The 54,742-nt window shown below is 72.8% G+C and carries 58 protein-coding genes (2 of these 58 running past the window's edge); 21 read left to right on the forward strand and 37 right to left on the reverse strand.

Features of this window, described 5'->3' with window-relative positions; all coding sequences use genetic code 11:
* The 4 genes from purD to ACRAKJ_RS40865 form a co-directional block, all read right to left on the reverse strand.
* A protein-coding gene (purD, locus tag ACRAKJ_RS40850; RefSeq protein WP_438920164.1) for a phosphoribosylamine--glycine ligase crosses the window boundary here: on the reverse strand, positions 1-808 show its 5' portion. 449 nt of this gene lie to the left of the window's left edge; 808 of the gene's 1,257 nt are visible here — the first part of the coding sequence; it begins with the start codon at positions 806-808; its stop codon lies beyond the left edge, outside the window.
* Between the two features lie 28 nt (positions 809-836).
* Positions 837-1,826 carry a TAXI family TRAP transporter solute-binding subunit gene (locus tag ACRAKJ_RS40855; protein ID WP_438920165.1) on the reverse strand — a complete coding sequence of 330 codons (990 nt, stop codon included), beginning with the start codon at positions 1,824-1,826 and terminating at the stop codon, positions 837-839.
* Positions 1,819-3,822, reverse strand: coding sequence for a TRAP transporter fused permease subunit (locus ACRAKJ_RS40860; RefSeq protein ID WP_438920166.1), 2,004 nt, complete (start codon positions 3,820-3,822; stop codon positions 1,819-1,821). Before ACRAKJ_RS40860 ends, ACRAKJ_RS40855 begins: the two co-directional genes overlap by 8 nt.
* A gap of 98 nt (positions 3,823-3,920) precedes the next feature.
* On the reverse strand, positions 3,921-4,181 hold the full coding sequence (locus ACRAKJ_RS40865) for a UBP-type zinc finger domain-containing protein (protein ID WP_438920167.1): 261 nt from the start codon (positions 4,179-4,181) through the stop codon (positions 3,921-3,923).
* 28 nt (positions 4,182-4,209) lie between these two features.
* Between ACRAKJ_RS40865 and ACRAKJ_RS40870 the strand changes: the two genes are divergently transcribed.
* Positions 4,210-5,763: a Na+/H+ antiporter gene (locus tag ACRAKJ_RS40870; protein ID WP_438920168.1), complete on the forward strand. Its 1,554-nt coding sequence runs from the start codon at positions 4,210-4,212 to the stop codon at positions 5,761-5,763.
* A gap of 117 nt (positions 5,764-5,880) precedes the next feature.
* Complete coding sequence (locus ACRAKJ_RS40875) at positions 5,881-6,987, forward strand: glycerophosphodiester phosphodiesterase family protein (protein WP_438920169.1); 1,107 nt, start codon at positions 5,881-5,883, stop codon at positions 6,985-6,987.
* Between the two features lie 87 nt (positions 6,988-7,074).
* Here the strand turns inward: ACRAKJ_RS40875 and ACRAKJ_RS40880 are convergent, their stop codons facing one another.
* Together ACRAKJ_RS40880 and ACRAKJ_RS40885 are read right to left on the reverse strand one after the other, a co-directional pair.
* Complete coding sequence (locus ACRAKJ_RS40880; protein ID WP_438920170.1) at positions 7,075-8,232, reverse strand: LLM class flavin-dependent oxidoreductase; 1,158 nt, start codon at positions 8,230-8,232, stop codon at positions 7,075-7,077.
* Positions 8,233-8,412: 180 nt separating this feature from the next.
* Complete coding sequence (locus ACRAKJ_RS40885) at positions 8,413-9,699, reverse strand: adenylosuccinate synthase (RefSeq protein WP_438920171.1); 1,287 nt, start codon at positions 9,697-9,699, stop codon at positions 8,413-8,415.
* Between the two features lie 73 nt (positions 9,700-9,772).
* Here ACRAKJ_RS40885 and ACRAKJ_RS40890 point away from each other — a divergent pair, with 73 nt between their 5' ends.
* From ACRAKJ_RS40890 to ACRAKJ_RS40900, 3 genes are all read left to right on the forward strand, one after another.
* Entirely contained in the window at positions 9,773-10,450 is a 678-nt protein-coding gene (locus ACRAKJ_RS40890; RefSeq protein ID WP_438920172.1) for a hypothetical protein, read from the forward strand.
* 108 nt (positions 10,451-10,558) lie between these two features.
* Entirely contained in the window at positions 10,559-11,200 is a 642-nt protein-coding gene (locus ACRAKJ_RS40895) for an HNH endonuclease family protein (protein ID WP_438920173.1), read from the forward strand.
* Between the two features lie 70 nt (positions 11,201-11,270).
* Positions 11,271-11,474 carry a hypothetical protein gene (locus tag ACRAKJ_RS40900; protein ID WP_438920174.1) on the forward strand — a complete coding sequence of 68 codons (204 nt, stop codon included), beginning with the start codon at positions 11,271-11,273 and terminating at the stop codon, positions 11,472-11,474.
* 75 nt (positions 11,475-11,549) lie between these two features.
* On the opposite strand, the gene ACRAKJ_RS40905 is transcribed toward ACRAKJ_RS40900, so the two are convergent.
* A complete protein-coding gene (locus ACRAKJ_RS40905; protein WP_438920175.1) occupies positions 11,550-12,632 on the reverse strand; it encodes an FUSC family protein in 1,083 nt (360 codons plus the stop codon).
* A 4-nt stretch (positions 12,633-12,636) separates the two neighbouring features.
* The gene (locus ACRAKJ_RS40910; RefSeq protein ID WP_438920176.1) at positions 12,637-13,047 is read right to left on the reverse strand and encodes a DUF3151 domain-containing protein; all 411 of its coding nucleotides are present in this window, start codon (positions 13,045-13,047) and stop codon (positions 12,637-12,639) included.
* A 289-nt stretch (positions 13,048-13,336) separates the two neighbouring features.
* On the opposite strand from ACRAKJ_RS40910, the gene ACRAKJ_RS40915 reads away from it, so the two are divergent.
* Entirely contained in the window at positions 13,337-14,455 is a 1,119-nt protein-coding gene (locus ACRAKJ_RS40915; protein WP_438920177.1) for a hypothetical protein, read from the forward strand.
* A gap of 71 nt (positions 14,456-14,526) precedes the next feature.
* On the opposite strand, the gene fbaA is transcribed toward ACRAKJ_RS40915, so the two are convergent.
* Positions 14,527-15,561 (reverse strand): class II fructose-bisphosphate aldolase, encoded by a 1,035-nt coding sequence (fbaA, locus tag ACRAKJ_RS40920; RefSeq protein ID WP_438920178.1) that lies wholly within the window; start codon positions 15,559-15,561, stop codon positions 14,527-14,529.
* Between the two features lie 93 nt (positions 15,562-15,654).
* Between fbaA and ACRAKJ_RS40925 the strand changes: the two genes are divergently transcribed.
* Positions 15,655-15,939, forward strand: coding sequence for a DUF427 domain-containing protein (locus ACRAKJ_RS40925; RefSeq protein WP_438920179.1), 285 nt, complete (start codon positions 15,655-15,657; stop codon positions 15,937-15,939).
* 43 nt (positions 15,940-15,982) lie between these two features.
* Here the strand turns inward: ACRAKJ_RS40925 and ACRAKJ_RS40930 are convergent, their stop codons facing one another.
* The gene (locus ACRAKJ_RS40930; RefSeq protein ID WP_438920180.1) at positions 15,983-16,870 is read right to left on the reverse strand and encodes a TIGR03620 family F420-dependent LLM class oxidoreductase; all 888 of its coding nucleotides are present in this window, start codon (positions 16,868-16,870) and stop codon (positions 15,983-15,985) included.
* Between the two features lie 110 nt (positions 16,871-16,980).
* Between ACRAKJ_RS40930 and ACRAKJ_RS40935 the strand changes: the two genes are divergently transcribed.
* Positions 16,981-17,913 (forward strand): aldo/keto reductase, encoded by a 933-nt coding sequence (locus tag ACRAKJ_RS40935; protein ID WP_438920181.1) that lies wholly within the window; start codon positions 16,981-16,983, stop codon positions 17,911-17,913.
* 66 nt (positions 17,914-17,979) lie between these two features.
* The gene (locus ACRAKJ_RS40940) at positions 17,980-18,834 is read left to right on the forward strand and encodes an SDR family oxidoreductase (RefSeq protein WP_438920182.1); all 855 of its coding nucleotides are present in this window, start codon (positions 17,980-17,982) and stop codon (positions 18,832-18,834) included.
* Positions 18,835-18,943: 109 nt separating this feature from the next.
* On the opposite strand, the gene ACRAKJ_RS40945 is transcribed toward ACRAKJ_RS40940, so the two are convergent.
* Complete coding sequence (locus ACRAKJ_RS40945; protein WP_438920183.1) at positions 18,944-19,225, reverse strand: YciI family protein; 282 nt, start codon at positions 19,223-19,225, stop codon at positions 18,944-18,946.
* Positions 19,226-19,290: 65 nt separating this feature from the next.
* Between ACRAKJ_RS40945 and ACRAKJ_RS40950 the strand changes: the two genes are divergently transcribed.
* The 5 genes from ACRAKJ_RS40950 to ACRAKJ_RS40970 all read left to right on the forward strand — a co-directional run bounded on the left by ACRAKJ_RS40950 (position 19,291) and on the right by ACRAKJ_RS40970 (position 23,875).
* Positions 19,291-19,869 (forward strand): SigE family RNA polymerase sigma factor, encoded by a 579-nt coding sequence (locus ACRAKJ_RS40950; RefSeq protein ID WP_438920184.1) that lies wholly within the window; start codon positions 19,291-19,293, stop codon positions 19,867-19,869.
* A gap of 873 nt (positions 19,870-20,742) precedes the next feature.
* A complete protein-coding gene (locus ACRAKJ_RS40955) occupies positions 20,743-21,648 on the forward strand; it encodes an ROK family protein (protein WP_438920185.1) in 906 nt (301 codons plus the stop codon).
* The gene (gene nagA / locus ACRAKJ_RS40960) at positions 21,645-22,817 is read left to right on the forward strand and encodes an N-acetylglucosamine-6-phosphate deacetylase (RefSeq protein WP_438920186.1); all 1,173 of its coding nucleotides are present in this window, start codon (positions 21,645-21,647) and stop codon (positions 22,815-22,817) included. Before ACRAKJ_RS40955 ends, nagA begins: the two co-directional genes overlap by 4 nt.
* A gap of 101 nt (positions 22,818-22,918) precedes the next feature.
* Entirely contained in the window at positions 22,919-23,104 is a 186-nt protein-coding gene (locus ACRAKJ_RS40965; RefSeq protein ID WP_438920187.1) for a hypothetical protein, read from the forward strand.
* Between the two features lie 93 nt (positions 23,105-23,197).
* Entirely contained in the window at positions 23,198-23,875 is a 678-nt protein-coding gene (locus tag ACRAKJ_RS40970; RefSeq protein WP_438920230.1) for a VTT domain-containing protein, read from the forward strand.
* Between the two features lie 91 nt (positions 23,876-23,966).
* Here the strand turns inward: ACRAKJ_RS40970 and ACRAKJ_RS40975 are convergent, their stop codons facing one another.
* On the reverse strand, positions 23,967-25,340 hold the full coding sequence (locus ACRAKJ_RS40975) for an FAD-linked oxidase C-terminal domain-containing protein (RefSeq protein WP_438920188.1): 1,374 nt from the start codon (positions 25,338-25,340) through the stop codon (positions 23,967-23,969).
* Between the two features lie 172 nt (positions 25,341-25,512).
* On the opposite strand from ACRAKJ_RS40975, the gene ACRAKJ_RS40980 reads away from it, so the two are divergent.
* On the forward strand, positions 25,513-26,151 hold the full coding sequence (locus ACRAKJ_RS40980; RefSeq protein WP_438920231.1) for a VTT domain-containing protein: 639 nt from the start codon (positions 25,513-25,515) through the stop codon (positions 26,149-26,151).
* Positions 26,152-26,195: 44 nt separating this feature from the next.
* On the opposite strand, the gene ACRAKJ_RS40985 is transcribed toward ACRAKJ_RS40980, so the two are convergent.
* Together ACRAKJ_RS40985 and ACRAKJ_RS40990 are read right to left on the reverse strand one after the other, a co-directional pair.
* Positions 26,196-26,819 carry a nucleoside/nucleotide kinase family protein gene (locus tag ACRAKJ_RS40985; RefSeq protein ID WP_438920189.1) on the reverse strand — a complete coding sequence of 208 codons (624 nt, stop codon included), beginning with the start codon at positions 26,817-26,819 and terminating at the stop codon, positions 26,196-26,198.
* The gene (locus ACRAKJ_RS40990; protein ID WP_438920190.1) at positions 26,816-27,649 is read right to left on the reverse strand and encodes a PfkB family carbohydrate kinase; all 834 of its coding nucleotides are present in this window, start codon (positions 27,647-27,649) and stop codon (positions 26,816-26,818) included. Before ACRAKJ_RS40990 ends, ACRAKJ_RS40985 begins: the two co-directional genes overlap by 4 nt.
* Positions 27,650-27,726: 77 nt before the next feature.
* Between ACRAKJ_RS40990 and ACRAKJ_RS40995 the strand changes: the two genes are divergently transcribed.
* Positions 27,727-28,683, forward strand: coding sequence for a substrate-binding domain-containing protein (locus ACRAKJ_RS40995; protein WP_438920191.1), 957 nt, complete (start codon positions 27,727-27,729; stop codon positions 28,681-28,683).
* 64 nt (positions 28,684-28,747) lie between these two features.
* On the opposite strand, the gene ACRAKJ_RS41000 is transcribed toward ACRAKJ_RS40995, so the two are convergent.
* The 6 genes from ACRAKJ_RS41000 to pyrE form a co-directional block, all read right to left on the reverse strand.
* Complete coding sequence (locus tag ACRAKJ_RS41000; RefSeq protein ID WP_438920192.1) at positions 28,748-29,800, reverse strand: glycoside hydrolase family 76 protein; 1,053 nt, start codon at positions 29,798-29,800, stop codon at positions 28,748-28,750.
* A gap of 100 nt (positions 29,801-29,900) precedes the next feature.
* On the reverse strand, positions 29,901-30,587 hold the full coding sequence (locus ACRAKJ_RS41005) for a TrmH family RNA methyltransferase (RefSeq protein ID WP_438920193.1): 687 nt from the start codon (positions 30,585-30,587) through the stop codon (positions 29,901-29,903).
* Between the two features lie 13 nt (positions 30,588-30,600).
* Positions 30,601-31,164, reverse strand: a complete 564-nt coding sequence (locus ACRAKJ_RS41010) for a hypothetical protein (protein ID WP_438920194.1) — start codon at positions 31,162-31,164, stop codon at positions 30,601-30,603.
* 222 nt (positions 31,165-31,386) lie between these two features.
* The gene (locus ACRAKJ_RS41015) at positions 31,387-31,776 is read right to left on the reverse strand and encodes a DUF2784 domain-containing protein (protein WP_438920195.1); all 390 of its coding nucleotides are present in this window, start codon (positions 31,774-31,776) and stop codon (positions 31,387-31,389) included.
* Positions 31,777-31,844: 68 nt separating this feature from the next.
* Entirely contained in the window at positions 31,845-32,534 is a 690-nt protein-coding gene (locus tag ACRAKJ_RS41020; RefSeq protein WP_438920196.1) for a hypothetical protein, read from the reverse strand.
* 1 nt (position 32,535) lies between these two features.
* A complete protein-coding gene (gene pyrE / locus ACRAKJ_RS41025; RefSeq protein ID WP_438920232.1) occupies positions 32,536-33,090 on the reverse strand; it encodes an orotate phosphoribosyltransferase in 555 nt (184 codons plus the stop codon).
* Positions 33,091-33,143: 53 nt separating this feature from the next.
* Between pyrE and ACRAKJ_RS41030 the strand changes: the two genes are divergently transcribed.
* A complete protein-coding gene (locus tag ACRAKJ_RS41030; protein WP_438920197.1) occupies positions 33,144-33,707 on the forward strand; it encodes a hypothetical protein in 564 nt (187 codons plus the stop codon).
* 30 nt (positions 33,708-33,737) lie between these two features.
* Here ACRAKJ_RS41030 and ACRAKJ_RS41035 read toward each other — a convergent pair whose 3' ends face one another.
* The 6 genes from ACRAKJ_RS41035 to clpB form a co-directional block, all read right to left on the reverse strand.
* Positions 33,738-34,166 (reverse strand): hypothetical protein, encoded by a 429-nt coding sequence (locus ACRAKJ_RS41035; RefSeq protein WP_438920198.1) that lies wholly within the window; start codon positions 34,164-34,166, stop codon positions 33,738-33,740.
* Positions 34,163-35,059, reverse strand: coding sequence for a WXG100 family type VII secretion target (locus ACRAKJ_RS41040; protein WP_438920199.1), 897 nt, complete (start codon positions 35,057-35,059; stop codon positions 34,163-34,165). The genes ACRAKJ_RS41035 and ACRAKJ_RS41040 overlap by 4 nt, the downstream gene beginning before the upstream one ends.
* Positions 35,056-35,412 carry a hypothetical protein gene (locus ACRAKJ_RS41045; RefSeq protein ID WP_438920200.1) on the reverse strand — a complete coding sequence of 119 codons (357 nt, stop codon included), beginning with the start codon at positions 35,410-35,412 and terminating at the stop codon, positions 35,056-35,058. Before ACRAKJ_RS41045 ends, ACRAKJ_RS41040 begins: the two co-directional genes overlap by 4 nt.
* A gap of 66 nt (positions 35,413-35,478) precedes the next feature.
* Entirely contained in the window at positions 35,479-36,258 is a 780-nt protein-coding gene (locus ACRAKJ_RS41050; protein WP_438920201.1) for an SDR family NAD(P)-dependent oxidoreductase, read from the reverse strand.
* A complete protein-coding gene (locus ACRAKJ_RS41055; protein WP_438920202.1) occupies positions 36,255-36,944 on the reverse strand; it encodes a hypothetical protein in 690 nt (229 codons plus the stop codon). Before ACRAKJ_RS41055 ends, ACRAKJ_RS41050 begins: the two co-directional genes overlap by 4 nt.
* 194 nt (positions 36,945-37,138) lie before the next feature.
* Complete coding sequence (clpB, locus tag ACRAKJ_RS41060; protein ID WP_438920203.1) at positions 37,139-39,721, reverse strand: ATP-dependent chaperone ClpB; 2,583 nt, start codon at positions 39,719-39,721, stop codon at positions 37,139-37,141.
* A 230-nt stretch (positions 39,722-39,951) separates the two neighbouring features.
* On the opposite strand from clpB, the gene ACRAKJ_RS41065 reads away from it, so the two are divergent.
* Both ACRAKJ_RS41065 and ACRAKJ_RS41070 read left to right on the forward strand, forming a co-directional pair.
* Positions 39,952-40,332, forward strand: a complete 381-nt coding sequence (locus ACRAKJ_RS41065; protein WP_438920204.1) for a VOC family protein — start codon at positions 39,952-39,954, stop codon at positions 40,330-40,332.
* Between the two features lie 514 nt (positions 40,333-40,846).
* Positions 40,847-41,950, forward strand: a complete 1,104-nt coding sequence (locus ACRAKJ_RS41070) for an FAD-binding oxidoreductase (RefSeq protein ID WP_438920205.1) — start codon at positions 40,847-40,849, stop codon at positions 41,948-41,950.
* 162 nt (positions 41,951-42,112) lie between these two features.
* Here the strand turns inward: ACRAKJ_RS41070 and ACRAKJ_RS41075 are convergent, their stop codons facing one another.
* The 9 genes from ACRAKJ_RS41075 to ACRAKJ_RS41115 all read right to left on the reverse strand — a co-directional run bounded on the left by ACRAKJ_RS41075 (position 42,113) and on the right by ACRAKJ_RS41115 (position 49,382).
* Positions 42,113-42,355: a hypothetical protein gene (locus ACRAKJ_RS41075; RefSeq protein WP_447008833.1), complete on the reverse strand. Its 243-nt coding sequence runs from the start codon at positions 42,353-42,355 to the stop codon at positions 42,113-42,115.
* Between the two features lie 169 nt (positions 42,356-42,524).
* On the reverse strand, positions 42,525-42,953 hold the full coding sequence (locus ACRAKJ_RS41080) for a heat shock protein transcriptional repressor HspR (RefSeq protein WP_438920206.1): 429 nt from the start codon (positions 42,951-42,953) through the stop codon (positions 42,525-42,527).
* Positions 42,950-44,122 carry a molecular chaperone DnaJ gene (gene dnaJ, locus ACRAKJ_RS41085; RefSeq protein ID WP_438920207.1) on the reverse strand — a complete coding sequence of 391 codons (1,173 nt, stop codon included), beginning with the start codon at positions 44,120-44,122 and terminating at the stop codon, positions 42,950-42,952. The genes ACRAKJ_RS41080 and dnaJ overlap by 4 nt, the downstream gene beginning before the upstream one ends.
* A gap of 18 nt (positions 44,123-44,140) precedes the next feature.
* Positions 44,141-44,884: a nucleotide exchange factor GrpE gene (gene grpE / locus ACRAKJ_RS41090; protein ID WP_438920208.1), complete on the reverse strand. Its 744-nt coding sequence runs from the start codon at positions 44,882-44,884 to the stop codon at positions 44,141-44,143.
* Complete coding sequence (gene dnaK, locus ACRAKJ_RS41095; protein ID WP_438920209.1) at positions 44,881-46,737, reverse strand: molecular chaperone DnaK; 1,857 nt, start codon at positions 46,735-46,737, stop codon at positions 44,881-44,883. Before dnaK ends, grpE begins: the two co-directional genes overlap by 4 nt.
* A 245-nt stretch (positions 46,738-46,982) precedes the next feature.
* Positions 46,983-47,786: a DUF4097 family beta strand repeat-containing protein gene (locus ACRAKJ_RS41100; RefSeq protein ID WP_438920210.1), complete on the reverse strand. Its 804-nt coding sequence runs from the start codon at positions 47,784-47,786 to the stop codon at positions 46,983-46,985.
* A 97-nt stretch (positions 47,787-47,883) separates the two neighbouring features.
* Positions 47,884-48,453, reverse strand: coding sequence for a hypothetical protein (locus ACRAKJ_RS41105; protein ID WP_438920211.1), 570 nt, complete (start codon positions 48,451-48,453; stop codon positions 47,884-47,886).
* Positions 48,454-48,477: 24 nt separating this feature from the next.
* Positions 48,478-49,026, reverse strand: a complete 549-nt coding sequence (locus tag ACRAKJ_RS41110) for a TetR/AcrR family transcriptional regulator (protein WP_438920212.1) — start codon at positions 49,024-49,026, stop codon at positions 48,478-48,480.
* Between the two features lie 23 nt (positions 49,027-49,049).
* On the reverse strand, positions 49,050-49,382 hold the full coding sequence (locus tag ACRAKJ_RS41115; RefSeq protein WP_438920233.1) for an SMR family transporter: 333 nt from the start codon (positions 49,380-49,382) through the stop codon (positions 49,050-49,052).
* 145 nt (positions 49,383-49,527) lie between these two features.
* Between ACRAKJ_RS41115 and ACRAKJ_RS41120 the strand changes: the two genes are divergently transcribed.
* A complete protein-coding gene (locus ACRAKJ_RS41120) occupies positions 49,528-51,801 on the forward strand; it encodes a heterodisulfide reductase-related iron-sulfur binding cluster (protein WP_438920213.1) in 2,274 nt (757 codons plus the stop codon).
* Between the two features lie 121 nt (positions 51,802-51,922).
* On the opposite strand, the gene ACRAKJ_RS41125 is transcribed toward ACRAKJ_RS41120, so the two are convergent.
* Both ACRAKJ_RS41125 and ACRAKJ_RS41130 read right to left on the reverse strand, forming a co-directional pair.
* Positions 51,923-52,306 carry a phage holin family protein gene (locus ACRAKJ_RS41125; protein ID WP_438920214.1) on the reverse strand — a complete coding sequence of 128 codons (384 nt, stop codon included), beginning with the start codon at positions 52,304-52,306 and terminating at the stop codon, positions 51,923-51,925.
* 37 nt (positions 52,307-52,343) lie between these two features.
* Positions 52,344-53,642, reverse strand: coding sequence for a hypothetical protein (locus ACRAKJ_RS41130; RefSeq protein WP_438920215.1), 1,299 nt, complete (start codon positions 53,640-53,642; stop codon positions 52,344-52,346).
* A gap of 116 nt (positions 53,643-53,758) precedes the next feature.
* Between ACRAKJ_RS41130 and ACRAKJ_RS41135 the strand changes: the two genes are divergently transcribed.
* Positions 53,759-54,742: the 5' portion of a cation diffusion facilitator family transporter gene (locus ACRAKJ_RS41135; protein WP_438920216.1), read on the forward strand. 9 nt of this gene lie beyond the right edge of the window; only the first 984 of its 993 coding nucleotides appear in the window; the start codon lies at positions 53,759-53,761; its stop codon lies off the right edge, out of view.

Consider the following 54,742-nt stretch of genomic DNA (forward strand, 5'->3'; position numbering starts at 1 on the left):
AGGTCAGGGCCAGGCCCGCGTACAGCAGGCCGGCGAACGGGGTGCCGCGGCGGGCGAGTTCGTCGACGACCGGCTGCACGCAGGTGGACACGATGGTGTCGACCAGGTCGGCCGGGGCCCACGGCAGCGGGGCGTAGGCGCCCATGCCGCCGGTGTTGGGGCCGGAGTCGCCGTCGCCGACGCGCTTGAAGTCCTGGGCGGGCAGCAGGGGCACCACGGTGGCGCCGTCCACCAGGCAGAACAGGGACACCTCGGGGCCGTCGAGGAACGACTCCAGCAGCACGGGGTGGCCGTGGTCGAGCAGGGTCATGGCGTGGGCGCGGGCCACGGCGCGGTCCGCGGTGACGACGACGCCCTTGCCGGCGGCGAGGCCGTCGTCCTTGACGACCCAAGTGGGGCCGAAGTGGGTGAGCGCGGCGTCGAGGCGGGCCGGGTTGTCGACCACCTCGGACGTGGCCGTGGGCACGCCCGCCGCGGCCATGACGTCCTTCGCGAACGCCTTGGAGCCCTCGATGCGGGCGGCCTCGGCGGACGGGCCGAAGCAGGCGATGCCGGCGGCGCGCACGGCGTCCGCCGCGCCCGCCACGAGGGGCTGCTCCGGCCCGACCACGACGAGGTCGGCCTTCCACTCCTGGGCCAGCGCGGCGACCGCCGCGCCGTCGGTGACGTCGACCCCGTAGGTCTCCGCCGCACCGGCGATGCCGGCGTTGCCGGGCGCGCACGCCAAGGCGATCACCGAGGGGTCCCGCGACAAGGCGAGGACTAGGGCATGTTCACGGGCGCCAGACCCGATGACCAGGACACGCACGGTGCGGAAGCCTAGATGACCCGGTGGCTCACCCTCCCAGTGCGTCCAGCGAGCCGGGGTGCAGCGGCACCGGGCCGGTCTCGCGGGCGTCGTCCCGCGAGATGCCCTTGGCCGCCGGGTGCACGGCCTCCAGGTCGCCCTTCTTGTCGAAGAGGAGCTTCGTCACGGCGCACGCGTCGCCCACCGGGAAGTCCTCCCGGACGAGCAGCACGTTGGGCACCACGACGGTCGGCACGTCGGCCGGCTGCCCGTAGGCGGCGGCCGGGACGACGCCCCGGTCGTAGACCTCGTTGACCTCCTTGAGGGCGTCGAGCTGCGGCGTCGTGTCGAGGAACCGCACGTCGTCGCCCAGCGACGTGGTCAGGTCGGTGATCTGCGCGGTGGGCAGGCCGCCGGACCAGACGAGGCCGTCGAGGCTGCCGTCCTTCATGCCGTCGGCGGTCTTGGCGAGGTCGAGGCGCTGCGCCTGCACGTCGGTGTCGATGTCGAGCCCGGCGGCCTTGAGCAGCCGGGTCGCGATGACCTCGGTGCCGGACTTGGGCGAGCCGGTGGAGATGCGCTTGCCGCGCATGTCGGCGATCGAGGAGATGCCGGAGTCGGCGCGCACCAGCACCTGGGTGTGGTTGGGGTAGAGCCTGGTCAGCGCCTGGACCTTCTGCGGCTTCCCCTCGAACGAGCCCTTGCCCGCGACGGCGTCGGCGGCGGTGTCGGCGAGCGAGAACGCCACGTCGTAGTCGCCCGAGACGAGCTGCTGGATGTTCTGCACGGACGCGCCGGTCTCCGCGGCGGTGGCCTTGAGCTTGGTGTTGTCGCTGATCAGCTTGGCCAGGCCGCCGCCGACGACGTAGTACACGCCGCCGGAGTTGCCGGTGGCGATGGTGATGCGGCCGTCGCCCGCCTCGCAGGCGGCGGCGTCGGAGCCCGACGACGCGTCGGGGGTCCGCTTGCCGCCGCACCCGGCGGCGACGAGCCCGATCGAGAGCACGCCGGCGACGGTCTTGAACGCCCAGCTACGCATGCTGTTCCTTCTTCCTCAGGACGAGGTGCACCGCGACCGCGGCGGCGAGGAAGCCCAGGCCGACGGCGATGGTGACCGGTTGCAGGTAGAGCAGGGCGACGGCGGCGGGCGCGCACAGGGCGCGTTCGGGCCACCGCGCGGGGCCGAGCAGCCAGCCGCCGGTGAGCACGGCCAGGGCGGCCACTCCCAGGGCGGACACGGCGAACACCCAGAGCGCGTCGAGGGGCGTGGTCCGCAGCAGCAGCCCGGCGCCGTGCTCGGTGAGCACGAACGCGAGCGGCACGAGGAACGCGGGCAGCGTGTACTTCCACGTCCGCCACATCGTCTTCATGACGTCGCCGCCGGTGATGGCGGCGGCGGCGACGGCGGCGAGCGCGGTCGGCGGCGTCACCTCGGACAGCACCGCGTAGTAGAAGATGAACATGGCCGCTTCCTCGGGGGCCACGCCCAGCTCGGTCAGCGCGGGCCCGATGACGACCCAGGCGATGATGAACGACGCCGTCACCGGCACCGCGAGCCCGAGCACGCTCACCGCGACCGCCGCGAGCACGGCGGTGATCGCCAGCACCGCGGTGGGGTTCGTCGAGATCGCGCCCGCGATGTCGACCAGCGTGGACGCCAGCACCTGGCCGAGGCCGGTCTTGGTGATGGTGGACGTGATCACGCCGGCCGCCGCGCACACGGCGATCACCGGCAGCGCGGACCGCACGCCGGTGGACAGCGCGTCGGCCAGGTCGAGCAGCCAGCCGCGCACGTCGCCGCGCCGGGCGAGCAGCGCGAACGCGGCGGCCACGCCGGTGGCGTAGACGACGGCCGAGTAGACCGGGATGTCGAGCGCGAGGAACAGCACGATCACGCCGAGCGACAGGAAGTGGTGGCCGCCGCGCTTGAGCAGCGCCCACGGGCGGGGCGCGTCGACCTCCACCGGCTTCGCGCCGAACTTGCGGGCGTCGACCTCGACGGCGAGCGCGATGCCCAGGTAGTACAGCAGCGTCGGCAGGATCGCCCACACCAGCACCTGCAGGTACGAGGTCTCCAGGTACTCGGCGATGATGAACGCCGCCGCGCCGAGGGTGGGCGGGGACAGGATCGCGCCGATGCCGGACGCGGCGAGCAGGCCGCCCGCGTTCTCCCGGGGGTAGCCGGCCTCGCGCAGCATCGGCCACGTCACCGCGCCGAGCGACACGGTGGTGGCGGTGCCCGAGCCGGACACGGTGCCGAGCAGGAACCCGGCGGTGGCGGTGGTGCGGCCGGGCGCGGTGCGCGACCCGCGGAACGCGGAGAAGCTGATGTCGACGAAGAACGCGCCCGCGCCGGAGGCGTTGAGCACCGCGCCGTAGACGGTGAACAGCACGATGTAGGTGGCGGCGACGTCGAGCGGGGTGCCGTAGAACCCGGTGGCGTCGTTGTAGAAGCCGTTGATGACCTGCCCGAAGTCCACGCCCGCGTGGGCGACGTCCCACGCTTGCGGCAGGTACCCGCCGTAGTAGGCGTACGCGATGAACGCCAGGCACACGACCGGCAGCACCCACCCGGTGGTGCGCCGGCACGCCTCCAGGACCAGGACCAGCAGCAGCGTCCCGGCGACCACGTCGAGGTCGGTGAGCTGCCCCTGCCGGTCGAGGAACGCGTCGAAGCCCCCGAACAGGGGGTACGCGCCGACCGCGAACGCCGCGGCGGCGAACGCCCAGTCGAGCGGGCCGGGGTCGTCGCCGACCGCGCCGCCGCGCCGACCGCGCGGGCGGTAGCAGAGGAAGACGAGCGGCAGCGTGACCGCCAGGAAGACGACCAGGTAGTACTGGCCGCCCTCGGCGAACGGCCAGAACACCTGCTTGAGCACGAGCAGCGCGACGGCGAACCCCGCCACCCGCACGCCCAGGTCCCACCGCCGGGACAGGGCGCGCGACGGGCGCTCCTCGTCGTGCTCGGCGATGAGCCGGTCTACCTCTGCCGTGCCGGTGGCGGCGTCGGGCCCCGGCTGCTGCGTCGTGGACACGCGCACCCCTTCGTGTCGCGCCTGGTGGAGCGCCCACGAAGCTATCCGTGACACCGGTCACAGCCATAGGCCGACCGTCTAAAGGGACTGTAAAGCCGTCACACGATGCGGTTGTCCACGTAGCACCAGCGCCAGTCCTCGCCCGGTTCGAACGAGCGCACCACGGGGTGGTGCGCGCCGCGGAAGTGCGCCGTCGCGTGCTGGCGGGGGCTGGAGTCGCAGCACGCCACGTGCCCGCAGCTCAGGCAGATCCTCAGGTGGGCCCAGTTGTGCTCGCCCGCGGCCAGGCAGTCCGCGCACCCCTCGGGGTTGTCGGGCGAGACCTCGGTGGGCAGTTCCGTCGTGTGGGGGCAGGTCATACCCGCCATCATCACGCAAGATTGCGCCATGCACGGACCCGAACTGCTCCTGTTGCTCGTCGGCGCGCTGCTGGTGACCGCGGCCGCCAAGCGGCTCGGCTGGTCGGCGCCGCTGGTCCTGGTCGGCGTCGGCCTGGCGGTGTCGTTCATCCCGGGCCTGCCGGCGTTCGCCCTGGAACCCGAGCTCGTCCTGGTGCTGGTGCTCCCGCCGCTGCTGTACTCGGCGGCGCTGGACAGCTCGTACCACAACATCCGCGCCAACCTGCGGCCGATCGGGCTGCTCGCGGTGGGCCTGGTGCTGGCCACCACGGTCGCCGTCGGCGTCGTGGCGCACCTGGCGCTGCCGGAGCTGCCGCTGTGGTCGGCGCTCGTGCTGGGCGCGGTGGTGGCCCCGCCGGACGCGGTGGCCGCGGTGGCGGTCGGGCGCCGGCTGAACCTGCCGCGCCGCACCATGACGCTGCTGACCGGCGAGAGCCTGATCAACGACGCGACCGCGCTGACCGCGTACAAGGTGGCCGTCGCGGCGGCGGCCGGGGCCACCGCGACGTGGGCGTCGGGCACCGGCACGTTCCTGGTCAGCGCGGGCGGCGGGGTGGTCGTCGGGCTGGTGGTCGGCGTGGCCGTGCGGTGGGTGCGCGACCGGCTGGACGACGGCGTGCTGGAGAGCGCGCTGGGCATGCTGGTGCCGTTCGGCGCGTACATCCTCGCCGAGGAGCTGCACTCGTCGGGGGTGCTCGCGGTCGTCGTGGCGGGCCTCTACATCGGGCACTACGCGCCGCGCAGCTCGTACTACACGCGCCTCCAGGACACCGCGGTGTGGCGGTCGGTGGACGTGCTGCTGGAGTCGTTCGTGTTCGCCCTGATCGGGTTGCAGCTCAAGACGGTCGTCGCGGCCGTGGACGTCACGTCCGCGCTGCTGTGGGGCGCGGCGGCGGTGCTGGCGGCGACGGTGCTGGTGCGGTTCGCCTGGATGTACCCGGCCGCGTACCTCCCCCGGCTGCTGTCGCGGCGGGTCCGCGAGCGCGAGCCGGCGCCGGGGTGGCGGGGCGTCACGGTGATCTCGTGGGCCGGGATGCGGGGCGTGGTGTCGCTGGCCGCCGCGGCGGCGCTGCCGCTGGACCTGCCGGGGCGCGACGTGATCGTGTTCTGCGCGTTCGTGGTCACGGTGGGGACGCTGCTGGCGCAGGGCACGACGCTGCCGTTCGTCATCCGCAAGCTGGGCCACCGGGGCGACGAGGCGCGGGCCGACGCGCTGGCCGAGGCGCAGGTGCAGCACGCGGCGGCGCAGGCGGCGGTGGCGCGGCTCGACGAGGTGGTGGAGGACGACGACCGCACGCCGGGGCACGTCGTGGAGCGGCTGCGGATCATGGCCGAGCACCGGGGCAACGCGGCGTGGGAGCGGCTCGGGCGGCAGGACGACGAGTCGCCCGCCGCGTCCTACCGGCGGCTGCGGCGGACCATGCTCGACGCCGAGCGCCAGGTGTTCGTCGAGGCCCGGGACGAGGGCCGGATCGACGACGAGGTGCTGTTCCGCGTGCTGCGCGAACTGGACCTGGAGGAGGCCGCCATCTCCCGCGAGTGACGGCGGGCGCCCGAGGCGTTCACCGTGACGTGGTCCCGGGTTCGCCCTACGGTGACCCGGACGTCGCGGTGCGCGACGAGGCTGCCGCGCGTCTGGATTCTCTACGGGAGGTCGGCGATGGTGCGGACGAGGATCGTCGGGGCGGCGCTCGCGGCGCTGGTGGTGGCCGGGGCGGTGGCGGTCCTGCCCGGTGGCTCCGCCAGCGGCGACGACCGCGCGCAGGTGGCGCGCAAGGGCCCGCTGGTGGTCGGCCACCGGGGTGCGTCGGGGTACCGCCCGGAGCACACGCTGGCGTCGTACGAGCTGGCCGCGCGGATGGGCGCGGACTACGTGGAACCGGACCTGGTCGTCACCAAGGACGGGAAGCTCGTCGCGCGGCACGAGAACGAGATCGGCGGCACCACCGACGTGGCCGCGCACCCGGAGTTCGCCGCGCGCAAGACCACCAAGGTCATCGACGGCACGTCGATCACCGGCTGGTTCACCGAGGACTTCACGCTCGCCGAGCTGAAGACGCTGCGCGCCGTCGAGCGCATCCCGGACACCCGGCCGCGCAACGCGCTCTACAACGGCCGGTTCGAGGTCCCCACCCTGGAGGAGGTCGTCGAGCTGACCCGGCGGCTGTCGCGCGAGCTGGGCCGCGACATCGGCCTCTACGCGGAGACCAAGCACCCGACGTACTTCCAGGAGATCGGCCTGCCCCTGGAGCCGCGCCTGGTCGACGTGCTCAACCGCAAGGGCCTCAACCGGCACGGCGCCGAGGTGTACGTGCAGTCGTTCGAGGTGGCGAACCTCAAGGCGCTCAAGCGGCAGCTCCGGGTGCCGCTCGTGCAGCTGGTCAGCGGCTCGGGCGCGCCGTACGACTTCGTCAAGGCCGGTGACAAGCGCACCTACAGCGACCTCGTGACGCCGGAGGGGCTGCGCGAGATCCGCACCTACGCGTCGGGCGTCGGCGCGGAGAAGAGCCGCATCATCCCGCGCGACGCCAACGGCAACCTGACGACGCCGACGACCCTCGTGCGCGACGCCCACGCGCGCGGCCTGGTCGTGCACGCCTGGACGTTCCGCAACGAGAACGCGTTCCTGCCGGCGAACCTCCGCACCTCCGCCGACCCGGCCGCCTACGGGCGCGCGTTCGACGAGTACACGGCGTTCTACGCCACCGGCCTGGACGGCGTGTTCGCCGACAACCCGGACACCGCCGTGGAAGCCCGCAACGGCTGACCGCCGTGCGACGGAGGGCCGTGCGACGGAGGGCCCCGGCACACCGCCGGGGCCCTCCCGCGCGCTCAGGCGGGGGTCACCCGGTGATCAGGACCCCCCGAGGGACAGGGTGTCACGGGGCACCGACAGGGCGGCGGCGTCGCCGGGCCGGGCGAGCAGGCCGCGCGCGGCCAGGAGGGGGCGGACGCCCTCGCCGAACCAGTACGCCTCCTCCAGGTGCGGGTAGCCGGAGAGCACGAACTCGTCCACGCCCAGCGCGTGGTACTCCTCGACCAGGTCCGCCACCTCCTCGTGGCTGCCCACCAGGGCGGTGCCCGCGCCGCCGCGCACCAGGCCGATGCCGGCCCACAGGCCGGGGTGGACCTCCAGGCCCCGCACGCCCCTCGACAGGTCGCCGCCGTGCAGGGCGACCATGCGCTGCTGCCCCACGGACTGCGAGGTGCGCAGCTGCTCCTGGGCCCGCGCCACCTGGGCCGGGTCGAGGGCCTCCAGCAGCTTCTCCGCCTCCCGCCACGCCTCGGCGGACGTGTCGCGGCTGATGGTGTGCAGCCTGATGCCGAACCGGATCGGGCGGTCGCCCGCCAGGTCGCGGACGCGGCCGATCTTCTCCGCCACCTGCGCCGGGGGTTCGCCCCACGTCAGGTACACGTCGGCGCGGCGGGCCGCGACCGGCAGGGCGGCGTCCGACGAACCGCCGAAGTAGATCGGCGGCACGGGGTCGGGCGCGCCCAGCACCGTGCCGCCCTCGATCCGGTAGTGGGCGCCCTCGAAGTGCACCGGCGTCCCGGACCACGCGGCGCGCACGACGTGCAGGAACTCGTCGGTGCGGGCGTAGCGCTGGTCGTGGTCGAGCCAGTCGCCGAACCGGCGCTGCTCGACCTCGTCGCCGCCGGTCACCACGTTGAGCAGCAGCCTGCCCCGGGAGATCCGCTGGTAGGTCGCGGCCATCTGGGCGGCCAGGGTGGGCGAGAGGACGCCCGGCCGGAAGGCGACCAGGAACTTCAGCGTGGACGTGCGGGCGATCAGCGCGGCGGTGGTGAGCCACGCGTCCTCGCACCACGTGCCGGTGGGCGTCAGCACGCCCTCGAAGCCGTTGCGCTCGGCCGCCTGAGCCACCTCGGCCAGGTAGTCGATGTCGGGGTCGCGCTGGGCGGCGGCCCCGAGGGAGCGGTTGGCGTGGAAGCGCTCGACGACCGTGCGCCCGTCGCCGGACGTGGGCAGGAACCAGTGCAGTACGACGCTCATGACCGCTCCCCTGGAACGTGCAGCCGTCGGGTTCGCCGCGCCGGGCAGCTCCGACGTCGTCCACTCGGCGGACCTGAGTTTTCGTCGTGCCCCGAGGGGAAGTCAACGCGTCCCGGATCGTGAAAATGCCTCCGACCCCGATTGCTTCGGGGTCGGAGGCACTGGTCCGAGGGGAGAGGGCTAGATGATCTCGTGGCGCACGATGGTCTGGTCGCGGCCGGGGCCGACGCCGATCGCGGACATCCGGGCGCCGGAGATCTCCTCCAGGTGCTCGACGTACGCGCGGGCGTTGGCGGGCAGCTCCTCGAACGTGCGGCAGGCGCTGATGTCCTCGAACCAGCCCGGCAGCTCCTCGTACACCGGCACGGCGTGGTGCACGTCGGTCTGCGTCATGGGCATGTCGTCGACGCGCTCGCCGTCGACCGTGTAGCCGACGCACACCGGCACCTTCTCCAGGCCGGACAGCACGTCCAGCTTGGTGAGGAAGTAGTCGGTGATGCCGTTGACCCGCGCCGCGTAGCGGGCGATCACGGCGTCGAACCAGCCGGTGCGCCGCGAGCGGCCCGTGGTGACGCCGAACTCGCCGCCGGTCTTGCGCAGGTGCTCGCCCATGTCGTCGTTCAGCTCGGTCGGGAACGGGCCGGAGCCGACGCGCGTGGTGTACGCCTTGAGGATGCCGATGACCGTGGTGATCCGGGTCGGCCCGATGCCCGAGCCCGCCGAGGCGCCGCCGGACGTCGGGTTGGACGAGGTCACGAACGGGTAGGTGCCGTGGTCGACGTCCAGCAGGGTGCCCTGCGAGCCCTCCAGCAGCACGGTCTCGCCGCGCTCCAGCGCCTGGTTGAGCAGCAGGCGGGTGTCGGCGATGCGGTTCGCGAACTTCGAGCCGTGCTCCAGCACGTTGTCCACGATCTCGTCGGCGTCGAGCGCCTTGCGGTTGTAGACCTTGACCAGCACCTGGTTCTTGAAGTCCAGGGCGGCTTCCACCTTCTGCCGCAGGATCTTCTCGTCGAGCAGGTCCTGGACGCGCACGCCGACGCGGGCGATCTTGTCCTGGTAGCAGGGGCCGATGCCGCGGCCGGTGGTGCCGATCTTGGCCTTGCCCAGGTAGCGCTCGGTGACCTTATCGATGGCCACGTGGTAGGGCATGATCAGGTGCGCGTCGGCGGAGATGATCAGCTTGCTGGTGTCCACGCCCTGCTCGTCCAGGCCGGCCAGCTCCTCCAGCAGCACGCCGGGGTCGACCACGACGCCGTTGCCGATGACGCTCGTCACGCCGGGCGTGAGGATGCCGGAGGGGATCAGGTGCAGGGCGAACTTCTGCCCGTCGGGCAGCACGACGGTGTGCCCGGCGTTGTTGCCGCCCTGGTAGCGGACGACCCACTGCACGCGGTCACCGAGCAGGTCCGTTGCCTTGCCCTTGCCCTCATCGCCCCACTGGGCACCGATCAGCACGACGGCCGGCATGTGAAACTCCAAGCGGTAGGACGGATGGTTACAGGGCAAGAGCGAATGCCGGTGCTTGAGGGTAGACCAGGAGATGAACGTGCGCGGAATCGTGCTGGCCTGCGGAAACTCGCAGTCGCCACTGATCACTGACGGTGACCGGTTGGAGGTCCGCCGGACGGCCGCACGCCCCGGGAAGGCCGAGGTGGACCCGGTCGTCGCCGGTCTGGGTGACGCGCGTCTCGTCGTGCACGGCACGGACGCCGACCTCAACGCGGTGGTGCTGCGCCTGCTGCGCACCGAGCGGCTGGCGGAGACGCCCGTCGGGTACGTGCCTTCGGACCCCGCTTCGGAGGTCGCGAAGCTGTGGGGCCTGCCGACCGACCCGGGCCGGGCGCTCGACCTCGCCCTGTCCGGCGACCCCGACCGGGTGTCCCTCGTGCGCAACGACGTCGGCGGCGTGCTCGTCGGCCTCGGCTCGCTCGGCCCGGTCCGCGGCGTCGGCTACGGCGACGACACGGTGGTGCTGCGCGGGCAGGCGAGCCGGATCGAGGTGACCCCGGACCCGGACGGCGGCCTCGGGCTCCTCGTCCGGGTGATCCACAAGCGGCTGCTCACCCGGAAGGTGAGGACGACGGCCGCGCGGGCGTTCCAGCTCGGGTGCCTGCCCGTGCAGGTGGACTCCGACGGGGTGGCGCACCCGCGGCCCATGGGCAAGTGGACGTGGTACCGCCACACGGAAGACCTGCGGCTCGTCCGCGGGGTGCACTGACGGAGAAATTTTCTCGTCGGTCATTCGAGTGTCACGCGAAAGCGTTGTACCGGCCGAAAAATTGCCCCAGGGTGATTCCGACAGCTTCCAACTAGGAAGGTCGGAATTATGTCAACGGTCAACAAAGCCGCGCGATTCTCGATCTCCTCCCTGCTCCTGGCTGGTGCGCTGGCCCTGAGCCTGGTCACCCCCGCCCAGGCGACGCCCCCGAACATCCCGAGCACCAGCACCGCCCTGGCGGAGCTGGCCGCGCTCGCGGTGGCGGCCGAGGGGTCCTCCACGGGCTACTCGCGGGACAAGTTCCCGCACTGGACCACCGTCTCGGGCGCCTGCAACACCCGGGAGCAGGTGCTCAAGCGCGACGGCACGAACGTGGTCACCGACTCCGCGTGCGCCGCCACCTCCGGCCGCTGGTACAGCCCGTACGACGGCGCGACCTGGAGCGCGGCGTCCGACGTGGACATCGACCACGTCGTGCCGCTCGCCGAGGCGTGGCGCTCCGGCGCGTCGTCGTGGACCACGACCAGGCGGCAGTCGTTCGCGAACGACCTGGGCGGCCCGCAGCTCATCGCCGTCACGGACAACGTCAACCAGGCCAAGGGCGACCAGGACCCGGCCCTGTGGAAGCCGCCGCTGGGCTCGTACTGGTGCACCTACGCCAAGATGTGGACGCGATCCAAGTACAAGTGGGGTTTGACGGTGAACCCGGCGGAGAAGTCTGCGTTGCAGGCCATGCTCGGCGGGTGTTGATTGTCGATTCTGGGAGCTGATCCGGGTGGCCGAACGCTCGTCCCCTTTCGTGGCCGGTCCCGGTGGCGTGATGACCGACGAGGTCGGCGTCGTCACCGGTGACCTCGAACTGCGCACCACGCTGGAGCGCGGCGCGCTGCGCGCCGAGGTCCGCTACGAGGGCGCGGAGGAGTGGTACGCGATCACCGGCGCGTCGTGCCGCCTCGCGGACCCGCGCGACCACGACGCCGTGCACGCCGTCCTGCTCGGCGTGCTCAACCGGCCGGAGGGGTAGTCACCCGGGAGGGTCGGCCCTGGGAGGGTCGGCCCCGGGAGGTCGACCCCAGAGGGGCGCCGCCCCCGACCCGCGTCAGCCCTTGCGGGTCAGGGGCGGCAGCGCCTCCACGGCCTCCGCCCGGGACAGCCCGGTGGCCTGGAGCAGGTCCACCGCGACCGACCGGACCTGGGCCAGCACCACCCTGGTGGAGAAGCCCTCGCCGCCCAGCACGTGCGTCGTCGCCGCGGCGGCCCCGCACACCGCCGCGCGGGCCCCCACCGGCTCGTCACCGCGCTCCAGCTCGTTCCGCAGCACGTCGACCGCGTCCGCGTACCGCCGCAGCACGTCGGGCAGCACGTCGGGCACGCGCTCGCCGTCGCGCAGGGCCGCCAGCGCCCGCCGGGCCAGCACGCGCGTGTTGCGCAGCGCGTAGTCCACCGGCGCCGCGGCCGTCTCGTACCGGCCCAGCTCGTGCCGCCGCCGCCACCGGATCGGCGCGATGGTGGCGATCTCGCCGCCGGTCTTCAGCGCGGACGTGAACTCGTCCACCGCGTCCTGGCTGTCCCGCAGCCGCGCCAGCACGCCGGCCGCCCGCACGGCGTCCCGTTCGGACACCGACGCCGCGACGCCGCGCAGCGCGGTCGTCAGCTCGCCGAGCACCACCTTCGCCTGCCGGTGCGCCACGGTCAGCGGGTTCGCGGGCAGCAGCGCCGTCACGGCGAGCCCGACGAGCCCGCCCACCAGCGCGTCGACCATCCGGTCGAGCCCGCCGCCCGCGCTGGGCGGCAGCAGCGTGGCCACCAGCACGGCCGACGACCCGGCCTGGAGCGCGATGACCGCGCCGCCGTCGAGCAGCACGGCCGACGACATCGCCAGCGCCACGACCAGCGCGATCTGCCACGTGCCGGAACCGATGAGCGAGATCAGCACGTCGCCGACGCCCACGCCCACCGACACGCCCACGACGAGCTCGACGACCCGCCGCAGCCGCTGCCCCAGCGAGACGCCGAGGCAGACGACGGCGGCGATCGGCGCGAAGAACGGGTGCGCGTGACCGACGACCTCGGTGGCGACCAGCCAGGACAGCCCGGCGGCGAGCGCGGCCTGCGCGATCGGCAGGGCCGTGCTCCGCCACCGCTTCAGCCTGCGCGCCACCTCGTCGCGCACGGCACCCACGCCGTCAGCCCAGGCCGAGGGCGGCGGGCGCCGCGGGGTCGCTGTCGGCGAGGAACCCCCGGCAGCGCTCGTGCTCTTCGGCCTCGCCGATCTCGTCGGCGGCGCGGGCCAGCGCGGCGAGCGCGCGCAGGAAGCCGTGGTTGGGGCGGTGCGACCACGGGATCGGGCCGTGGCCCTTCCAGCCGGCGCGGCGCAGCTGGTCGAGGCCGCGGTGGTAGCCGGTGCGGGCGTAGGCGTACGCGGCGACCGGGTCGCCGGTCTGCAACGCGCGTTCGGCGAGCAGCGCCCACGCCTCGCTGAAGTCGGGGTACGCGCGGACGATCTTGGCCGGGTCGGTGCCGGCCTCGGCGGCGGCCTGCGCCTCCGGCCGGTCGGGCAGCAGCGTGGGGGCGGGACCACCGAGCAGGTTCTCCATGCGGTCAGGATAGGAACACCCGGGCGACCGCAGCGACCAGTGCCAGCACCAGCGCGGTCACGACGATCCCGGCGACGACCCTCTTGCCCATCACGACGCTCCACGACTCTCAGCGGACTCTCAGCCGGGGCACTTTCCCGCACCCGGCCGAACAGAGCAACGTCGCTCACCTGTTAGGGTCAATTGTCGAGGAAAAGGCCAGCTCACATTCACCCCTAGGGGAAACACCAGCATGAAACCGGGGGAGAGCACCCTTCCGGCGACACCGGCCCGGACGCATCATGAGCGGGTGAAAACGGGGGTCATCGAGCGCGGCAGGCAGTTCCGCGACCAGTACTGGGAGCGCGGCGAACCCGGCCGCGACACCCCGCCGCGGCTGGCCGCGGGTCTCTACCACCTGTGGTTGGCGGGCCTGCTGCTCAAGCTGCTCGGCTCCACGTGGGACGTGGCGTGGCACTTCAAGTGGCTGCGCGACGAACTCGCCCCGCCCCACATGCTGAACACGTTGGGCACGGTGATCGTCGTCGCGCTCACCCTGTTCCACACCTACACCGGCTACGGCGCCGACCGCACGGCGCTGCGCCTGATGCAGTGGGGCACCGGCGTCTTCCTCGTCGCGCTGCCCATCGACCTGATCAACCACCGGGTCAACGGCCTGGACATCACGTCGTGGAGCGGCTCGCACGCCCTGCTCTACCTGGGCACCGCGATCATGCTCGCCGGGGCGGTCCGCGGCTGGCTGCGGCTCTACCCGGCCACCCGGTGGCGCGTGCCCGGCCTCGCCGCGCTGTGGTTCTTCTTCCTGGAGAACGCCTGGTTCCCCAACCAGCACCAGGAGTACGGCGTCCTGGAGATCGCCTCGTGGGACCGCGGCGACCCGTACGCCGAGCCGATCCTGCTCCAGTTCGCCGCCGACCAGATCGGCCGCCCGGTGGACCGCGAGTCGATCGTCCAGTTCTCGCTGCCCATCCCGGACTGGGTCTACCCGGTGTGGGGCCTGGTGGCCGCCGCGCTGGTGCTGCTCGTCGCCCGCCGCACGCTCGGCGGACGCTGGTCCGCGACCGCCGTGGCCGCGGGCTACGTCGCCTACCGCTGCCTGGTCTGGCCGCTGCTGGCCGGCGCCGACTTCCCGCTGTCCGCCGTGCCGCTGTTCCTGGTCCTCGTCGGCCTCGCGGTCGACGCCGCCCACCTCGGCCGGGTGCCCGCGCCGGTGTCCGCCGTCCTCGGCGCCGCCGCCGTGACGGGCCTGGGCTACGGCGGCATCTGGCTCCAGCAGTCCTTCGACGCGGCCCCGCCGATCCTCTACCCCTCGGCCGTCGCGACGTTCGCGCTGCTCGCGGTGCTCTGGGTGGTCGCGGACCGCCTCACGACGAGGACCACCGCCCGGGAACCGCTCGTCACGGCCTGACCGACCCCGGACGCGGGACGGCCCCCTCCACACCGCGCGGAGGGGGCCGTCCCGGTTGTCGTGCGGGTGCGTCAGCCGGCGATCATGCGGCCGGAGGACTTCAGGTGCTCGCACGCCTGGGCGATGCGGGCGGCCATGCCCTGCTCGGCGGCCTTGAGGTAGGAGCGCGGGTCGTACGCCTTCTTGTTGCCGACCTCGCCGTCCACCTTGAGCACGCCGTCGTAGTTCTGGAAGAAGTGACCCACGATCGGCCGGGTGAACGCGTACTGCGTGTCCGTGTCGATGTTCATCTTGATGACGCCGTAGGTCAGCGCCTCGTGGATCTCCTCCAGCAGCGAGCCGGAGCCGCCGTGGAAGACCAGGTCGAACGGCTTGGAGCCGGCCGCCAGGCCCAGCTTCTCGGCCACCACGTCCTGGCCCTGCTTGAGGATCTCCGGGCGCAGCTTCACGTTGCCCGGCTTGTAGACGCCGTGCACGTTGCCGAAGGTCGCCGCCACCAGGTAGCGGCCCTTCTCGCCGGCACCGAGGGCGTCCACCGTCTTCAGGTAGTCCTCGGGCGTGGTGTAGAGCTTCTCGTTGATCTCGTGCGCGACGCCGTCCTCCTCGCCGCCGACGACGCCCACCTCGATCTCGAGGATGATCTTCGCCTTGGCGGTGAGGTCGAGCAGCTCGGCGGCGATCTTCAGGTTCTCGTCCAGCGGCACGGCCGAGCCGTCCCACATGTGCGACTGGAACAGGGGGTTGAGGCCCTTGTCCACGCGCTCCTGGCTGATCGCGACGAGCGGGCGGACGTAGCCGTCCAGCTTGTCCTTGGGGCAGTGGTCGGTGTGCAGCGCGATGTTCACCGGGTACTTCTCGGCGACGACGTGCGCGAACTCCGCCAGCGCGACCGCGCCGGTCACCATGTCCTTGACCTTGGTGCCCGAGGCGAACTCGGCACCACCGGTCGAGACCTGGATGATCCCGTCGCTCTCGGCCTCCGCGAAGCCGCGCAGCGCCGCGTTGAGGGTCTCGGACGAGGTGACGTTGATCGCGGGGTAGGCGAACTCGTTCGCCTTCGCGCGGTCGAGCATCTCGGCGTAGACCTCGGGGGTTGCGATGGGCATCGGTGGGTCCTCCTCGGGTGCCCGGAACGCGGTGTCGGCAGCATCCTACGGCCACGCCCGGCGGGGAATTTTGATCACCGGCATAGTGGTGGCATGGCGATCGCACGGTGGAACGGCGAGATCATCGCCGAGAGCGAGAAGACCGAGACGGTGGAGGGGAACCACTACTTCCCCGCCGAGTCCGTCCGCACGGAGTTCTTCAGGCCGTCGGAGACGACGTCGGTGTGCCCGTGGAAGGGCACGGCGAACTACTACACCCTCCACGTCGGGGGCCAGGACAACCCCGACGCCGCGTGGTACTACGCGGAGCCCAAGGAGGCCGCGGCGAACATCAAGGGCCACGTCGCGTTCTGGCGCGGCGTCGAGGTGTCCGACTAGTCGGGGTCGTCGCCCGGTCGGGGTCGTCGCCCGGTCAGGGGTTTCACCCGGTCGGGGGCGTCGCCCGGTCGTTCTCGACCGGGCGGGCCGGGGCGCCCTGACCGGTGACCAGGCCGAGCGCCTCCGCGACCTCGCGGTAGGCGTCCCGACCGGGCGCGGCGCCGACCACCTGCACGGCGACGTGGTCGGCGCCCGCCTCGCGGTGCTCGCGCAGCCGCGTGGCGACCCGCTCCACCGGGCCCCAGGCGACGAGCGAGTCCACCAGGCGGTCGCTGCCGCCGTCGAGCAGGTCGTCCTCGGTGAACCCGTGGCGCAGCCAGTTGCGCGTGTAGTTCGGCAGCCCCAGGTAGAACGACAGGGCCTGGCGGCCCAGGTCGCGGGCCACCGCGGGGTCCTCCTCCAGCACCACGTGCTGCTCGGGCGCCAGCAGCGCGCCAGACCCGACCGTATCGCGGGCCCGCGCCGTGTACTCGGGCGTCACCAGGTAGGGGTGCGCGACGGAGGTCCGCGCCACGGCCAGGCGCAGCACCCGCGGCCCGAGCGCGGCCAGCGCCAACCGGTCGCGCGGCACGTCCAGCTCGTCCAGGTAGTGGACCAGCTTCTGGTACGGGCTGTGGTACACCTCACCCACGATCTCCCGGTGGCCCACGCCGATGCCGACCAGGAAGCGGTCCGTCCAGGCCAGCTCCCGGTACCCGTCGTTGACCTCGGACGCGGGCGTCGTCCACACGTTCAGGATGCCGGTGGCCACGGTCAGCTTCTCGGTGGCCGACAGCAGGTCCGCCACGGTCGGGAAGACCTCGGACCCGGGCGACCCGCCCAACCAGAGCGTCCCGTAGCCGAGTTCCTCCAGCTCACGGGCGCGCTCGCCACCACCGACCCACTTCGGCGCCATGTCCCACACGCCGTACCCGCCCAACTCGACAGACATTTCGCCTCCCTGCGAACCAGCCCTCGGACAGCAGCAACCCCTCCACCCCTGGTTTTAGTCCTGACTGCTCCGTTCGGCGCGGAGCGGACGGGTGGGGTTGGGTTCGCGGCATGACGAAACTGGGAACCAGCGACCTCGACGTGTCGCGGCTGTGCCTGGGCGGGAACGTCTTCGGGTGGACCGCCGACGAGGCGACCTCGTTCGCCGTGCTGGACGGGTTCACCCGTGCGGGTGGCAACTTCGTGGACACCGCCGACTCGTACTCGATGTGGGCCGAGGGGCACATCGGCGGCGAGTCGGAGCGGGTCATCGGCCGGTGGCTCAAGTCCCGGGGCAACCGCGACGAGGTCGTCGTGGCCACCAAGGTGGGCATGCTCCGCGGGCTGGACGGCCTGCGGGCGGACACGGTGGAGCGCGCCGCCGAGGAGTCGCTGCGCCGCCTCGGCGTCGACCACATCGACCTGTACTACGCGCACCGGGACGACCCGGACACCCCGCAGGAGGAGACGCTCGCGGCGTTCGACCGGCTCGTGCGGGCGGGCAAGGTCCGGCACGTCGCGGCGTCGAACTACACCGCGGAGCGGCTGGCCTCGGCGCTGGAGGTCTCCCGGCGCGAGGGGCTGGCGTCGTTCGTCGCGCTCCAGCAGCCCTACAACCTGGTGGAGCGCGACTACGAGGGCGACCTGCGGGACGTCGTGGCGTCGGCCGGGCTGGCGTCCGCGCCGTACTGGGGCCTGGCCAAGGGCTTCCTGACCGGCAAGTACCGGCCCGGCGCGACCGTCGACAGCCCGCGCGCGGCGGCGGCGTCGAAGTACCTCGACGAACGCGGGCTGCGCGTCCTCGCGGCCGTCGACGAGGTCGCGGGGGCGCGCGGGACGACCCCGTCCGCGGTCGCCCTGGCGTGGCTCGCGAGCCGGCCGACGGTGGCCTCGCCGATCGCGAGCGCCCGCAGCGCCGAGCAGCTGGAGGCCCTGCTGCCGGCCCTGGAGCTGGAGCTGACGGCCGACGAGCTGGACGCGCTCACGTCCGCGAGCAATGTTTAACTCTTCAGTAGCTTACTGGCGGTAAGTTGCGTTACGGTGGCCTCCTTCGAGCCTGAGGAGGTCACCGTGGACGTTGCGGGCAAGGTCGTCCTGATCACTGGCGCGGCCAGGGGCATCGGCGCGGAGGTGGCGCGGCGGATGGCCGCGAAGGGCGCGAAGGTGGCCCTGGTCGGCCTGGAGGGCGAGCAGCTGCGCGAGGTCGCCGAGCAGTGCGGCGGGCGGGCGTGGGAGGCGGACGTCACCGACTGGGACGCCCTGGAGACCGCCGTCGCCGGCGTCGTCGACCACTACGGCGGCCTCGACGTGGTCGTCGCCAACGCGGGCATCGCCGCCACCGGCTTCATCCGGTCGATGGACCGGGCGGCCTTCGAGCGGGTCATCGAGGTCAACCTGCTCGGCGTGTGGCGGACCGTGCGCACGTGCCTGCCGCACCTGGTCGCGAGCCGCGGCTACTGCCTCGTCGTGTCGTCGCTGGCGGCGATCGTGCACATCCCGGGCAACGCCGCGTACTCGGCGGCCAAGGCGGGCTGCGAGGCGTTCGCCGACAGCCTGCGCGCCGAGGTCCGGCACCTGGGCGTCGACGTGGGCGTGGCGTACTTCTCGTGGATCTCCACGGACATGGTGAACAGCGCCGACGAGCACCCGGTGTTCGGCCCGCTGCGCCGGGGCATGCCGGGGTTGGCGAGCAGGAAGTACCCGGTGTCCGACGTGGGCAGGGCCGTGGTCCGCGCCGTCGAGCGGCGGGCCAAGGCCGCGCACGTCCCGGGCTGGGTGGGCGGCCTCAAGATGTTCCGCGCCTTCACGCCGGCCGTGGTCGCGCGGCAGATCCCCAAGTCGATGGCCGCCGCCGACCGCGCGATGGCCGAGAACGACACGTCCGGCCTGGTGGGCCCGGGCGGCACCGCGGCCGGGAAGAACTGACCGCCGGGCCGGGACCCGCCGGACCTGTCGGTCCAGCTCGGGCCGCCGGTCCCGCTCAGGCCACCGATCCCGCTCGGATCGCCGGTCCCGCCCGGGTCGTCGCCGCGGGTCAGGAGACCCAGTTCCCCATCAACACCTGCCACTCGTGCACGCGCGTCTCGGTCACCACACCGGCGGGCGTGTACGGGTCGGCGGCGAGCACCTCGCGCAGCTCCGCCTCGTCGGCCACCTCGTAGACCAGCAGCGCGCCGGTCTGGTCGGACCACGGTCCCGAGACCAGCAGGACACCGCGCTCGACCAGCGCGGCCAGGTACTCCCGGTGGGCGGGTCGCACCGCCAGCCGGGCCTCCTGGTCGTCCCCGAACACCAACTCGACCGCGAACCTGGCCATGTGGACACACCTCCGTTGCACGACGCCGCACCGAAGCTACCCCCCGACGCGGTAACGTCTTTTCCGTGGTCGGTCCGGAGCAGAACAGCGGTGGCATCGCGCGCGTGCAGGACACGCTGACGAACCTGCGCATCCAGGACGGCGCGGCACCCGCGCCGACAGGCCCGCTGACCCTGGAAGACCTCTACCGCCAGCACCGGATGCGGTTGGTGCGGCTGGCCCTGCTGCTGGTCGACGAACCGGCGACGGCGGAGGACGTGGTCCAGGAGGCGTTCACCGGCCTGCACCGCAACTGGTCCAACCTGAGGGACGCGCAGGCCGCCGTGGGTTACCTGCGGACGGCGGTGGTGAACGGTTCGCGCAGCGTGCTGCGCCGGCGCAAGACGGCCCGCGACTACACCCCGCCGCACGTGGCGAACGCGCGGTCGGCGGAGAGCCTGGCCATGCTGACGGCGGAGCACCAGGCGGTGGTGTCCGCGCTGTCCCAGCTGCCGCCGCGCCAGCGCGAGGTGCTGGTCCTGCGCTACTACGGCGACCTGTCGGAGGCCGAGATCGCCGAGGCCACCGGCATCAGCAAGGGGACGGTCAAGAGCACCGCCAGCCGAGCCCTGGACGCCCTCCAGAAGATCATGGCCAACCGCTGACCCAGCGCCCAGCGCCAGCTACATCCGCCACCCCACTCGCCAGCCCACCTGGCCAGGCAAGTATCGCCGGATTGTTCAACAATACCCCAATCCTCAACCAACCCACCCCACCCGCTCAACCCCACCCGGCCGCCCCATCCGGCCACCTCGGCAAGCCGCCCGGCCGCCCTCACCTGGCCACCCCGCCCGGCCACTGCGCCCCGCCCGGCCACCGGCCCCTGCCAGCCTCGCCCGGCCGCCTGCTCGCTTTGCCCCACCCGGCCCAGCCTTGCCCAGCCCGGCTTTGGTCCCGCCCTGGGACTTGCCCGGCCCCGCCCAACCCCGGCCCTGCTTGACCCGACCCGGTCCGGCTCGGCCTGACGCGGTCCTACTTGACCCGGGCCGGCCTGACCCGACCTTGGCTTTCCCTGCCCGCCTTGCCTTTCCCTGCCCGGCGCCGCTCCAGATTCGGCCAATCGCCCTGCCTTGCCCGGCCGCCAGTCCTGCCTTGCTTTGCCCCCAGCACCTCCGCTGCCACTGCCCTGCCCGCCCGCCGCACCCCGCCCTCAGTCCTGCTGCGCCCGCCCTGCCTCGGCTTCCGCTGCGCTGTCTTGGCCTCGGCTTCCGCTGCGCTGTCTTGGCCTCGGCTTCCGCTGCGCTGTCTTGGCCTCGGCTTCCGCTGCCCCTGCCCCTGTCCCTGCGCCGGCTTCCGCTGTGCTGCCCTGCCTTGAGGTGTGCCGCTGTCCACTACCTCGAATAGAGGATTGTTGAACAATCCTTTTGTAGGACCGTGCTACACAACAGCGGCGAAATAGGGTCGTCACGGCACGGCAACTGTCCCAATCCGCTACTTGGTATAGACCAATGGCGTCCCATGCCGCAGTATCGACCCTCGTGGCGCGCACCAGACACGTGATAGCCGTCGACGTCGGCGGGACCGGGACGAAGGCCGCCCTGGTCACCGGGACCCCGGACGGGGTCGTGCCGGTGAAGCAGCAACGCCGTCCCACCAGGCCCGGCGGCGACGCCGTGGTCGAGGACGTGACCTCCCTGGTCGACGAACTGCGCACCGCGAGCGAACACCCGGTGGAGGCCGTCGGCCTGGTCGTCCCCGGCATCGTGGACGAGACCACCGGCACCGGCGTCTACTCCGCCAACCTGGGCTGGCGCGACCACCCGTTCCGCACCACCCTCGAAGCCGCCACCGGCCTGCCGACCGCGTTCGGCCACGACGTGCGCGCCGGCGGTCTCGCCGAACTGCGCCTGGGCAACGCCCGCGGCCTGACCAACGCGGTGATCATGCCCATCGGCACCGGCATCGCCGCCGCCCTCGTCCTGGACGGCCGCGTCTCCCCCGCACCCGGCGAGGTCGGCCACGTCGACGTCGGCCACGGCGACCCGTGCGGGTGCGGCCAGACGGGGTGCGTCGAGGCGCGCGCGAGCAGCGCCGCCATCGCCCGTCGCTACGCGGAGCGGACGAACCGGCAGGTCGGCGGCGCGGCGGAGGTCGCCCGACTGCTCAGCACGGGTGACGCGGACGCGGCAGCGGTGTGGACGGAGGCGGTGGACGCCCTCGCACGGGGCATCCTGCTGGTGGCGGCCCTGCTCGGGCCGGAGGCGGTGGTGCTGGGCGGTGGCCTGGCACTGGCGGGGCCGTTGCTGACGGACCCGCTGGGCGAGCGGCTGGACGAGCTGATCACGTTCCAGCGGCGCCCTGAACTGCGGTTGGCGGCGTTGGGCGACGAGGCCGGGTGCCTCGGCGCCGCGCTGCTGGCCATCGACATGCTGGAGGAAAGATGAGCACGTGGGGTGGGCCCGTGGACGTGACCCTGACCGGTGGTCGGGTCGTCACGCCCGACGGGGTGCTCGAACAGGGGTGGGTCGCGGTGCGCGACGGCCTGATCGCGGCCGTCGGCGAGGGCGCGCCGCCGGACGGCCCGACGACGGACCTGGACGGCGGCTGGGTGGTGCCGGGCTTCGTCGACATCCACTGCCACGGCGGCGGCGGTGAGGCGTTCACCAGCGCCGACCCGTCCCGCGTGACCAAGGCCGCGAACGCGCACCGCCGGCACGGCACCACCACGATCGTCGCGAGCCTGGTGTCCCGCCCCGTCCCGGAACTCGCCGACCAGGTCAGGGCGCTGACCGAACTGGTGCAGGACGGTGTCCTGGCGGGCATCCACCTGGAGGGCCCGTTCCTGTCCGCCGCGCGCTGCGGCGCGCACGACCCGGCCATCCTGTGCCCGCCGGAGCGCGGCGCGCTCGACCGGCTGCTGGCCGCGGGCAGCGTCCCCACCGGCCGCGACGCGGTCCGGATGATCACCGTCGCCCCGGAGCTGGAGCACGGCGTGGACGCCGTCCGGCACCTGGTCGAGCAGGGCGTGCTGGCCGCGATCGGCCACACCGACGCCACCGAGGCCCAGATCCGCCCGGCGGTCGAGGCGGGCGCGACGGTCGCCACCCACCTGTTCAACGGGATGCGCCCGCTGCACCACCGCGAGCCCGGCCCGATCGGCGCGCTGCTGGACGACGAGCGGGTCACCGTCGAGCTGATCTGCGACCTCGTGCACCTGCACCCGACGGCCGTGCGCCTGGCCGCCCGGCACGCGGGGCGCGACCGCACCGTCCTGGTCACCGACGCCATCGCGGCGGCGGGCGTGGGCGACGGCGTCTACGACGTCGGCGGCCTGGAGGTCCGCGTGGTGGACGGCGTGCCGACGCTGGCGGGCGGCGCGTCCCTCGCGGGCAGCACGCTCACCATGGACGCCGCGTTCCGCAACGCGGTCACCTCCTGCGGCCTGACCGTGGAGGAGGCCGTGTCCGCCACCTCCGCGCGGCCGGCGCGGCTGCTGGGCCTGGAGGGCGTGACCGGCGAGCTGCGCGCGGGCCTGGCCGCCGACGTCGTCGTCCTCGACGCCGAGCTGCGCCCGCGCGAGGTGATGAGCCGGGGCGCCTGGGTCAAGGACTGACGCCGGCGAGGACCGACCCCCGCGCGAACCGGCCCCGCGCGAACCGACCGGCCCCGCGCGAACCGGCTCCCGGGAGCGGGGGCCGGTGCCACACTGGGTCCGTGCCCGAAGACCACGAGAAGCTGGTGACCGACGCCCTGCGCGCCCAGGCCACCAGTTCCGGCGCGCACCCCGCGGTCCCGGCGCGCCCGCCCCGCCCGACCCTCGGCGCGGGGTGGGTGCTGCTGCTCGCCGTGCTGCTGGGCCTCGCGTCGGGCACGGTCGTGGCGGTCGTCACGCTCCGTTGAGGCTGTACGGTGGGCGGCGTGACGGTGTCGCCGATTGCCCTCGGTCCGGACTGGCTCGACCCGCAGGTCCTGCTCGAAGGACTCGGGCCGTACATGCTGGTCGGGCTCTGCTTCATCATCTTCGCGGAGTGCGGCCTGCTGGTCGGGTTCTTCCTGCCCGGCGACTCGCTGCTGTTCACGGCGGGCATGTTCGTGGCGACCGGCCTGCTGGAGTACCCGCTGTGGCTGGTGTGCCTGCTGCTCACGGTGTGCGCCATGCTCGGCAACGTCGTGGGCTACTGGATCGGCTACCGGGCGGGGCCCGCGCTGTTCAGCAAGCCCGAGTCGAAGATCTTCAAGAAGGAGTACGTCGACAAGACGGAGGAGTTCTTCGAGAAGTACGGCGCGCGGGCGATCGTCATGGCCCGGTTCGTGCCCATCGTGCGCACGTTCATCACCGCCATGGCGGGCGTGGGCCGGATGGACCGCCGCAAGTACTTCACCTACTCCTTCATCGGCGGCATCGCGTGGGCCGCGGGCATCACGGTCCTCGGCTACTTCCTCGGCCAGATCCCGTTCGTGCGGGACAACATCGAGATGATGCTGATCCTGATCGTGCTGATCTCGGTCGTCCCGATCATCATCGAGGTGATCAAGGCGCGGCGCGAGAAGAAGTCGCTGCTCGCCCAGGAGGTCGAGGACGTCACGCAGGTCATCGACCGCGTGGACGACTTCGCCGAGGAGCACCGCTTCGCCGACGACCGCACCCAGCAGATCCGGCGCATCGACTAACAGCGCACCGACCAGCAGCGCACCGACCAACGGCCCACGCGCGGCCGGCGCTCACGGCCGGCGCTCACGGCCGGCGCTCACGGCCCGGTGCTCACAGCGAGAACATCGACCCCGGGTTGAACAGGTTCCGCGGGTCCAGCGCGCGCTTGACGTCGCGGTGGACGCGGAGGCCGACCGGGCCGATCTCCCTCTCCAGCCACTCGCGCTTGACCTTGCCGACGCCGTGCTCGCCGGTGACCGTGCCGCCCAGCGCCAGGCCCAACCCGAGGATCTCTTCGAACGCCCGCCGCGCCCGCGCGAGCTCGCCCTCGGACGACGGGTCGTACACGATCGTGGGGTGCATGTTGCCGTCGCCCGCGTGCCCGACCACGGCGACCCGCAGCCCCACCTCGTCCGCGATCCGCTCGCACCCGGCGATCAGGTCCGCGATCCGCGTCCGCGGCACGCACACGTCGTCGGTCAGCCACGCCCCGTAGACCTCCAGGGCGGGGAGCACGGCCCGCCGCGCGGCCAGCAGGTCGCGCCCCTCGGACACGTCGTCCGTGGCGTACACCAGCTCCGCGCCCGCCGCGGCGCACGCCTCCTCGATCGCGGCCAGCTCCCGCCGGGCCGCCTCGCCGCCCGAGTCCGACTGGCACAGCAGCAGCGCCGCGCCCGCGTTCAGGTCGGTCTTCAGGTGCTGCTCGACCGCCCGGATCGACGTGCGGTCCATGATCTCCATCAGGGACGGCACGACGCCCTCGGCCACGACCCGGCTCACCGCCGCGCCCGCCGCCGCCGTGCTGCCGAACGTCGCGACCAGCGTGGCCGGCGCCTGCGGCAGCGGGCGCAGCGCCAGCGTGGCCCGGGTGATCACGCCGAGCGTGCCCTCGCTGCCGACGAACAGCTTGGTCAGGTCGTACCCGGCCACGCCCTTCACGGTCCGCCGGCCGGTGCGCAGCAGCTCGCCGTCGGCCAGCACGACGTCCAGCCCGAGCACGGAGTCCGTGGTCACGCCGTACTTCACGCAGCACAGGCCGCCCGCGTTGGTGGCCAGGTTGCCGCCGATCGTGCACCAGTCGTAGCTCGACGGGTCGGGCGGGTAGAACAGCCCGTGCTTCTCCACGGCGGCGCGCAGGTCGAGGTTGACCACGCCCGGCTCGACGACGGCCAGCCGGTTGTCCGGGTCGACCTCCACGATCGCGTTCATCTTCGTGGTGACCAGCACGACGCAGCCCTCGACCGCGTTGGCCGCGCCGGACAGCCCGCTGCCCGCGCCGCGCGGCACGACCGGCGTGCCGGCCGCCGCGCACGCCCGCACCACGGCCTGCACCTGCTCGGCGGACGACGGCAGCACGACGGCCAGCGGCTGCCCGTGCGGGGCCAGCGGCATCATGTCGCGCCGGTAGGCCGCGGTGACGTCGGCGTCGGTGAGCACCGCGTCGGCGCCGATGGCGGTGCGGAGTTCGGCCAGCAGGGACCCCATCCCCCCACGCTAACGCCGTTCGACGCGAAGGCAACGGTTGCGTTGCGTAGTCGTCGGTCACCGTTGAGCCACGACTTCGAGGCTTCCTCGAACCGTTGACGCCAAGTCGCCCAGTCGAGCCCCCGGTGCCACGTACCCTGCACGGGTGGTGTTGTCCGCTACGTCCGAAGCCATGTCGTTCGGCTCGCTCGATTCCGCAGGCCCCACGGCCGTGTGGTTGATCACGCTGAGCTTCATCTTCTTCGAGTGCGCGTTCGTCTTCGGGTTGTTCCTGCCCGGCGACTCGCTGCTGTTCGCCGCCGGCGTCGTCCTGGCGTCGCACGACGGCGAGCTGTCGGCCTGGTTGCTGTCGCTGGCCGCGTTGATCGTGGCCGTCGTCGGCAACCAGATCGGCTACTACATCGGCAGGCACACCGGCACCAGGCTGCTCGCGCGGCGTGGCGGCAAGGTGCTGAACCGGCAGAACCTGGACAAGGCGCGGGACTTCCTGGACCGGCGCGGCTTCTGGGCGGTCGTGCTGGCCCGCTGGATACCGTGGGTGCGCACGCTGGCCCCGATGATCGCGGGCGCGGCCCGGATGGACCCGCGCAGGTTCATGCTGGCCACGACCATCGGCGCGATCGCGTGGGTGCCGACGCTGGTGCTGGCCGGCTACTACGGCGCGGGCCTGCTGTCGGCCGTGCCGTGGTTGGAGACGGTCGCGCTCGTCGTCAGCGTCGCGTTCTTCGTGCTCGGCACGGCGTACGGCGTGTTCCGCTACCGGCAGGAGATGAAGAAGCCGGTGGACGAGGAAGCCTCCCTCCCCCAGTAGCCGCGACTACCGGTGGCCGCGACCCCCGGTGGCCGCGACCCCGCTCAGAGCACCTCGCCGATCACCAGGTCGGCGGTGGCCTTCGACGCGTTCACCATCAGCGCGTTGACGTGGTCGCTGCCGCGCAGCACGCGCTCCCGCGCCTCCTCCGCCGACCGCCCGTACCGGACGTGCCGGTCGACGAGCCGCGCCACCCGCAGGTCCTCGTCGACCAGCAGGAACCACGCCTCGTCCAGCACCAGCCGCACGCGCTTCCACTTGTCGTACTGCATCAGCAGGTAGTTGCCCTCGGTCACGACCAGCGGCACGGACGGGTCGACCGGCACCGCGCACGCCACCGGCTCCTCGATCTCGCGGCGGAACTCCGGCGCGTACACCACGTCCGGCCCGCGCGCCTTGAGCCGGCCCAGCAGGTCGACGTAGCCAGGCACGTCGAACGTGTCCGGCGCGCCCTTGCGGTCGGCGATGCCCAGCCGCTCCAGCTCGCGCTGCGCCAGGTGGAAGCCGTCCATCTCCACCAGGGCCGCGGCGGCGGGCCCCAGCGCGTCCACCAGGCGGCGCGCGAGCGTCGACTTGCCCGACCCGGGCGCGCCGCCGATGCCGAGCAGCCTGCGCTCACCGGTGTCGGCCAGCAGCCGCGCCCGGTCGACCAGCTCGTCGAACCTCACCGACTGTCCCGCCACCGTCCCAGCCCTTCCACCCAGTCCGCCGCCGCGTGCCGCACGCGCACCGCCGCGACCTCGTTCGCCCACCGCACCGCCGGTCCGATCGACCGGCCGAGGGCGAGGGCGACCGCCAGCGCGCCGTGCCACACGTCGCCCGCGCCGTTGGTGTCGCGGACCTCGACAACAGGTACCTCCTGCGAGCCCGTCGCACCACCGCGCGACCAGGTGACGGGACGCGGACCGCGCGTGCGCACGACCAGCGGCACGCCCCGGTCGTGCAGCTCCGCCTCGGACAGCTCGAACCCCTCGGCGCACGCGGCCACGTCCACCAGCGGCAGCAGCTCGTCGAGCACCGGTTTCCAGCTGCCGCCGTCCAGCAGCACCGGCACGCCCCGCCGCCGCGCCTCGCGCGCCACCGCGACCGCCGCCGCGCCCAGGTGACCGTCCACGAGCACCACGTCCGCCCCGTCCACGACGGCCGGGTCCACCGCACCCGCCCCCAGCGCGCCCACCTCCACGTCGGCGGCGTTGCGCGAGACCACGGTCCGCTCGCCGTCGCGGTCGCGCACGACCACCGCGCTCACCGCCGGCCCCGGCCCGATCGAGCGCACCTCCACCGGGTGCAGCCGCTCCCGCGCGAACCCGCCCAGGTCACCGTCCACGGCGGTCAGCAGCACGGCCCGGTGCCCGAGCGCGGCCACGGCGCGCGCCGCGTTCGCCGCCGGTCCACCCGGCACCACCTCGACGCCCAGCGACTGCACCTTCCGCCCCGGCTCCGGGAACTCGGTGACGCGCTGGGTCACGTCCACGGTCGTCAGCCCGACACACAGCACGCAGACCACGGCACGGCCCTCCGGCGGGTAAAGTCCCACGCAATCGCTTGCGCACAGGCCCGAACGGGGACGAGTCCATGGTCACCATGCGGGAGGTCGCCAGTCTCGCCGGCGTCTCCATCACCACGGTCTCACACGTGATCAACGAGACGAGACCCGTCGCGGCCGGCACCAGGGAACGGGTCCTCAAGGCGATCGAGGAGACCGGCTACACCGGTGACGCCATCGCGCGCTCGCTGGTCACCGGTGGCACGAAGTCGCTGGGCCTGGCCGTGTCGCTCGTGTCGCACCCGTACTTCGCCGAGCTGATCGCGGCCATCGAGGGCGAGGCCACCCGCGCCGGGTACTCGCTCGTGCTGATCGACACCCAGGGGGACGCCGAGTCCGAGCAGGCCGCCGTGCGGATGCTGCGCTCGCGCCGCGTGGACGGTGTGCTGCTCACGCCCACGTCCGGCTCGGCCGCGCTGCCCGAGCTGCGCCGGCTGGGCGTGCCGACCGTGCTGGTGGACCGGCTGACCGTCGCGCAGGACACCGACCAGGTCGGCCCGGAGAACGTGCAGGCCACGTCCTCGCTGGTCCGGCACCTGGCGGAGCTGGGCCACCGGCGCATCGGCCTGGTCCGCGGCACGCCGGGCCTGGCCACCACCGACGAGCGCGTCCTGGGCTACCGCCTCGGCCTCGGCCGGGCCGGGCTGCCGTGGGACGAGTCGATCGTCGCCGCGTCGCTGGAGCCGCTGCTCGGGCAGGTCACCGGGGTCGTGGTGGGCGGGCACCAGGTGCTGGTGGAGGTGCTGCGCACGGCCCGCGCGCACGGCGTGCGGATCGGCTCGGAGCTGGCGCTGGTCACCTACGACGAGGTGGAGTGGGCCGAGCTGGTCGACCCGCCGCTGACCACCGCGGCCCAGCCGGTCGAGGAGATCGGCCGCACCGCGGTCCGCCTCCTGCTGTCCCGCATCGAGGACCCGACCCGGCCGCCCGAGACGATCCGCCTGCCGCCCGTGCTGAGGCACCGGCAGTCCTGCGGCTGCCACTAGGCCCGTTCCACCGCAGGCCCGTTCCACCGCGGGCCCCCGGCACCCGGCTCACCGCACGCCCGGCTCACCGGCCGTCGCGCTCCAGCAGGGCCGCGGCCTCCAGCGCCATCCACCCGCCCAGCTGCACGGACAGGTCGCGCTCCGGAGCACCGCCCGCCGGCCGGCCGGCGGGCTCCGACCACTCCGGACCGAACAGCGGCCCGCCCTCCACGACGGCCCGGTTCGCCCACACCGCCTCCGCGGACCGGAGCACGAGGTCGGCCGCGCGGGCCGCCTGGGGACGGCGCAGCCGCAGCGCCGCCTGCGCCAGGTAGCGGGTGAGGATGCCGGTGAACAGCCCGCCGTCGCCCCCGCCGTGCCCGCGCAGCACGCCGTCCGCCGCGAGGTGGTCGCCGACCGCGTCGACGATCCGCGCCGCCACGTCGTCGTGCTCGCCGCCGAGCTCGACGCACGCGCCCAGCACGACGCCCTGGCAGTAGGTGTAGAGGTTGTGCTCGACCTCGCGGACCGTGCCGTCCGGGTGGACGTGCAGGCCGTCCCACAGCAGGCCGGTGCCCTCGTCGCGCAGGCTGCCCTCGACCCAGTCCACGATGGACCGCGCCCGCCCGCGCTCGCCGAGGCGGGCGAGGAAGATCGCGGCCGGGCCGTTCGCGGGCACGTTCTTGAAGTCGTCGTCCGTCTTCCACCAGATCCCGCCGCCGGCGTCGTCGGTCCACGCGTCCCGCAGCCGGCGCGCGATGACCCCCACCGCCCCCGGCCGCGACACCCGGCCCTCCCGCCCGGCCCGCTGGAGCGCGAGCCCCAGCCACGCGACGTCGTCGTAGTAGTCGTTGACCCAGCGGCCCAGGTTGCGCAGCCGGATGCCGCGCACCAGCCGCTCGACCAGCTCCTCCCGGTCACCGCGCGGCGCGCGCAGCTGGGCGTCGAGCAGGCAGTCCAGCAGGTGCGCCTGCCACCAGTAGCCGAACCGGACGTGCGCGCGGTCCGGCGGGTCGGCGGGCCAGTGCGCCAGCCCCAGGGCCGTGCCCGGCAGCCCCCAGAGCCGGCGGACGTGCCGCGACACGACGGCCCGCTCGGCCGCCCCCGCCCGCGCGGTGTGGGTCTTCGGTGTGCTCACCCCACCAGGGTGCCCGCCGATCACGGGTTCAACTGATCACGGGTCCAACTGATCATCCGTCCAACCGGTCACGGGCCCAACCGGTCACGGGCCCGGCCGGTCACGGGCCCGGCCGGAACAGCTCCCAGTGGTAGAGCGCCATGGCCACGCTGGTGGTCAGGTTGTAGCTGGACACGCCCGGCCGCATCGGCAGCGACACCACGACGTCCGCCCGCTCCCTCACCGCCGCCGACAACCCGTGCCGCTCGGACCCGAACGCCAGCACGGCGTCGTCGGGCACCCGGAAACCCCGCACGTCCACGCCGCCGGCGTCGAACGCGACCACCGTCCCGCCGATCTCCCCGACCCGGTCCACCCGCGCCACGGGCACCGCGAAGTGCAGCCCGGCCGCCGCCCGCACCACCGTCGGGTGCCAGGGGTCGACGTCCCCGGTGGACCACACGCCCCCCGCCCCGAACCCGGCCGCCACCCGCACGACCGCGCCCAGGTTGCCGAGGTTGCGCGGGTTGTCCAGCAGCACGACCGGCGCGCCCGGCCGAACCCCCTCCGCCGCGGGCCGCACCGCCACCGCCCCCACCCCGGTCGGGTGGGTCCGCCCCACGACCCGCTGGAACCCGGCGACGTCCACCACCTCGGCCCGTTCGAACACGTCCACCAGGTCGGGCGCGTGCGAGCGGGCCAGCGCGACGGCGGCGTCCCGGTCGAGCGCGACCAGCCGCTCGACGGTCGCGCCGAACCGGACGGCGTGCTTGACCGCGTGAAAACCTTCGAGGACGACTCGCGACACCCGGAGATCGTAGTCAGGCCGGCGTCCGGGCCGTGTCGAACTTCAACCCGACCTTCCGGTAACCGGGCACGTCGCGCACCGTCAGCGAGGCCTCGACCTGATTTCGCGCGTTGTGGGAAACGGTCAACGCGTAATCGTCCCGCCCGGGCAGCACACCGACGTGCTCGAACTTCACCGCCCACTTCTTCGGCACCAGGACCCGGTGGCTCACGAGCCGCGCGGTCTCGCCGAACGACGAGGTGAACCGGTCGGGTCCGTGCCCGAGGACGAACGGCAGGCACATCGCGGGCCAGAACACCTCGACGACCGCGGTGAACTCCTCGCCACGCGTGAGCGGGCGGTCGAAGTGGATGAACGACCTGAGCCTCCGGTCGCCCGACCGGCGGTGCGTCACGTCGAGCCTCGCACCACCGACACCGTCGACCTCCGGTGATCGCACCTCGATCCTGACCCGATCCCGGTGCTTCGCGGGCCAGTCCCAGTCCACGGCGTCGTGGAAGCTGACGAAGTCGAGCCTGTCGCACTCCGCCGAGATGGTGAAGAGCAGCCGCTGCCTCACGTCACCGTTCTCGGCCACCCGCACTTCCTGGTCCCACGTGATGACGCGCCAATTGGCCCCCATCCCTTGTTCGACAAGCCCGCAGTAATGGGCCAGGAGATTCGAGTAGAGGTCTAACCGCCAAGCGGTTCTCCTGCGCGTGAACCATTTCACACCGATCGCCTCCCGGTCAGCGTAGAACGGGGAGGGGAGCGGAGCGGTCGAAGTAGGTCCAACAGCCGAACGGGCCGCTGAGCCGGTTCAGCGACACGCCTCCGGCGTGCGCGCCGACGAGGTTTGTCCAGCGCGTCGCTTCAGGTAGTACCCGACCCACGACGTGATCACCGCGAGCGCCACCAGCACCTGCACCGGGCGGGCCGCCGCGTCGGGGTACAGCACGCCGTCGATGTAGGTGTCGATGAAGCCGCTGACGAGCGGCTCCTGGCCGGCGGCCGTGCGGAAGGTGTTCTCCAGCCAGGTCAGGGGGCAGGCGAGGGGGAACAGCACGACCAGCAGGCCCCACGTGGCCATCGCCAGGTGGAAGTACAGCAGCCTCGGCCAGCGCCAGGCGAGGAACCCGCCGACGACGAGGAAGAGCAGGACCCCGAAGTGCACCACCATGACCAACTCGGCTGACGCGCGCGCGACCATAGCGACCTCCTCCCTGAACCCAGGGTAGGCCCGTCGGCGATCACGCGCGCGCCAAATGCGAACGGTCTTCAGCCTCGCGGCAGGGCCTGCCACGGCACGTTGCCCGCCAGGTCCAGCAGCAGGTCCGCCAAGTGGCCCAACGGGGCCTGGAGCAGCGGCGCGGGCACGGCGGCGGCCAGGGCGTGCTCGTCGAACGCGATGGCGACGCCCTGCGCGCGCGGGTCCCGGAGCAGGGCCTGGGGCAGGCCCGAGGCGAGCAGCGCGCCCGCGAACGCCGGGTTGCGGCGGCGCACCTCGTACCGGGCGTCGAAGTTCGGGTCGCCGGACGGCACGAACTGCTCGAACAGGCCCCACACGCCGTCCTCGCGCGGGCTGATCAGCACCCACGGACCGGGCATGGGGCGCGGCACGACGACGACCGAGTAGGTGCGGTACTCGGACGTGACGACGTTGTCCGTCCGCAGCACGACCTCGACCGCCAGCACCGGCACGCCGCGCCAGTGGCCGACGAGCTGGAACTTCACCCGGCTCCGGTCGGCCTCCAGCATCCGGCCGATCTGCGGGACGCGTTCCTGGAAGCCCTGGTCCTCGGCGACGAACCGCCACCCGAGGGACGCCTCCAGCGCCCGCATCCGCTGCTCCCACCCGGTCACGAACCCCTGGTCCGCGAACGGGTTCCGCTTCCGGCGCGACAGCCCGACGGCGACCCCGGCACCGAGGATCGCCACGATCACCAGGAGCAGGACCAGGGCGGTCATGTCAGGCCAGGCCCAGGTCCGCGAGGTCCAGCAGGTACCGGTACGGCAGGCCCGCGGCCTCGACGACCTCGCGCGCGCCCGTGCCGCGGTCCACGACGGTGGCCACGCCGACGACGGTCGCGCCGTGCTCCTTGAGCGCCTCCACGGCGGTGAGCACGCTGCCCCCGGTGGTGGAGGTGTCCTCGACGGCGAGCACGCGCCGGCCGGCGACCTCGACGCCCTCGATCTGCCGCTGCATCCCGTGCTGCTTGGCGGACTTGCGCACGACGAACGCGTCCAGCACCTCGCCGGACGCCACCGCCGCGTGCATCATCGCGGTGGCCACCGGGTCCGCGCCCAGCGTGAGGCCGCCCGCGGCGACGTAGTCCCAGTCGGCGGTGAGCTGCCGCAGCAGCCGGCCGACCAGCGGCGCGGCGGCGTGGTGGAGGGTCGCCCGGCGCAGGTCGACGTAGTAGTCGGCCTCCTTGCCGGAGGACAGCGTGACCTTGCCGCGCACGACGGCCAACTCGCTCACCAGCCGCGCCAGCTCGGCCTTGGCCGCGGGGTCCAGAACCACTTCAGTTCGCACGGGTCCCAAGACTGTCACACCGGGCCGTACGCTGGCACACCGTGACCCTTCCCGGCACCCACACGCTGTTCCTGGAACAACCGTGGACGGCGCGCAGCCTGTTCCTGCGCACCCGCTTCCGGATGGACGTCCGCGACGAGCGGGGGACGCCGCTGGCGACCGTGGCCGAGCGCCGGGGCCCCGGGCCGCTGCGCAGGCTGGTCCGCGCCACCGGTTTCTCCGGCCGCACGGGGTTCGACCTGGTCCTGGCCGACCGCGGGCAGCCGGTGCTGCGCGTCGTCAAGGGCGTCGGCCGCCCCCCGGTGCAGGTCCTCACCCCGGCGGGCGCGCTCGTCGGCACGGTCCGCAACGAGGGTCGGGGCGCGGCGGGGCTCTACGACGCGAACGGCAACCGCCTGGCGTCGCTCGGCGAGGTGGCCGGTTTCACGACCCGCCAGATCACCGAGCGCGAGGGCCGCAGGGTCCGCCGCGACACCGTCCGCCTCCGGCCGGGCACCCCGGAACCGGTGCGCTCGCTGGCCATCGCCGCCGCGGTCGCCCACGACGTGGTGCGCGGCGTGGGCACGAACCACGCCGGTGGGGGCCCGATCGACCTGCCGTTCTGACCGAACGGCAGGTCGGCGCACCCTCAGGTCCTACCAGGCGTCCTCGGTGAACCCGCGCGGCTCGTCGTCGTCGCCGCGCCCGCCCGGCCGCGGCGACCCGGCCGACACCACGTCCTCGGGGTCGTCGCCCTCCCGGATCGCGGTGTAGGCGCGCTGGAGGTCGGGGACGCCGGCCTGCAACGCCCGCTGCACGCCGTCGTCGTCCACCGCGCGGCCCGAGGCGATGTCCTCCCAGGACAGTTCGCCCGCGTCCACGCGCCGGGCCAGCTCCTTCAGCTCGCGCGGCGCCCCCGGGCCGTTCGCGAACCGGGAGATCTCCGCGAAGTCGGCCTGGCCCAGGCCGCGCGAGCGCATCCGCACCTGGCTCGCCTGCCGCGCCGTCCGCTCGACGTCGGCGATCCGCGCCTCCACGTCGGCGACCAGCCCGTCGAGGCGGGCCCTGTCGTAGGGGAACGTCACTGCCCACCACCCCCGGCGCCCGACTCCGCCGGCACCGGGGCCGGTGCCGAGGGCGGCGGTTGCTGGTAGCGGCCGTGCGCCGCGGTGCCCGCCTTGCCGAGCGAGTAGCCGCCCATGGCGACGCCGATGGCGCCGGACTTGGCGGCGGCCACGCCGTCGTCGTACTTCTGCCTGCCGTCCTGGTAGCCGTCGACCACGTCGAGCAGGTCGTTGACGTCGCGCACGTCCTTGAGCTTGGCCAGCGCGGTGCCCATGGCGACGATGCCGTCGACCATGCCCTTGACGCCCTCGATCAGCGTCTGGATGGAGATGATGATCTTGCGGATGGCGTCCACGATCTGGATCGCGTCGTAGACCATCCACACCGCGCGGCCCCAGCCGACGACGGGGATCCACGCCGTCATCGCGGCTTCCATGAGCTTGCCGACGAGCATGTCGAGCAGCGTCAGCGCCAGCCCGCACGCGGTCCGGCAGGTCTTCGCGGTCGACTGGAACTGGTTGCCGATGATCCGCGCGACCTGCGAGTCGGCCTCGATGGCGACGACCCACACGGTGCCCATCCGGGTCTCGAACGCCTGCGCGGCGTCGCCCTCCCAGTGCGGGCCGAGCTGCTTGGCGCCCTCGCCCACGTTGTGCCGCACCGAGTCCAGCGCCTTGGCGACCCGGTCCCACGCGTTGGCGTTCGCGTCGATCTTCTCGAAGTCGCCCAGCAGCGGGTTGATCAGCGACTCGACGAGGTTCTCGCCGGTGACCTTCTCGTAGATCCAGTTGACGCCCTGGATCTTCCAGCCGGCCTTCTCGATCAGCTCCCTGGTGGACTGGCGACCGGGCCGGTCCTCCGCCGCCGCGTTGAGCGCGACCGACGGGTCCTCGACATCGGCGTACGCGGTCATTCGCCGTCACCGCCCAGCGCGGGCACGGGCGAGACCTCGGCCAGCCGCTCCAGCACGCGGTCGAGGTAGCTCATCGCCATCTCCTCGCCCCGCTGGTACACGTCGGCCGCCGCGGTCAGCCCCTCGGCCTCCTTGACCATCCTCTGGTTCGCGAGGTCGAGCGTCTCCCCGTACAGGGCGGCGACGCCGGTGACGACCGGCTGGAGCAGCGAGAGCAGCCCGGTGAAGCCGGAGGTGTCGCCCCCCTTGGCGATCGCGTGCTCCTTGATCGCCAGGAAGTGCTGCGCGTTGCGGGTCAGCAACTCGCCGTACCCGCGGAGCTCTGCCGGCTCCACCCTGAACTGTTCACCCACGGACGGTCCTCCCTGTTCCACCTCAGGGGGTCCGACGAGCGGCGCGCCGCCCGGGTTCCACGCGATCTAGGTGCGCCCCCGGCCGCCCGCCACGCGCGACGCGATCCGGCGCAGCAGCGGGCGCGGGACGAGGCGGGCGAACAGGGTGATGGCCTTGTACTGGGCACCCGGGATGGACAGCTGCCGGCCGGCCCGCAGGTCGGCGAGGGCGTCGTGCACGAGCCGCTCGACGTCCACGTAGAGCAGGTCGGGCGTCTTCGACATGTCGATCCGCGCCCGCTGGTGGAACTCGGTGCGCACGAAGCCGGGGCACAGCGCCATCACGCGCACGCCCGTGCCCGCGGTGGCCATGCCCATGCCCTCGGAGAACGACGTCACCCACGCCTTGTCGGCGCTGTAGGTGGTGCCGCGCCCCGGCAGGAAACCGGCCACGCTGGACACGTTGACCACCGAACCCCGGCCGCGCGCCACCATGCCGGGCAGCGCGGCCCTGGTCAGCCGCAGCACGCTGCGCACGTTGACGTCCAACTGGGACTCCAGCGCGGCCGGGTCGGCGTCCACGAACTCGGCGGACAGCGCGAACCCCGCGTTGTTGACCAGCAGGTCCACCTCGTGCGCGGCGAGGTGGTCGGCCACGGCGGCGCGGCCCTCCTCGGTGGCGAGGTCGGCGGGCAGCACCCGCACGGCCACGCCGTGCGCGGCGCGCAGCTCGGCCGCGGCGCGCTCCAGCCTCGCCTCGTCGCGGGCGACGAGCACCAGGTCGTGCCCCTCGGCGGCGAGGCGGCGCGCGAACGCGGCCCCGATGCCCGAGGACGCGCCCGTGACCAGGGCGGTCGGTGGCGTCACTGCTTCCCCCCGAACTGCGGTCGGTGGATCTCGGCGCCGGGGTCGTCCTCGGCGTCGAACGGGTCGACCACGTCGGCCAGCTCGCCGAGGTCGCGCAGCAGCCGCTCGATGCGGGCCGGGGTCGAGCCGGGCGGCGCGGCGGCCAGCACCCAGTCGTTCTCCAGCCACACGACGGTGACGTCGGCGCCGATCTCCTCGGCGGCGTCCACCAGGTCGGGGGTGATGAGCTTGCGCGCGGCGGGCAGCTCGCTCACGAACGCGTACCGCGAGCCGACCGGTCCGAGCAGGTCGGGCATCTGGTCGCGCTGGAACGGCACGCTGGGCAGCCACAGCTCCACGACCACCGGCAGCGCACGCCGGCAGCGCACGCCGACCAGCACCGAGTTGATCTTGCCGCCGGTCTCGTGGTCGAGCACGTAGACCTGGCGGCGACCGTCGGCGGTGAAGGTCGACCCCGCCACCACGTCCTTGGCGACGCCCGCGCCGTAGTACGCGATCGCGCCGCTCTCCCACCGGGTGGGCAGCACGTGGTCGGTCTCCTCGAACTGCCAGCCGCGCAGCGCCGCCCATCTGCGACGCTCGCGGTTACGCGCGGTTCGTTGCGCCCGGTCGGTGGCGAGCAGGGCGAACCCCGCGACGCCCGCGACCGCGGCGACGGTGAACCAGACCCACGCCGGTATGCCCACGGGTGCGAGAGTAGCGGGACCCGCCGCCGGAGCGAAGATCACCGGCGGCGCGGCACGCGCAAACGGATCAAGCTGTTACCCGGAAGGCGGCACCCGGCACCCCACCGGGGGGTGGGACGCCGGGTGCCGGGGGAACGCCGGGGGAACGCCGGGGGAACGCCGGGGGAACGCCGGGGGAACGCCGGGGGACGCCGCTAGCCGCGCCCGACGATCAGGCCGGACTGGTCGTCGACCACGTCGACCCTGACCACGTCGCCGTCGCGCACCTCGCCGGCCAGCAGTTCCTTGGCCAGCTGGTCACCGATCGACGACTGCACGAGCCGCCGCAGCGGGCGCGCGCCGTACACCGGGTCGAAGCCGTTCAGCGCGAGCCAGTCGCGGGCCGACGGGGTGACCTCCAGGGTCAGCCTGCGCTGGCCCAGGCGCCGCGCGAGGCGCTCGACCTGGATGTCCACGATGGAGGTCAGCTCCTCGGTGGCCAGCGAGTGGAACACCACGACGTCGTCGAGCCGGTTCAGGAACTCGGGCTTGAAGTGGGTGCGGACGACGCCCATCACCGCGTCCTCGCGCTGCCGCTCGTCGAGGTTGGCGTCCGCGATGACCTGCGAACCGAGGTTCGAGGTCAGCACCAGGATGGTGTTGCGGAAGTCGACCGTGCGGCCCTGGCCGTCGGTGAGGCGGCCGTCGTCGAGCACCTGGAGCAGCACGTCGAACACGTCCGGGTGAGCTTTTTCCACCTCGTCGAGGAGCACCACGCTGTACGGGCGGCGCCGGACGGACTCGGTGAGCTGCCCGCCCTGGTCGTAGCCGACGTAGCCGGGGGGCGCGCCGACGAGCCGGGCCACCGAGTGCTTCTCGGAGTACTCGCTCATGTCGATGCGGATCATCGCCCGCTCGTCGTCGAACAGGAACTCGGCGAGCGCCTTGGCCAGCTCGGTCTTGCCGACGCCGGTGGGGCCGAGGAACAGGAAGCTGCCGGTCGGGCGGTCGGGGTCGGCGACGCCCGCGCGAGTGCGGCGCACCGCGTCCGACACGACCCGCACCGCCTCGCCCTGGCCGACGACGCGCTTGGCCAGCTCGTCCTCCATGCGCAGCAGCTTCGCCGTCTCGCCCTCCAGCAGCCGGCCGGCCGGGATGCCGGTCCAGGCGGAGACCACGTCGGCCACGTCGTCCGGGCCGACCTCCTCCTTGAGCATCACGGCGGCGTCCTGCGTGGTGCGGGTGGCCTCCTCCAGCTCCTTCTCCAGGGCCGGGATGCGGCCGTAGCGCAGCTCCGCGGCCCGACCGAGGTCGCCGTCGCGCTCGGCCCGCTCGGACTCGCCGCGCAGCTGCTCCAGCTGCTCCTTGAGGTCGCGGACCTTCTCGATCGAGCCCTTCTCGTTCTGCCAGCGGGCGGTGAGGCCGGCCAGGGCCTCGCGCTTCTCGGCCAGCTCGGCGCGCAGCGCGGCGAGGCGTTCGACCGAGGCCGCGTCCGACTCCTTGGCCAGCGCCATCTCCTCGATCTCCAGCCGCCGGACCGCGCGCTCGACCTCGTCGATCTCGACCGGGCGGGAGTCGATCTCCATGCGCAGCCGCGACGCCGACTCGTCGACCAGGTCGATCGCCTTGTCGGGCAGGAAGCGGGCGGTGATGTAGCGGTCGGACAGGGTGGCGGCGGCGACCAGGGCGGCGTCGGTGATGCGCACGCCGTGGTGCACCTCGTAGCGCTCCTTCAGGCCGCGCAGGATGCCCACGGTGTCCTCGACGGACGGTTCGCCGACGAAGACCTGCTGGAAGCGGCGCTCCAGGGCCGGGTCCTTCTCGATGCGCTCGCGGTACTCGTCCAGGGTGGTCGCGCCGACCATCCGCAGCTCGCCGCGCGCCAGCATCGGCTTGATCATGTTGCCCGCGTCCATGGCGGAGTCGCCGCCCGCGCCGGCTCCCACGATCGTGTGAAGTTCGTCGATGAACGTGATGACCCGGCCCGCGGAGTCGGTGATCTCCTTCAGGACGGCCTTCAGCCGCTCCTCGAACTCGCCGCGGTACTTCGCGCCGGCGACCATCGCGCCCAGGTCGAGCGCCACCACGCGCTTGCCCTTGAGGGACTCGGGCACGTCGCCCGCCACGACGCGCTGCGCCAGGCCCTCGACGATGGCGGTCTTGCCGACGCCGGGCTCGCCGATCAGGACGGGGTTGTTCTTGGTGCGCCGGGACAGCACCTGCACGACCCGGCGGATCTCGGCGTCGCGGCCGATGACCGGGTCCAGCTCGCCCTTGCGGGCGCGCTCGGTCAGGTCGACGCCGTACTTCTCCAGCGCCTGGTAGGTGGTCTCCGGGTCGGGGCTGGTGACCCGCGCCGAGCCGCGCACCCTGGTGAACGCCTCGCGCAGCGCGTCGGGGGTCGCGCCGTGCCGCTTGAGCAGGTCGGCCACCTGGCCGCCGTGGTGGGCCAGGCCCACCAGCAGGTGCTCGGTCGAGACGTACTCGTCGCCCATCCCGGTGGCCAGCTCCTGGGCCTTGCCCAGGACGCGGACGGCGTCGCGCGAGAGCTGCGGCGCGGAGACCGACGAGCCGCTGGCCGAGGGCAGCGCCCGGGAGAGCTGCTCCAGCTCCTTGCGCACCTGGTCCGGGTCCGCGCCGACCGCGGACAGCAGCGGCGCGGCGAGGCCGTCGCCCTGGGCCAGGAGGGCGGCGAGGAGGTGGGTGGAGGTGACGTCCGGGTTGCCCCCGACGGTCGCCGCCTGCACGGCGGCGGACACGGCCTGCTGGGTCTTCGTGGTCGGGTTGAAAGCGTCCATTCCTCACCTCGGTCGGGTGTTCGTGCGCGCGGGCCGGCGGTCCGCGCCGGCTCTCGTCCTGCTCAACGTCAGAAAAGTTGAGCCTGTTCCGCTCAACCTAGCCGAAGCACGTGACGTGGGCCACGTCGGCTCGCCTGTTCGCCTGTTCGCCGGCTCGTCGACTCCGGGCTCCTCGGCCCGTCGGGCGAAACTCCGGTGCGCCGACCACGCGCGGGCGTGAGGATCTCCGCATGACCTCTCTCGTGCACCACATCACCGTCGACTGCCGGGACGCGTACGCGCTGGCGGAGTTCTGGAGCGTCGTGACCGGGCGGCCCGTCGGCGACGACGACCAGCCGGGCGACCCGGAGGCGCTGGTCGAGCTGCCGTCCGGGCCGGGACTGCTGTTCATCCAGGTGCCGGAGGGGAAGACCGTCAAGAACAGGCTGCACCTCGACCTCCAGCCCGACATCCCCCGCGACGCCGAGGTCGAGCGGCTGCTGCGCGCGGGTGCGACACTCGTGGACGACCGACGCCGTCCCGACGGGACGGGGTGGGTCGTGCTGGCGGACCCGGAGGGCAACGAGTTCTGCGTGGAGCGGAGTGCGGCCGAGCGTGAGGAACAGGGCTGAGCACGTCACCCGGATGTCGCACGCGGTTGTCCACACGGTGACGCGAGTTGTCCACAATCCGCAGGTGGGAATCCACAGGCGCGGTGCGGGACCGCACCAGTGCGGGTCGCGTTCGTCCGGTGAGGTGACGCCTCCGGCCCCTGCGGCGCGCGGCTCCTCGGTGGGGGTCGCGCCCGGTCACCCGCCCGGGTCCCATCGGACTCTTCGTGCCGAACATGGCCGGGGGAGTAGGCCAAGAAGCCCTGTTTCGGTATAAGTGATGGGGAATGACCACCCGTTGGTCGGAACGACTCGCGACCCTCGGTAATCGCACTGCACTCGAAGGTGGCATCAAGGAGTCAACCAGCCAGTTGACGGGTTAGGGTCCCCTCGTCGGGGATGGAAGCTTGACGAGGTAGCGCCTTGCTGGCGCCGCTGGAAACGTGGAGACTGCGCCCGGACCATGACTGCGAACGCTGTGTTGAGCCCCATCCCGAGCCCTCCGCACCGAGAACCTCCTCCTGGCGTCACCGCGATGGTGCGGATGATCCGGGAGAGCTTCGCGGTGGTGGAGCCGCGCCAGGAAGAGGTCGCGAAGTTCTTCTACGGCATGCTCTTCAGCCTGGCGCCCGCGACCCGCGAGATGTTCCCCGCGAACATGGAGGTCCAGCGGAGCCGGTTGCTGCGCGCGCTCGTCCACGTCGTGCAGATGGTGGACCGCCCGGACGACCTGATCCCGTTCCTGCGCCAGCTCGGCCGTGACCACCGCAAGTTCGGTGTCGTCAACGTGCACTACGAGTCGGTCGGCACGGCGCTGCTGGCGGCGGTGAAGAAGTTCGCCGGGCCCGCGTGGACGCCGCAGGTCGAGATGGCCTGGGCCGAGGCGTACACGATCATGGCGCGCGCCATGCAGGAGGCCGCCGCGGCCGACGACGGCCCCGCGTACTGGCACGCCACCGTGCTGGAGCACCAGCGGGTGAGCTGGGACCTGGCCGTCGTGCGGCTGCAACCGGACCACCCGGTGAACTACCGCGCCGGCCAGTACGTGAGCGTGGAGACGCCCCAGCGCGCCCGCCTGTGGCGCTACTTCACACCGGCCAACGCGCCGCGCGACGACGGCATCATCGAGTTCCACATCCGCTCGGTCGAGGGCGGCTGGGTCAGCCGGTCGATCGTCGGGCACACGCAGCCCGGCGACGTCTGGCGCATCGGCCCGCCCATGGGCCGGCTGTCGGTCGACCGGAAGTCCGGGCGCGACGTGCTCATGGTCGCCGGCGGCACGGGCGTGGCGCCGATGCACGCGATCATCGACGAGATGGCCAAGTGGGGCGAGAACCCGCGCGTGCACCTGTTCATGGGCGGCCGGACCCGCGAGGACCTGTACGACCTGGACAACCTCCAGCGGTTCGCGATGACCAACCCGTGGCTGACCGTCGTGCCGGTGCTGGAGTCGGACCCGGGCGCGCGGGGCGTGGAGCAGGGCACGCTGGCCGACGTGGTCACGCGGTACGGGACGTGGCAGGACCGCGACGTGCTGGTGTGCGGGTCGCCGTCGATGATCCGCGCCACCGTGTCGCGGATGCTGGTCGCCGGGACGCCGCTGGACCGGATCAAGTACGACCCGTTCACGCTGGACTGACCGCTCCCGTCCTCGGCTCCGCCCCGACTACGCCCCCGGCCCTGGCGACGGCCTTGGCCCTGGCGGCACGGGCGAACAGCCGCGAGCAGGCGAGGAGCGGCGCGCAGGCGAACAGCCGCGAGCAGCGGCGCACAGGCGGCGGGGCCTGGGCGGCAGCGGCGGTCAGCGGGTGCGAGCGGCCGGGCTGGGATCGGCCGGGCTGGGATCGGCCGGGCTGGGATCGGCCGGGCTGGGATCGGCCGGGCTGGGATCGGCCGGGCTGGGATCGGCCGGGCTGGGATCGGCCGGGCTGGGATCGGCCGGGCTGGGATCGGCCGGGCTGGGATCGGCCGGGCTGGGATCGGCCGGGCTGGGATCGGCCGGGCTGGGATCGGCCGGGCTGGGATCGGCCGGGCTGAAGATCACGGGCCGGGGATGGCCGGCTGGGGTGGCTGACCGGGGTGGGCCGGCGGTGGGTGGGGATGGTCGGGTGGTGCGTCGCGGGGTTCCTCATGTGCAACCGAGTGGCCGGACCCCCGTTTACGTACACCTCAGGGCCGATGATCACCCGATCGTGTCGCCGCCCCCGGTCTGATCAGCGCTTCTTCGCCGGCTTCCAGACCACCAGGGCCGTCTCGTGCCGCACCGGCACGAGGTCGCGCCGGTACGACGCGTGCACCGAGGCCGCCGCGTGCTCGGCCGCCGCCAAGGCCTGCGCCAGCTCCTCGGTCAGCTCCTGCACCCTCGTCCGCAGGGCGCCGACCTCGTTCTCCAGCTCGATGATGCGCTTGACGCCCGCCAGGTTGACGCCTTCCTCCTGGGACAGGCGCTGCACCTCGCGCAGCAGCACGATGTCGCGCATCGAGTACCGCCTGCCGCCGCCCGACGTGCGGCCCGGGGAGACCAGGCCCATGCGGTCGTAGGCGCGCAGGGTCTGGGCGTGCAGGCCCGACAGCTGGGCGGCCACGGAGATGACGAAGAACGGCGTGTCCTCGTCGGTGCCGGGCGGGAACGGGAAGCTCACACCGACCTCTTCTCCAACAGGGCGTTGAGCTCGGCGCGCGGGTCGTGCTGAGCGGTGGCCGAGGCGTAGTTCTCCAGTGCTTCGCGGGCGTCGGCGTCCATGTTGTTGGGCACGGCCACCTGGAGCGTGATGAGCAGGTCGCCGACCTGCCCGTCGCGCCGGGCGATGCCCTTGCCCTTGGCCCGCAGCACGCGCCCGCTCGCCGTGCCGGCGGGGACCTTCAACGTCACCTTGCCGTCGAGCGTGGGCACGGTCAACGTGGTGCCGAGCGCCAGTTCGGGGAACGTGACGGGCGTGGTGAGGGTCAGGTCGTTGCCGGTGCGGCCGAAGACGGGGTGCGGCGTCACGTGGACGCGCACGAACAGGTCGCCCGCCGGGCCGTTGTTGCGGCCGGGTTCGCCCTGGCCGGCGAGGCGGATGCGCTGCCCGTCGTCGACGCCGGCGGGGATGCGGATGGTGAGGGTGCGGGTCTTGGTGCTGACGCCGTCGCCGCCGCACTCGGGGCACGGGTCGTCGATGAGCCGGCCGGTGCCGCGGCAGTCGGCGCACGGCTCGCTGAACGCGAACGCGCCCTGGCTGCGGGTGACGAGGCCGGCGCCGCCGCAGTTGGTGCAGGTGCGGGGGGACGTGCCGGGGCGGGCGCCGGACCCGGTGCAGGTGCCGCAGGTGGCGGGGCTGGCGAGCCGCATGGGGACGGTGGCGCCGCGCACGGCCTCGGTGAAGTCGATGCGCACGTCGGTCTCGACGTCCTCGCCGCGCCGGGGGCGGGTGGCGGACGCGGTGCCGCCGCCCCGGCGGTTGAACAGCCCGCCGAGGAGGTCGCCGAGGCCGCCGCCCATGCCGCCGGCCTGCTGCTGCCGGTTGAACAGGTCGCCGACGTCGAACCCGCCGCCGCCACCGGTGCCGAAGCCGCCGGGGAACCCGCCGCCCCCGGCGAAGAGGCGGCGGGCTTCGTCGTACTGCTTGCGCTTCGCGGCGTCGGACAGCACGCCGTACGCCTCGGAGACGGCCTTGAAGCGCGCCTCGGCCTTGGCGTCACCGGGGTTGGCGTCGGGGTGGAGCTCCCGCGCCAACTTCCGGTACGCCTTCTTGATCTCGTCGGCCGAGGCGTCGGAGGAGACGCCCAGTTCGCGGTAGAAGTCCTTCTCGATCCAGTCCCTAGCGCTCATCGGACGCCGCCCCCTTTCCTAGTCCTGCTGGTCGTCCGCGGCCGGTGCGGCCGCGGGCTCGTGGTCGGTCACCGCGACCAGCGCGGGCCGGAGCACGCGCTCGCCGAAGCGGTAGCCGCGCCGGAGCACGGCGGTCACGGTGGGTCCGCTGACGTCGGGTGACGTGCTGTGCTGCACGGCCTCGTGGACGGACGGGTCGAACTCCTCGCCGTCGTGCCCGAACGGCTCCAGGCCGGTGGCGTGCAGGGCGTTGACGAGCTTGTCGGCCACCGCCTTGAACGCGCCGGTGAGGTCGCCGTGCGCGCCGGCCCGCTCGATGTCGTCGAGCACGCCGAGGAGTTCGCCGGCCACCTGCGCCTTGGCGTTGGCCACGACCGCCTCGCGGTCGCGCTCGACGCGCTTGCGGTAGTTGGCGTACTCGGCGGTGAGCCGCTGGAGGTCGGCGGTCCGCTCGTCGAGCTGGGCCTTCAGCGCGACGGACGGGTCGTCGGCCACCTCGGGCGCCGCGTCGGGCGTCACGTCGGACACGGCCTCGGCGGGGGCCTCCGGGGCCACCTCGGGGGTGGTCCCGGAGGTCGGGGCGTCCTCGACGTCCAGCGTGCCGGACGCCGGGGCGTCCTCGGGGGCGGCGTGGCGGCCACCCCCGTTCGCCGGGGCCTCGGCCGCGGCGCCGTCCGCCTGGACGCGCACCTCACCGGTGTCGGGGTCGACGCGCCGGCGGTCGTTCACGACCACTCGGGGCTGCTCCTCGGACTGGGTCACTTCTTCTCGTCCTCGTCCACGATCTCCGCGTCGACCACGTCGTCGGCCTTGGGGGCGTCACCCGCGGTGGACTGGCCACCCGCGGCGCCCGCGGCGTCGGCGGTGGGCGCGGTGTTGGCGTACAGGGACTGGCCGATGGCCTGCGACTCGGTGGCGAGCTTCTCCACCGCGGTGCGGACCTTGGCGATGTCCTCGCCCTTGAGGGCCTCGGTGGTCTCGGCGAGGGCGGCCTCGACCTTCTCCTTGACCTCGGCGGGGATCTTGTCCTCGTTCTCCTTGAGGACCTTCTCCGTCTGGTAGACGAGCGTCTCGGCCTGGTTGCGGACCTCGGCCTCCTCGCGGCGGCGCTTGTCCTCCTCGGCGTGCGCCTCGGCGTCCTTGATCATCTGCTCGATGTCGTCCTTCGGCAGCGCGGAGCCGCCGGTGATCGTCATCCGCTGCTCCTTGCCCGTGCCCATGTCCTTGGCGGACACGTGCACGATGCCGTTCGCGTCGATGTCGAAGGTGACCTCGATCTGCGGGACGCCGCGGGGCGCGGGCGGCAGGCCGGTCAGCTCGAACATGCCGAGCTTCTTGTTGTCGGCCGCGAAGTCGCGCTCGCCCTGGAAGACCTGGATCTGCACGGACGGCTGGTTGTCGTCGGCCGTCGTGAAGATCTCGGAGCGCTTGGTGGGGATGGTCGTGTTGCGCTCGATGAGCTTGGTCATCACGCCGCCCTTGGTCTCGATGCCCAGGGACAGCGGGGTGACGTCGAGCAGCAGGACGTCCTTGACCTCGCCCTTCAGCACGCCGGCCTGGAGGGCCGCGCCGACGGCGACGACCTCGTCCGGGTTGACGCCCTTGTTGGGCTCGCGGCCACCGGTCAGCTCCTTGACCAGCTCGGCCACGGCGGGCATGCGGGTCGAGCCGCCGACGAGCACGACGTGGTCGATGTCGCCGACGCTGATGCCGGCGTCCTTGATCACGTTGTTGAACGGGGCGCGGGTGCGCTCCAGCAGGTCGTTGGTGATCCGCTGGAACTCGGCGCGGGACAGCGTCTCGTCCATGAACAGCGGGTTCTTGTCCGAGTCGACCGTGATGTAGGGCAGGTTGATGGAGGCGTTGTTCGAGCTGGACAGCTCGATCTTCGCCTTCTCCGCGGCTTCGCGGATGCGCTGCAGCGCCATCTTGTCCTTGGTCAGGTCGATGCCGTTGCTCTGCTTGAACCGGTCGACCAGCCAGTCGACGATGCGCTGGTCCCAGTCGTCGCCGCCGAGGTGGTTGTCACCGGAGGTCGCGCGGACCTCGACGACGCCGTCGCCGAGCTCCAGCAGCGAGACGTCGAACGTGCCGCCACCGAGGTCGAAGACCAGGATGGTCTGCTCCTTCTCGCCCTTGTCGAGGCCGTAGGCCAGGGCGGCGGAGGTGGGCTCGTTGACGATGCGCAGGACGTTGAGGCCCGCGATCTGGCCGGCCTCCTTGGTGGCCTGGCGCTGCGAGTCCTCGAAGTAGGCGGGGACGGTGATCACCGCGTCGGTGATCTCCTCGCCCAGGTACGCCTCGGCGTCGCGCTTGAGCTTCATCAGCACGCGCGCGCTGATCTCCTGCGGGGTGTACTGCTTGCCGTCGACGTCGGCGGTCTTCCAGTCCGTGCCGATGTGCCGCTTCACGGACCGGATCGTCCGGTCGACGTTGGTCACCGCCTGGTTCTTGGCGGGCTGACCGGTGAGCACCTCGCCGTTCTTGGCGAAGGCCACGATGGACGGGGTCGTCCGCGAGCCCTCGGAGTTGGCGATCACCGTCGGCTCGCCACCCTCGAGAACCGCGACGACGGAGTTGGTCGTCCCCAGGTCGATGCCGACCGCTCGCGCCATTTGGATTCCTCCTGGTAGTGCGTCTGTGAGAGCCCCGCGTTGAGCGGTCCCGGCTCAAGTTTGCCAGGTCTTCCGGACTTGAGTCCAGTCGGCTCAACCTTCCTGCCTGTCCAACGACCGGGGCCTCCGGGGTGTTCCCGGCGGGACGTGATCCGCGCCACCCCGGACGCCGGACGGCCCCGGCCGACCGGTGTCGACCGGGGCCGGGGCCGTCGCCGACCACCGCTGCTCCTCGCTGACCGCGACTACCTCGTGCGGACCGCCACGTTGCCGCTGTCGCTGCGCAGCACCAGCTCGACGGCGGCGCCGGCGTCCTCGCGCACGTCGACGACCCGGTCCCCGCTGTCCGCCACCGCGTCCACCCGGTACGCCCCCTCCGGCACGCGGACCAGCACGTTGCCGCTGCTCGCGGAGGCGTGCACGGGCGCCGCGACGGCCATCTCCACGTCCACGTCGCCGGAGCCGTTCTCGACGGTCACCGCGCCGCGCATCCCGGACAGCCGGGCGTTGCCGGAGTCGACCCGGCCGCTGAAGGCGCCGCCGACCGAGGCCGCCTCGACGTCGCCGGAACCGTTCTCCACCCGCACCGCGCCGCTGACGTCGCGGAGCACGGCGTTGCCGGAGTCGACCACGACCTCGACCGAGGCCACGCCCTCCAGGCGCACGTCGCCGGAGCCCACCTCGCCGGTGACCCGGACGTCGGCGGACGGGACGACGACCTCGTAGTCGACCGAGCACGGGTTGCCGCAGCCGTCGAGCACCAGGACGTCCCCCTCCAGCCGGTGCGACTCGCCGCTCGGCCGGTCCGACGACTTCGGGTACCGCACCTGCCGCCGGACGTCGGTGGACGTCGCCCCCGTGCCGCTGCGGACGACCACGTTGCCCGACCCGTTCTGCACCCTGATCTCGGCGACCCGCCCCGTCACCGCGTGCCGGTCGTCGAAGCCCTCCTGCACGAGCCGCACGCAGGACGTGAGCGGCACGACCGCCGCCACCGCCACGACCGCGAACCACGCGATCCGCTTGACCACGACTGCCCCCTCAGACATCACCCGTTCGTCGTGACCACGCTAGGGCGGCGCGGGGGGCCGCCACACCGGGGAGACCCCCGAGGGCGTGCGGGGGTTGTCCCTACCCCCGGCCCGGTCAGGCCAGGGCCTCCACGACGGCGCGCAGGGCGGGCGCGGCGCGGGCCGGGTCGCCGAGGAAGCGCTGCGAGGCGATGACGTGCGCGTCGGTCATCCGCTCCCACACCATGCCCTGCACGGGCACCTCGGTGACGACCAGCCGGAACGGGCGGACGTAGCGGCCCAGCCGGTTCTCCACGCCGCGGACCACCTCGCCGATGGGCAGCGCGCCGCGCGTGGTGGCGTGGTGGCGGGCGTAGTCGTCGGCCGCCTCGCCGAGGGCGAGCACGGCGGCGCGCAGGGCGGGCCGGACGCGCAGGGACTGGCTCCCCGGGTCGGTCGGCGCCGGGGACGACGCCTCGGCGCGCACGTGGTCGAGGACGTCGGCCCACCAGCCCAACCACTCGTCGACCGCCGCGGCGCGGTCGACGCCCGCCGGGACGACGACGGGCACGGACGGGTCGAGGCCCGGCAGCTCGGGCACGGTGTCGACGGAGAGGGCCAGGGTGTCGCGCACGAACAGGGCGGTGGTGACCGCGCGACTGGTCCCGTGCGACACCTGCCACGACTCACGCCTGGGGAACCCCATGCCACCCAGTGTCCCGCGCGAAGGTCATCCGGCGGGCATCAGAAGGGACACGACGGGCTCGAACTCGTGCGCCATTGGGGGGATTTCCGCGATCAGGCCCTGGATCAGCAGCCCGTCGAGGCCCGCGAGCAGCGCCCGCACCGCCACCGGGCCCGCCGCGCCGATCGACGGGCCGACCGCCTCGGCGACCAGGTCGAGCCACCGGCGCGCCGCGGCGCGCAGCTCCGGCCGCCGCGCGGCCAGCAGGTACAGCTCGTACTCGGCCATCGTGCGGCCGCGGTGCGGGCCCACGGCGTCGGCCAGGAACCCGGCGACCGCCGCCGGGGTCGGCGCCAGGGCGCGGAAGCTCGCCGCCATCTCCTCCGCCGACCAGGTCAGCGTCGCGACCAGCAGGTCGTCGAGGGTCGCGTAGTAGTAGGTCGCCGAGGTCGCGGGCACACCCGCCTCGCGCGCCACGGAGCGGTGGCTCACGCCCGCCACGCCGTCCCGCTCGACGACCCGCAGCGTCGCCTCCAGCAGGGCGCGCCGCCGCCGGTCGCCGCGCGCCCGCCGCCCGTCAGCCACCGCCGCCACCCACTACCCGCCGGTCGCGCCCGTCACCCGCGCCCGCCGGCGCTGCCCAGCTCGATGGCGACGACCCCGGCGATCACCAGCAGCAGGCCCACCACCACGGTCGCGTTCATCGGCTCCTTGAACAGCACGGCGCCGACCGTGGCCACCGCGGCGATGCCGAACGCGCACCAGATCGCGTACGCCACGCCGATCGGCAGGCCCATCTGAAGGGTCTTGGCGAGCGCGGTGAACGCCACCAGGTACCCCACGACCACCACGATCGAGGGAATCGGCTTGGAGAACCCCTCGGACAGCTTGAGGGACACCGTGGCGACGACCTCACCGACGATCGCCACCGCGAGGGCCGCGTAGACCAGCACAGGAGTCCCCTCACGACAAGTTGAACAAGTGTTCCAGAAGTGTAGCCGCTCTATGTGATCGCACACGTCCAAGTGGTTACCGGTCAGTAATCGGGCGTAGGCTGCCCAGCCAGGAGCACGGACGAGAAAGGCCGCCACCACAATGGGAGCCCTCCAGCTCACCCTCGGCGCCATCGGCGTCGCCGTCAGCGTGTACGCCTGGGGTCTGTTCGTCGCCGGTGTGATGCGGATGATCCGGATCATCCGCCTCGGCCAGCCGGACGCGACGCGCAACGGCCCGTTCTGGCCGCGCCTCAAGACGCTGGTCGTGGAGTTCGCCGCGCACACCCGGATGGCCAAGTTCCGCAAGGTCGCCCCCTGGCACTGGATGGTGATGTGGGGCTTCCTCATCGGGTCCGTCGTGCTGTTCGAGGCGTACGGCGAGGTCTTCTACCCCGGCTTCCACTGGCCGGTCATCGGCACGTGGTCCGCGTGGGCCCTGCTGATCGAGCTGCTCGGCCTCGGCACGGTCGTCGGCGGCGTGGCCCTCGCGGTCATCCGCCAGCTCAACCACCCGCGCCGCGCCGACCGGCTGTCCCGGTTCGCGGGCTCCAGCTTCAAGTCCGCCTACTTCGTCGAGGCGGTCGTGATCATCGAGGGCCTCGGCATCCTCGGCGTGAAGGCGTTCAAGCAGGCCGCCGGCCTGGAGGACCCGCCGCTGTGGTCGTCCTTCGTCACCGCGCCGCTGTCGACCGTCCTGCCGTCGAACCCCGACTGGGTCTCGGTCATGGCGATCATCAAGCTGCTGTCCGCGATGGTGTGGCTGGTCGTGGTGGCCAAGAACCTCACCATGGGCGTCGCGTGGCACCGGTTCAGCGCCTTCTTCAACATCTACTTCAAGCGCGAGGACGACGGCGGCGTCGCCCTGGGCGCGCTCAAGCCGATGATGAGCGGCGGCCAGGTCCTCGACCTGGAGGAGGCCGACCCCGACAAGGACGTGTTCGGCGTCGGCAAGGTCGAGGACTTCTCCTGGAAGGGCTGGCTGGACTTCAGCACCTGCACCGAGTGCGGTCGCTGCCAGTCCCAGTGCCCCGCGTGGAACACCGGCAAGCCGCTGTCCCCGAAGCTCGTCATCACCCAGCTGCGCGACCACGCGTTCGCCAAGGCCCCCTACCTGCTCGCCGGCGGCAGCAAGGACATGGCGGGCGACGAGGTCGGCATCACCGAGGACAAGTACGAGGACTACAAGAAGCGCCTGGAGTCCATCGACGTCCTGGCCATGGCCGAGTCCGAGCGCCCGCTCATCGGCGGCGTGGACGAGATGGGCGTCATCGACCCCGAGGTGCTGTGGTCCTGCACCACGTGCGGCGCGTGCGTCGAGCAGTGCCCGGTGGACATCGAGCACGTCGACCACATCGTCGACATGCGCCGCTACCAGGTGCTGATCGAGTCGAACTTCCCGTCCGAGCTGGGCGGCATGTTCAAGAACCTGGAGAACAAGGGCAACCCGTGGGGCCAGAACTCCAAGGACCGCCTCGCGTGGACCGAGGGCCTGGACTTCGAGGTGCCGGTGTTCGACGGCGAGCTGGGCGACACCGAGTACCTGTTCTGGGTCGGCTGCGCGGGCGCGTTCGAGGACCGGGCGAAGAAGACCACGCGGGCCGTGGCCGAGCTGCTGCACACCGCGGGCGTCAAGTACACCGTGCTCGGCCCGGAGGAGTCCTGCTCCGGTGACCCGGCGCGGCGCGCGGGCAACGAGTTCCTGTTCCAGATGCTGGCGCAGCAGAACGTCGAGGTGCTCAACACCGTGTTCGACGGCCGCGACCCCGGCCAGCGCAAGATCGTCGTGACCTGCGCGCACTGCTTCAACACCCTGGCCAACGAGTACCCGCAGGTCGGCGGCCAGTACGAGGTCGTGCACCACACGCAGCTGCTCAACCGCCTGGTGCGCGAGCGGCGGCTGGTGCCGGTGGCCGAGATCGCCGAGGACGTCACCTACCACGACCCCTGCTACCTGGGTCGCCACAACAAGGTCTACGAGGCGCCGCGCGAGCTGGTCGGCGCGTCCGGGGCCACGCTGCGCGAGATGCCGCGGCACGGCGACCGGTCCATGTGCTGCGGCGCCGGCGGCGCCCGCATGTGGATGGAGGAGCGCATCGGCAAGCGGATCAACGTCGACCGCGTGGACGAGGCGCTCGGCACCGCGCCGTCGAAGATCGCCACCGGCTGCCCGTTCTGCCGCGTGATGCTCACCGACGGCGTGACGGCCCGCCAGAACGAGGGCGTCGCCGCGCCGCACGTCGAGGTCGTCGACGTGGCGCAGCTGCTGCTGACCGCCGTGCGGCGCGGCCAGGACCGCGAGGCGCAGGACGTGCCGACGGACGAGACGTCCACCGGCACCCCGCTGCCGGACGAGGACAAGGCCGCGACCAACTAGGTCCGCCCCGTGCACGGCCGAACGCCCCCCTCCGCACCAGGCGGAGGGGGGCGTTCGGCGTCCTGCCGGTCCTGTTCGCCCGGTCGGGGTCGTTCGGTCCGGGTCGTTCGGTCCGGGTCGTTCAGTCGCGGTCGGTGACGCGGTCGTAGACCAGGTTCAGCACCCAGCCGACCAGGGCCACGATGATCGCGCCGAAGAACGCGGGCCAGAAGCCGCTCACCTCGAACGGCAGGCGCAGCTCCCCCGCCAGCCACCCGGTGAGCCAGAACAGCAGGGCGTTCACGACCAGGCCGAACAGGCCGAGCGTGACCACGTAGAACAGGCAGCCGAAGAACTTCACCAGCGGCTTGACCACCGCGTTGACCAGGCCGAACAGCAGTGCCACGCCGATCAGCGTGACGATCTTGACGGGCGTCGGCGCGCCCGCGTCCAGGTCGATGCCCGGGATGACCGTGGCGACCCAGACCGCCACCGCCGTCAGCAGCACGTGCACGAGAATGCCCATGCTGCCGCAGGTTAGCGGTGGCGGTCGGCCGAACGGGTCAGGCGCGACGGCGGCGGCGCGCCGCCAGGAGGGCCAGCGAACCGCCGCCCACCAGCAGGGCACCGGCCACGAGGAGCGCGAACGGCGCGGCGCCCGTGCCCGCCAACCCGCCGCCGGGACCGGTCTGCGCCACCGCGGCGGCCGTGGTGGTCGTCGTGGGCGCCACCGGGTCGGTCGGGTTCGCCGGCGCGGTCGTGGTCGGTTCGGCGGGCGGGGTCGTGGTGGTGCGCTCCACGACCTCGATCGGCAGGAACGCGTGGTTGTCCTTGCTGTCCGGGTCGGGCAGGGACCGCCGCGAGATGAGGTCGACGAACAGGTGCAGCTGCTCGACCTCCAGGTCGGTCACCCGGTACCGCAACCGGAACTCACTGGTGGTGTTCGGCTCGACCGGGGCGGCCATCACGAACTCGCCCGCGCCCGCGTCGACCAGGTTGTCGCTCAGCGAGAGCAGCTCGCCCGGGTCCTTGAACATGAAGACCGACGTCTGGTCCTGCACGGCGCCCGAGGTCACCGACACGACGAACTCCACCTCGTCGCCGACCTGGTAGACGTCCTTCGCGGGCTCCAGCCGCGCCGCGCCCACCGACCAGTCGCTGTCCGGCCGCACGTACCGGACGTCGACGCGCGTCGTCGTGCCGGGGTCGACGTGGAACGCCTTGCGGTAGGTGGCCGGGTCCACGTCGCGCTCGGTCAGCACGGGGGCCAGCTCGAAGAACGGGCGCTGCTCGGGCGCGAGGAGCAGGTGCTCGCCGAACGGCAGGTCGTGGAACACCAGCACGTTGTCCGCGCCGCGCACCGGCGCGGGCCGGTCCACGCGGTCGAAGATCAGCCTGATGGGCTCGCCGCCCTCGACCTCGCGCTCCCACGTCTGGCGGGTGCCGTCCTGGTCGGCGTCGATGAACGTGGAGACCTCGACGGTGCCGCCGCGGATGCCGAAGTCGAGCGTGCGGCTGCCGGACCCGAAGAACTGGGCGTCGGTGGTCGCCTCGTAGCGGTCGGTGTTGGGGTTGTAGATCGCGAGCTTGACGTCGGGCAGGCCCTCGACCCGGTAGCGGCCGTTCGCGTCGGTGCCGTACTCGCCGATGAACGCCTTGGTGTCGTGCTCGAAGACGCGGACCGCGCGGCCGTTGGACAGGGGCTGCTCGCCCTCGTCGAACCGGCCGTTCGCGTCCCGGTCGAACCACACCAGGCCCTCGATGGTGACGGTGCCCCCCTGGCCCTGGGCGATGCCGCCCGTCGTCGTCACCGCGGCCGCCGCCACGAGCACGGCCGCGACGCGGCCGATCAGGTTTCGCACCCGGAATCCCCCTGAAGATCGAATCTCTCACCTCGTCGTCGCAAAGCGAGCACTGATCGTTTCGAGACCTGTGTCACAGCGCTGCGGATCAGCGCCCGCGGGCATAGCGTCGTGGCATGCCCGAGGAGTCCTCACCCAAGACCGGCGGCGGGGAGAGCACGCTCACCGTGCTGCTCGCCCTGGCGGTGAACCTGGCCATCGCGATCATGAAGGCCGTGGCCGGCGTGATCACCGGCTCGGCGGCGATGATGTCGGAGGCCGCGCACTCGGTGGCCGACACGTTCACCGAGGCCCTGCTGCTCACCGCGCTGCGCCGCTCCGAGCGCCCGGCCGACCGCAGGCACCCGTTCGGGTACGGCAAGGAGCGGTACTTCTGGTCGCTGCTCGCCGCCGTGTCGATCTTCGTGTCGGGCGCGGTGTTCGCGTTCTACGAGGGGTTCCGGACCGTGTTCGGCGCGCCGGAGGAGCAGGGCAGCCCGGTCGTCGGGTACGTGGTGCTGGCCATCGCGTTCGCGCTGGAGTCCGTGTCGTGGGCGCAGGCCGTGCGGCAGGTGCGGCGGCAGTCCCGCGAGGAGGGGCGCACGGTGTGGGCGTTCCTGCGGGTGTCGGACGACCCGACCGTGAAGACGGTGTTCCTGGAGGACTCGGCGGCCCTGGTCGGCCTGCTGCTCGCGTTCGGCGGGATCGGCCTGCACCACCTCACCGGGTCGTCGGTGTGGGACGGCGTGGCGTCGCTGCTGATCGGCGCGCTGCTCGCGGTGGTCGCCTACACCCTCGCCTCCACCAACCGCGGCCTGCTCATCGGGCGGCAGGCCGACCCGCACCTGGTGCGCGCGGCGTGGGCGTACCTGCGCGACGTGCCCGAGGTCGAGCAGGTCGTGGACCTGCTCACGATGGCCGTCGGCACGGACCGCGTGCTGCTGTGCGCGCGGCTGGACTTCGACGACTCCCTGACCGCCGCCGAGCTGGAGCGGGCGTGCGTGCGCATCGACGCCTCGCTGCGCGAGCTGCACCCCGAGCTGGACGAGGTGTTCCTCGAACCCGTGCCGCGCACCGACCCCGACCTGCGGGCGCGCGTGCTGGCCAGGTACGGCGACCTG

Source organism: Saccharothrix sp. DSM 118769 (genome assembly GCF_052936295.1).

What these genes read in the sequence shown, in the direction of transcription:
- ACRAKJ_RS40930 (WP_438920180.1), bottom strand. Translation starts at nt 16,870, where the DNA reads ATGTCTGTCGAGTTGGGCGGGTACGGCGTGTGGGACATGGCGCCGAAG.
- ACRAKJ_RS40885 (WP_438920171.1), bottom strand. Translation starts at nt 9,699, where the DNA reads ATGCCGGCCGTCGTGCTGATCGGTGCCCAGTGGGGCGATGAGGGCAAG.
- ACRAKJ_RS41105 (WP_438920211.1), bottom strand. Translation starts at nt 48,453, where the DNA reads ATGGGGTTCCCCAGGCGTGAGTCGTGGCAGGTGTCGCACGGGACCAGT.
- ACRAKJ_RS40970 (WP_438920230.1), top strand. Translation starts at nt 23,198, where the DNA reads ATGCTGGTCGGGCTCTGCTTCATCATCTTCGCGGAGTGCGGCCTGCTG.
- ACRAKJ_RS40895 (WP_438920173.1), top strand. Translation starts at nt 10,559, where the DNA reads ATGTCAACGGTCAACAAAGCCGCGCGATTCTCGATCTCCTCCCTGCTC.
- ACRAKJ_RS41015 (WP_438920195.1), bottom strand. Translation starts at nt 31,776, where the DNA reads ATGGTCGCGCGCGCGTCAGCCGAGTTGGTCATGGTGGTGCACTTCGGG.
- ACRAKJ_RS40880 (WP_438920170.1), bottom strand. Translation starts at nt 8,232, where the DNA reads ATGAGCGTCGTACTGCACTGGTTCCTGCCCACGTCCGGCGACGGGCGC.
- ACRAKJ_RS40975 (WP_438920188.1), bottom strand. Translation starts at nt 25,340, where the DNA reads ATGGGGTCCCTGCTGGCCGAACTCCGCACCGCCATCGGCGCCGACGCG.
- fbaA (WP_438920178.1), bottom strand. Translation starts at nt 15,561, where the DNA reads ATGCCCATCGCAACCCCCGAGGTCTACGCCGAGATGCTCGACCGCGCG.
- ACRAKJ_RS41100 (WP_438920210.1), bottom strand. Translation starts at nt 47,786, where the DNA reads ATGTCTGAGGGGGCAGTCGTGGTCAAGCGGATCGCGTGGTTCGCGGTC.
- ACRAKJ_RS40935 (WP_438920181.1), top strand. Translation starts at nt 16,981, where the DNA reads ATGACGAAACTGGGAACCAGCGACCTCGACGTGTCGCGGCTGTGCCTG.
- dnaK (WP_438920209.1), bottom strand. Translation starts at nt 46,737, where the DNA reads ATGGCGCGAGCGGTCGGCATCGACCTGGGGACGACCAACTCCGTCGTC.
- ACRAKJ_RS40865 (WP_438920167.1), bottom strand. Translation starts at nt 4,181, where the DNA reads ATGACCTGCCCCCACACGACGGAACTGCCCACCGAGGTCTCGCCCGAC.
- clpB (WP_438920203.1), bottom strand. Translation starts at nt 39,721, where the DNA reads ATGGACGCTTTCAACCCGACCACGAAGACCCAGCAGGCCGTGTCCGCC.
- ACRAKJ_RS40855 (WP_438920165.1), bottom strand. Translation starts at nt 1,826, where the DNA reads ATGCGTAGCTGGGCGTTCAAGACCGTCGCCGGCGTGCTCTCGATCGGG.
- ACRAKJ_RS40890 (WP_438920172.1), top strand. Translation starts at nt 9,773, where the DNA reads ATGAACGTGCGCGGAATCGTGCTGGCCTGCGGAAACTCGCAGTCGCCA.
- ACRAKJ_RS41065 (WP_438920204.1), top strand. Translation starts at nt 39,952, where the DNA reads ATGACCTCTCTCGTGCACCACATCACCGTCGACTGCCGGGACGCGTAC.
- ACRAKJ_RS41125 (WP_438920214.1), bottom strand. Translation starts at nt 52,306, where the DNA reads ATGGGCATTCTCGTGCACGTGCTGCTGACGGCGGTGGCGGTCTGGGTC.
- ACRAKJ_RS40910 (WP_438920176.1), bottom strand. Translation starts at nt 13,047, where the DNA reads ATGGAGAACCTGCTCGGTGGTCCCGCCCCCACGCTGCTGCCCGACCGG.
- ACRAKJ_RS41020 (WP_438920196.1), bottom strand. Translation starts at nt 32,534, where the DNA reads ATGACCGCCCTGGTCCTGCTCCTGGTGATCGTGGCGATCCTCGGTGCC.
- nagA (WP_438920186.1), top strand. Translation starts at nt 21,645, where the DNA reads ATGAGCACGTGGGGTGGGCCCGTGGACGTGACCCTGACCGGTGGTCGG.
- ACRAKJ_RS40900 (WP_438920174.1), top strand. Translation starts at nt 11,271, where the DNA reads ATGACCGACGAGGTCGGCGTCGTCACCGGTGACCTCGAACTGCGCACC.
- ACRAKJ_RS40995 (WP_438920191.1), top strand. Translation starts at nt 27,727, where the DNA reads ATGGTCACCATGCGGGAGGTCGCCAGTCTCGCCGGCGTCTCCATCACC.
- ACRAKJ_RS41040 (WP_438920199.1), bottom strand. Translation starts at nt 35,059, where the DNA reads ATGACCGCGTACGCCGATGTCGAGGACCCGTCGGTCGCGCTCAACGCG.
- ACRAKJ_RS40870 (WP_438920168.1), top strand. Translation starts at nt 4,210, where the DNA reads ATGCACGGACCCGAACTGCTCCTGTTGCTCGTCGGCGCGCTGCTGGTG.
- ACRAKJ_RS41120 (WP_438920213.1), top strand. Translation starts at nt 49,528, where the DNA reads ATGGGAGCCCTCCAGCTCACCCTCGGCGCCATCGGCGTCGCCGTCAGC.
- ACRAKJ_RS40945 (WP_438920183.1), bottom strand. Translation starts at nt 19,225, where the DNA reads ATGGCCAGGTTCGCGGTCGAGTTGGTGTTCGGGGACGACCAGGAGGCC.
- ACRAKJ_RS40925 (WP_438920179.1), top strand. Translation starts at nt 15,655, where the DNA reads ATGGCGATCGCACGGTGGAACGGCGAGATCATCGCCGAGAGCGAGAAG.
- ACRAKJ_RS41070 (WP_438920205.1), top strand. Translation starts at nt 40,847, where the DNA reads ATGGTGCGGATGATCCGGGAGAGCTTCGCGGTGGTGGAGCCGCGCCAG.
- ACRAKJ_RS40875 (WP_438920169.1), top strand. Translation starts at nt 5,881, where the DNA reads ATGGTGCGGACGAGGATCGTCGGGGCGGCGCTCGCGGCGCTGGTGGTG.
- ACRAKJ_RS40980 (WP_438920231.1), top strand. Translation starts at nt 25,513, where the DNA reads ATGTCGTTCGGCTCGCTCGATTCCGCAGGCCCCACGGCCGTGTGGTTG.
- dnaJ (WP_438920207.1), bottom strand. Translation starts at nt 44,122, where the DNA reads ATGAGCGCTAGGGACTGGATCGAGAAGGACTTCTACCGCGAACTGGGC.